The following is a 56,211-nucleotide window of genomic DNA, read 5'->3' as shown; positions in this document are numbered from 1 at the left end:
GCGAGGATCCCCGCCGGGTACTGCACCGGCATATCCCACCCGCCGAAATCCACCATCTTGGCGTTCAGGGCACGGTGGGCCGCATTCAGCGGCGTCTTCATCAGCTCGGTGGCGGAAGTGGACATGGGAATCTCCAGTGCGAAGCCCCAGTCTATCGCCGGGGAACCCAAGGCAGAAGGCCCGGCAATTCCCAGCCCAAGCTCCACAGACCACCTGGTTCCGTCCTTGTGACAAGACGCACAGCCAGCGGCAGGACAGTGACTCCGGTCTCCGCCGCGCGCTCCAGTTCCGCCGCATAGGCCGGATCGATCTCGCGGGCCGCGTCGAACCGGTCCACGTCCGTACGATGGACGAACAGGGCGATGGCGGCCCGGTGCCCCTCGCGCACCATGGCCTGAAGCTCCCGAAGATGCTTGGTGCCACGCTCGGTCACCGCGTCCGGAAACAGGGCCCAGGCGCCATCCTTCAAGGTGGTGTTCTTCACCTCGATGAAGACCTGGCGGCCCTCCCCATCCAGGGCCAGCACGTCGATGCGGCTGTTTTCGGAGCCATATTTCACCTCCGTGCGCACCCCGTGCAGGCCTGGCAGGCCCGGCAGCGCATCGCGGCGGGCGGCCTCGGCCACCACCCGGTTCGGCATGCCGGTTTCGACCCCCACCCAGCCTCCGGGCCGCTCCACGACCAGCCAGGTGAACTTCAGCTTGCGGTCCGGATTGGCGGCGGGTTCCAGCAGCACCCGGTCGCCGGGCTCCCAGCAGGTCTTCATCGAGCCGGTATTGGTGGTGTGGGCGGTGATGACGGTGCCATCCTCCAACCGGACATCCGCCAGGAACCGCTTGTAGCGCTGGATCAGCGTGCCCTGCACCAGGCCGGTCTTCTCGACCAGGATCATGGCCACTGGGCCAGGATGCGGTCCACGGCCTCCGGCAGGTCCGCGGCCACCAGGTCGGCCGAGGCTTCCTCCACCTCGGCCCCGTAGCCCGTGCGGACCAAGGCCACTCGGCACCCCGCCCGACGGCCCGCCTCCAGATCGATGGCCTTGTCCCCCACCATCCAGGATCCGTCGAGGTCGAGATCATGCTCCGCGGCCGCCCTCAGCAGCATGCCCGGGTTGGGCTTCCGATCGGGATGGTCCGCCACGGCATAGTCCCCCTGCCCTTGTTCGTGGTGCGGCGAGGCGTAGACGGCGTCGATATGGGCGTTCTCCAGGGCCAACAGCGTTCCCATGCGGCTCATGACGGCGGAGAAATCCCGCCAATCGTACTTGCCGCGGCCGATGCCGCTCTGGTTGGTCACCACCACCACCGGGATGCCCCGGGCATTGAGGCGGGCCACGGCCGCGGCGGCCCCGGGAATCATCACCAGCCGATCCGGATCGCTGAGGTAGTCCACCTCTTCGTTGAGGGTCCCGTCCCGATCGAGGAACACAGCCGGCTTCATGGAGATCTCCTTCCGGTTCAAACAGGGATTCGAGCAGAATGCCAGAGATGGCACACTGTTGGGCCGTTCCGAGGTTCCCTCCATGATCGACAAGCGCATCAGCACTGCCCTGGAAGCCGTGAAGGACATCCCGGACGGCGCCCACCTGGCCGTGGGCGGCTTCGGCCTCTGCGGCATCCCCGAGCATCTCATCGCGGCGCTGGCCCAGACCGGGGCGAAGGGCCTGACCTGCTACTCCAACAATGCCGGCGTCGACGATTTCGGCCTGGGCATCCTGCTCAAGAACCACCAGATCCACAAGATGGTCAGCAGCTACGTGGGCGAGAACGCCGAGTTCGCCCGGCAGTTCCTCAGCGGCGAGCTGGAGGTCGAGCTGGTGCCGCAGGGCACTCTGGCCGAGCGGATGCGCGCCGGCGGCGCGGGCATCCCGGCCTTCTTCACGCCCACGGGGGCCGGCACCAAGGTCGCCGAGGGAAAGGAGACCCGGCAGTTCCGCGGCCGGGAATGCGTGCTGGAGCAAGGCATCTTCGCGGACTTCGCCCTGGTGAAGGCCTGGAAGGCGGACCGCCTGGGCAACCTGGTGTTCCGCAAGACCGCCCGCAACTTCAATCCCCTGGCAGCCACCTGCGGGAAGGTCTGCATCGCGGAGGTGGAGGAGATCGTCGAGGTGGGTGAATTAGCCCCCGATGCCATCCACACGCCGGGCATCTTCGTCCATCGGCTGGTCCTGGGAACGGCCTATGAGAAGCGCATCGAGAAAGTGGTGACGCGGATCAACCCATCGGAAGGCTGAGCCGGACGATGGTCCCCTGCGGGGTCCCCAGGAGCTCCACGGCACCGCCATAGGCGGTCATGAGCTGGGCGCAGGAAGGCAGTCCACTCCCCGGCCGGCGGCCGGAATCCAGGACGGGATCCTCCGGCCGCAAACCCGAGAAGGGCTCAAAGGCGCGCTCGATGAGCCCGGGGGGTATGGCTCCCCCGTCATCCTCCAGCTCCAGCCGGAAGTGCCGCTTCCCTCCCCAGGTGCGCAGCCGGAGGCACCCGGGACTGCCGCCCAGGGCGTGGGCGACCAGGTGCCCGAGCAGCTCCGAGAAATCCGTGGAGACACCGAAGATCAGGTCCCGGGGGGCATGGAGGTTCAGTTCCACCGCCAGTTCCGCGGCCAGGGTCCCGTCCGCCTGGAAGATCTCGAGTTCCTGCCGCAACAGGTCGTGCAGGTGGATCCACTCCGGGGCGCTGGCCTCGACCTGGCCTGCGCGGCGGAGCAGGGCGCGGACCAGATCATCCACCTGGGCGATGGCATTCCGGATCGATTCCATGGACCGGTGGCAGATCTCCCGCTCTTCGGGAAGTGGGACCTCGGTCCGCTCCATGTGGACGGACAGCGTGTGGCTTTCCTCCTTCAGGGTGAGGACTGGCTTCTGGAGGCGCTGGGCCATCTGCATGAACAGGCCGCCCAAGGCGGTCTTGCGGTCCTGGGCCCCCAGGGCCCTCTGGGCATCCTTGAGGGCCACATAGGTGGATTCGAGCCCCTCGTAGCTGGTGCCCAGGGCCCGGCTGGTTTCATCCAGGTGCGCGATGAGCTCCGCATTCTCCAGGCTCACCTGCAGCGTCCCGGCATACAGGGCCGCCAGTTCCATCTCGAACGGCTGGAAGGCCTGCCCGGGGCGATCCGCCGCCAGGAAACCCCAGAGCCCCTCTTCCCCCGAGCGGCTGCGCAGCGGCAGCAGCAGGGCCTGGGCCCTCGGATCCCACAGTCCGAGGTCGATGCCCTGCTCCCAGACCGCTGTCTGGCGAAGGTCGGCGTTCCCGAGGACTTCGCCTGGTGGAAGGGCCTCCGCGCCGGCGGCCAGGGCCTGCTCCCTGGGCAGTACCGGGGTCTCCCCGAATCCACCGTCACTCCAGGCCCGCCCCTGGAAATAGGCCCCGCTTGAATGCAGGCGGTAGGCACTGAGGTGGTCGAGGGCGAGTTCTTCCCTCAGCTGCCCGAGAATCCTCGCCATGATCTCGTCCGCATCCCGGACCGGGATGGTGTCCTTGCCCAGGGCCAGCAGTCTGGAGAGGTGGTGGCTGCGCTGCTCCAGCGCCCCCTGGGCTTCCAGGAGCTTCCGGTTGCCCTCCTGGGCCTCCCGCAGCTGCGCCTCGAGGTGCTCGACCACCTGGTGGGTGAACTGCCGCAGAGCCGCCCCTTCCCGCCCCTGCTCTAGCCGGTCCCGGTGGCCCCCCAGGTAGGATTCCACCTGCCCGACGAACAGGAACGGGTCGATGGGCTTGGAGATGAAGCCATCGCAGCCGGTCACCAGGGCGGTCTCCCGATCGCTGCGCATCGTCTTGGCGGTGAGGGCCACGATCAGGGCGCCGTCCATGGCCGGGTTCTGGCGAAGCTTGGTGGCCACCTCGAACCCGGAGAGACCGGGCAGGTTGATGTCCAGGAGGATCAGGGCGGGCTTCAGCTGCACGGCCAGTTCGTACCCCTTGAGGCCATCCTCGGCCCAGTGGGGCTCGAAGCCGGCCTGCGAGAGAAGCCGCTGGACCAGGCGCCAGTTCATGGCGTTGTCCTCGATGCAGAGGATCTTCTGAGTCGCCCCGCTCATACCTTTCCCCCGGACGCCAACGGCATTTCCACTACGAACACACTGCCCTCGCCTTTGCGGCTGGTGGCCCGGATGTGGCCCTTCATGAGCCCCATGAACCGCTGGCTGATGGCCAACCCCAGACCCGTCCCGCCGAACCGCCGGGAAATGCTGCCATCCACCTGCTGGAAGGGCTTGAAGAGGCGGCCCAGGTCCTCCTCGGTCATGCCGATGCCGGTGTCCGCGATGCGGACCAGGAAGCGTTCTCCGACCGTCTCGGCGGAGATGGCCACGGAGCCGCTTTCCGTGAACTTGATGGCGTTGCCCACGAGGTTGGTGAAGACCTGCCGGAGCCGATCCGGGTCGCCCAGGACCCGCACCGGATCATCGGGCCGCCGGTACTCGAGGGTGATGGGGCGATTCTGCACCAGGCCGGCCGCCATGGCCCTCACTTCGTCCAGCAGCGCCACGGGATCCACCTCTTCCAGTTCCAGCTCCATCTTGCCCGCCTCGATCTTGGAGAGGTCCAGGATCGAGTCGATCAGCCCCAGGAGGGCACGGCCGTTCTGGTAGATGATCTGGAGATCCTCCCTGGCCTCCTCGCCCAGCCGCCCATCCGGATCCTGCATGAGCATGCCCGAGAAACCGATGATGGAGTTCAGCGGGGTGCGGAGCTCGTGGCTGACGTTGGCCAGGAACTCATCCTTCAGGCGGTCCACTTCCTTCAGCTTCTGGTAGCTGGTCACCAGGCTGTCATTCAGTTCCCGCAGCTCCTGGGTCTTCTCCTGGACCTTCTCTTCGAGGGTGCTGGCCCAGGCCCTGAGTTCCACACGGCTCTGCTCGAGCCCGCGGGTCCGCTCCTGGACGAGCTGCTCGAGGTTGGCCCGGATCTCCTCCAGCTCCCAGATGGTCTCCATGAGCTGGCGGGTGCGCTCCTGGACCCGGTACTCCAGCAGGCGGTTCTGGCGCTCGATCTCGTCCCGGGAGACCCGGAGCTTGTCGGTCATGACCTCGAAGGAATGCCCCAGATCCTGGATCTCGTCGTGGGTGTAGACCTTCACGGAAACGGTCTCCAGGTGGCCCTGGGCCACCTTCTGGGCGGCCTCCGTGAGCTGGATCACCGGTCGGAGGTAGCGGTTCGACAGGAAGACCGCCACACCGATGCCCACCACCAAGGTGACCAGGCCCACGGCCAGGCTGGCGCGGATGTTCTCGCGGACGGCCCGCTGGGTTCCTTCCGTGGTGAACCCGATGACCAGCGTGCCCACCTGGTCCGCCCGGGGCTCCTCGTAGAAGACCGGAGCCACCGCCACCAGCATGTTGCTCTCCCGCCGGGCATAGGTGCGCGAGATGCCGTCCCGCAGGACCTGCCCCGTGGCCCACTCTGGGGTGGTGGGAGTGCTGTCCAGCGCCTCCCCATGGGCGCCGTAGACGGCGCTGAACCGGAAGGAGGGGATGTTCTGGACGCCCTGGAGCACCTTGGCGATGTCCCGGGTGTTCCCCGTGCTCACGGCCGGGCCCAGGGCATAGCTGGCCGTCTCGGCAACCTGGCGCGCGCTCAGTTCAGCCTGGGTCAGGATCTGCTGCTCCACCCAGCGAGGGTAGTACAGCAGGTTGAAGGCGATGAATGAGAGGACCAGGATGCTGATGACGGCGCTCAGCTTGGTCTTGATGGACAGGCGATACATGCAGGGGCCCGGGGAAGCGGCCTCCAGCCTACCAGCAGGACTACAGCTTGAAGAGGTTCACTTCCCGGTTGAGCATGTGGACCTGGACGCCCAGCTGTTCCACGGCCCCGCTGGAGGCCCCGATGGCCCGCTCGCTCTCCACGGCCTTGCCCAGCACCCGGTTCATGGTCTCCTTCAGCGACAGCACGTGGCTCTCCTGCCGGGCCAGGATCTCGTGGAGGCTGCTGGCCAGGGCCCGGACCTGCTCGGTGGCGCGGGCGATCTCGTCGCTGCCGGCGCTCTGCTCCCGGGTGGAGTCGCGGACCACACTGGTGGCCTGCTGGACATTCATGGCCAGGGACAGGATGTAGTTGCTCGTCTGCTGCTGCTCCACGATGACCGACCGGATGGTTTCCACCTGGTGGTGGATGTTGCGGTTGGCCTCGTGGATGAGGCTGGCCTGGCCACCCTGCTGGAGGGTCTCGCTGAGAATGCTCTCCACAACCCGATCCATTCCGCCCACCGACTCGAGGATCGCCTGGAGGGCCTCCTCGCTCTGCCCCATGGATTCGGCCCCGTCGCGCACCGCATCGATCCCCAGCTCCACCTGCTGGTAGGCCTTCCGGATCTCAGCTTGGAGCGTCCCGATGATCTGCTGGATCTCCTGGGTCGAACGCCCGGTCTGCTCGGCGAGCTGCTTGATCTCGTCTGCAACCACCGAGAAGCCCTTGGCCTGCCCGTCCCCGGCCGTGCCGCTCTGGGAGGCGATGATGGCCGCGTTCAAGGCCAGCAGGTTCGTCTGCTGGGCGTGATCGCCGATGTAGTCCAGGATCTTGGCGATGTCGGTGCCCAGCTGGAGCAGGGTGCGGGTGGTGCCGTGGAAGTCCTGGACGACCCGATCGATCACCTGGATCTTGTCCTTGTTCCGGGCCACCAGCTCCATGCCCCGGGCCACGGTGTGGATCACGTTCTTGGCGTGGCGCTGCGCGATCTTCACGTTGTCATCGATGGCCGAGGTGCTCTGCTCCAGGTTTTCCGCAAACTCCCGGGTGTGCTCGGCGTGATCCGCGAGGCGATCCACGTTCTTGCCCACGTTCTTGATGGATACGTCGAAGTCCCGGATCGCGGAGGTGATCCCCTCCACCACCATGAGCAGTTCATCCATGCTCTGGTTGATCTGCTGGACGCTGGCGGCCATCTGCACGATGGTGGCGTTGGTGTTCTCCGAGGCCAGGCTCAGCTCCATGGAACTCGCGCTGATGCTGATGGAGGTATCGGTCAGCTCGTTGATCTCCTCGTGGAAGGATTCGATGAGCTCGCGCTGGCCATGGCTGGATTGGCGGACGCCGTCGGCGGATTCCCGGATGGCGCTGGAGGCCTTGGACAGGTCCCGGCTGGCGGCGCGGATCTGGACCACCATGCCCCGGAGGCTTCCCACCATGCGGCCGAACCCCTGAGCCAGAGCCGCCACCTCGTCGTCGCTGTAGACCGACTCGAGGGTGTCGATGCGGCCTTCGCCCACCCGCTTGGCATTGTGGCTCAGCAGGAGCAGGGGCCGTTGCACGTCGCGGAGGATCAGCTGGATGAAATAGACCAGGAAGACCACGGCCAGGAGGAGGATGGCGAGACTGGGCCGCAGGGCCTTCCAGATGGCATCGGCGTACTCCGCTTCGGGGATCACCGCCCGGAGTTCGGATCCGTCCGGAAGCATCTGCCCCACGACGATGTCCCCGGCCCCCGAAACCTGGAGCCGGGAGCCGAGGAGCGCCCCGCCCTTGCTCGCCGGCAGCCGGAGGGAAAGCCCTCCCCCCGCGCCCAGTTTCAGGGTTCCGATGAACGCGTCGAGGTCGTCCTGGGTGCTGTTCATCTCCTGCACGAAGGCCACGGAATCGGCAAGATTGGCGAGTTCGTTGTTGGCATAACTCGTGACTTTGGTGCGGATCGATGACTGGAGAGTAAGCCCGGACACCAGGATGGAGAGCACGAGCACACCGCCGGTCATGGCCAGGATGCCGAAGCCGAACTTGGCCCGCAGGCTGGTGGAGAACCGGGCTTCGGATTCGGTGAATCCGGGCTGGCCCGCCAGGCATTTGTAGATCTTCATCAGGTTCTGTTTGCTCAGGAAATACTGGCTGATGGACGCCAGGGACCCAAGCACCAGGAACACCGCGGCGGTGACGGAACTCACCAGGGTGCTCTGGCCGAGATGGAGCTTGATCCAGAGGTAGGTCCCCACGCTCAGGCAGGTTCCCTGATAGAAGAACAGCAGGGATGAGGTCTGTGGAAAGCGGGTCAGGGAGCGGTAGAGGTCCGGCCCGAGCGTTCCGCCGGCCAGGGTCCGCCCCAGGGCATTGATCTGAAGCACGGAGATCCCCGCCGCCAGAAGCAGCAGGCCCAGCGCGGCCGCCACCCCCCCCATGGAGAGGTGGAATCCCGGCGGGGCCACGAACAGAAACAGTCCGAAACCCACCAGGAAGGCCGCAAGCCAGACGAAGCCCGTCCCCGTGCGGAGACGGTTGACCACCAGGTTGAGGACGGCTGGGTCCACCTGGGCGGGCCCTTCGACCCTGAGTTCAGGCCGGGGCCCAGAAATGGAATCGGGCTGCACCATATTCGCGCCTTTCGGCCAAAATCCAGCCGCTCTGTAATTCCAGCTCGGTCTGGCGGTCCGTCTCGAAGACCAGGATCCCTCCTGGGGCCATCCAGGCCCTCAGGCGGGTGGCCAGGCGAGCCCAGAGGTCCGCAGCCTGGTCGTAGGGGGGATCCAGGAACACCACGGCCTGGCCGGCGAAGGCATCCTCCGGAAGACGGCGCAGGTCCGTGTGCAGCGCCTGGATCCCCGTGCCTTTGGCATTCCGGACCAGACAGGACCAGCCGGGCTCGGAGGCCTCGACGCAGGCGACGGGCCCGTACCCACGGGAATGGGCCTCGAGTCCCACGGCACCGGTCCCGGCGCACAGGTCGAGGAACGGCCCGGAGGGCCACCGCTGGAGGATCGAGAACAGGGCCTCGCGGGCCCGGTCAGAGGTCGGCCGCACCCGCTGGTCCCCCGGGGGCGGCGCCGCGAGCCGTCTTCCCTTCAGGGTCCCGGCGATGATCCTCATGCTGCCGGGGTTCAGTACGCCCAGCGCAGGAGCGTGGAACCCCAGGTGAAGCCTGCACCGAAGGCCGACAGCACCACGAGGTCGCCCTTCTCCACCCGCTTGGCCTCCACGGCCTGATGCAGCGCTGTGGGGATGGTGGCGGTGGTGGTGTTGGCGTAGCGGTCGATGTTCACCATCATGCGGGAGGGATCCAGTTCCAGCCGCTTGGCGGCGGCATCCATGATGCGGATGTTGGCCTGGTGGGGCACGAACAGCTTGAGCTCGTCGCCCCGGAAGCCGTTGCGGTCCATGAGCAGCTTGCTGTTGTCGGCCATCTCGCGCACGGCGTTCTTGAAGACTTCGCTGCCGGCCTGGTGGATGTAGTGCTCCTTGGCGGCCACGGTCTCCGCGGTGGCGGGCTTCAGGGAGCCGCCGGCCGGCATGTAGAGGAAGCAGCCTCCAGCGCCGTCCACCTTGTGCTCGAAGTCGAGGATGCCGAGGCCCTCCTCCACCCGCTCCACGATCACGGCGCCGGCGCCATCGCCGAACAGCACGGAGGTGGCCCGATCCTCCAGGTTGATGATGGTGGACATGATGTCCACGCCCACCACGGCGACCCGGCGGACGCCCCCGGCGGCCACCAGGCTGGCGGCGGTCGTCAGGGCGTAGAGGAAGCCGGAGCAGGCGGCGTTCAGGTCAAAGCCGAAGGCGTTGCTGGCGCCCACCATGTGCTGGATGCGGCAGGCCGTGGCGGGGAACAGCGTATCGGGGGTCACGGTGGTGACCAGGATCAGGTCGAGTTCCGAGGCCTTGATGCCGCGGTTGTCCAGGGCCATCTGAAGGGCCGGCGCCCCCAGCTGGGAGGCCCCGGTGCCGGGTTCGACCCACCGGCGCTCTCGGATGCCCGTGCGGGTCCGGATCCACTCGTCGTTGGTGTCCATGATCTTGGACAGATCGTCGTTGGTGACCACTTTTGGAGGAAAACATTGCCCAGTGGCAGTGATTCCAACGGGGGCGGCAAGGCGACGATTCAAGGGAGCCTCCGGGCACGAAACAGTCATCATCGCATGGACGCCCGGGTCCGTCAGCGGTCCTTGCGAAGACGGTGCAGCAGCGCCAGGAGATGATCCGGATCCAGCAGGGCCAGTTCCTCGCCACCGACCCGGCACACCTTCGCCAGGATCGGAGCCCAGGGGTCGCCTTCCGCCGGGTCGGACCACCCTTCCTCCGGAGCTTCCAGGGTGCCGGTCAACCCCTCCAGGGGAAGGCCCAGGCGAGGCATGAGGACCGCCATCGCCACCGCAGATTCCAGGCGGGCCGGGCAACCTTGGAGCGCGGTCCAGTCGAGCACGGGGAGGAATTCCCCCTGGTAGAGCACCACACCCTGGATGCCGGGGGGGCCGCCGGGAAGGGGCGTGATCGGTGCGAGCGCCACCACCTCGCGAAGGCCGGACATGGGCAGCAGGATGTCCCGACCGGCCGCCTTGGCCCGAAGCAGAAGCGAGGTTTCAGACACCGGCCACCCGCCGCATGAGGGAATCCATGGCCAGGCCCATCAGGTCTTCGGGATCGAGCACCCAGAGGATGCCCTCCTCCTGGAGGCTGCCACCCATGATCCCCGGGGCGTGGGCCAATTCCGGCAGGCTCCGCAGGAGGAGTTCGGCCCGGCCCGAGACTTCATCGACGCCCAGGGCAAGGTCCAGGCTCGCATCGGCGGAGGCGCCCTGCTGGCGGAGCACCACGAGGAGGCGCTGCCCCTGGGCCGGTTCGGGCAGTCCGAGACAGGCCTGGAGGGATTCCATGGGAAGGTTCTCCCCCAGCACCTCGGCACGGCTGCCGCCCCGCAGGGCCTCAGGGCTCGCCTGGACCCGCAGCACGTGACTCAGGGGGATCCCGAAGATCTGCTTGCCACAGCGGACTTTCAGGCAGCCGACCACGGCCCGGGACAGCGGCAGGCTGAGGCGGACGAGGCTGCCCCGGCGCGGCTCGCTGGAGATCTGGATTTCGCCGCCCATGCCCACCACCTCCGCCCGGACGACATCCATGCCCACCCCCCGGCCCGAGATCTGGGAGGCCCGCTCTCGTGTGGAGAAACCCGGTTCCAGGGTCAGCCGATGGAGATCCTCAGCCGTGTGGACCTGCCCTTCCCGGAGCAGCCCCATGGCGAGGCCGCGTGCCTCGATCCGGGCCAGGTCGAACCCTCGTCCATCATCCCGGATGTCGAACCGGAGGTTCCGGCCCCGCTGCGAGGCCGAAATCTTCAACGAACCGATTTCAGCCTTGCCCTGGGCCACCCGCTCCGCCGCCCCTTCGAGGCCATGGTCGAGGGCATTCCGGACCAGGTGGAGGAAGGGCTCGGTGAGCCGCCCGAGCAGGCTGCGCTCCAACTCCAGTTCACCGCCCTGGAAGGAGACCCGCACCGGCTTCCCCATGTCGCGGCTGAGCGCCTTCACCATGGGTTCGATCCGCTGGAACAGGCTCTCCACTTTCACCATGCGCATCTGGAGGAGGGATTTCTGAACCTCCAGCAGACCCGTTTCGATCTCGCCCATCATCGCCCGGGGCCGGTCCAGGTCCGGATCCTCCAACTGGCGCAGCACCTGGCTGGCGGTGTCCCGCACCTGCGCCACGGCCATGAGGCGGGCTTCCAGCGCTTCCACCCGCTGGGCCGGCAGCCGGAGCACTTCGGCGTCCTGGGCCGCCGGGGGTGGGGAGGCCTGCAGCGGTTCGGCGGCCTGGGACGAGGCCTCGGGCGATTCGGGGGCGGCCCTCAGGCTGGCGGGGATCCGCTCGGGGTCGGCGAGCCTGAGGATCTCCAGGGCCTCGTCCGGACCTGCCCCCAGGCCCTGGAACTCCAAGATGGGCGCTGCCACCAGCAGGAGGAAGCTCAGTCCGTCCTGGCCCTCGGCCGCCTCCAGAGGCAGGGCGGAGATGAGTTCCCCCTGGGCCCCGGCGGCCTCGCTGAGGGCCCGGAGGCGCTCGTCGAAGGTGGCGAGTTCCAGGCTGACGCGGATCCCGTGAATGGGGATGCCGGCCAGGAGCACCGCCGTCACCCGGGTCCGCTCGTACTCGGACAGCGCCTTCAGGACATCCGGGGGGAGATCCAGCAGTGAGGTGAGATCCAGGACCGCGCCATCGGGCGGTCGGGCCAGCGCCTCCAGCTCCCCGAGCTGGCGCCGGATGGCATGCAGGTAGTCGTCCGGTTCCGGCTGCCCCCGCTGGAGGCCCGCCAGGCCGGATTCCAGGGCCTGGATGCCGGATTCGAGCGTCTCGATCAGCGAGTCGGTGGACCGCAGGCGGCCCTGGCGCATCAGGTCGAAGATGTCCTCCATGCGGTGGGCGGCCTGGCTGAACCGGGGGAAGCCGAGCATCCCGGCCATGCCCTTGAGGGTGTGGGTCGAGCGGAAGAGCGCGTTCACCGAGGCCTGCACCACGTGCGCAGGCTGGGGCGTCTTCAGCGTCGCCAGCCGCTCCCGGGCCTGGGCGAACAGGTCCTCGCATTCAGCCCAGACATCGTCGAAGGATGGATCCAAGAGCACTCCCGATGCCGTGCCATCGGCAGGACAGTCCGGGGACTGGAATCTGGATCGGTGGTCGGATCGCCGGAGCCACCAGATCCGCCGCCCAGAGGGCCCGTCAGCTCCATGACCTCCGGCCATCGGATGATCCGATCATCAGCGACAGCCTCCAAGGCGCTTAAACTGTCGTGATGCGTACCCTTGCCGTCCTCCCCTCCCGTTTCCAGGCCTCCCGCTTCCCCGGCAAGCCCTTGGCCCTCATCGCCGGGAAACCCATGATCCAGTGGGTCTTCGAGGCGGCCCGCCGCGCCGAGGGAGTGGACCGGGTGGTGGTGGCCACCGATGACGACCGCATCGCCCAGGTGGTGCGTGGATTCGGCGGCGAGGCCGTACTGACGGATCCCGCCCTGCCCTCCGGCACGGATCGCACGGCGGCGGCCCTGGAGGCCGTGGGTGAACCTTTCGACTGTGTGCTGAACATCCAGGGCGACGAACCCGCCATGCACCCCGAGACCGTCGCCGCCGTGGTGGCGCTCATGCGCGACCAGCCGGACCTGCCCATGGGCACGGCCGCCTGCCCCTTCGCCCACGCGGACGAGCTGTTCAATCCCAATGCCGTGAAGGTGGTGGTGGATGACCACCGTCGGGCCCTCTATTTCAGCCGCAGCCCCATCCCCTATCTGCGCAGCAGCACCATCTTCGAGCCGGATTTCCGGCCCTGGATGAAGCCGGAGCAGCTGGCCCACTTCAAGCGCCACCTGGGGCTTTACGCCTACCGGCCGGAGACGCTCAAGGCTTTCACCCGACTGGCACCCCATCCCCTCGAGCAGTTCGAAATGCTGGAGCAGCTGCGGGCCCTGGCCGCGGGCATCCCCATCGGCGTGGCGGATACCCCCTTCCTGAGCCTGGGTGTGGATGTGCCGTCGGATGTCCCCGCGGCCGAAGCCCTGCTGCGGGAGCGGGGACTGGCGCGGTAGACTCTGCTCGAGGCCAACGCCCGTTCCTTGCCAGGAGAATCCCGTGAGCCACCATAAAGTCGTCGTGATCGGAACCGGCCCCGCAGGCTACACAGCGGCGCTATACGCCTCTCGCGCGAACCTGGCTCCCCTGGTCTTCGAAGGCGTCCAGCCCGGCGGCCAGCTCACCATCACCACCGAGGTGGAGAACTTCCCGGGCTTCCGCCAGGGCATCGCCGGGCCGGCCCTGATGGATGAGATGCGCGAGCAGGTGCTCCGCTTCGGCACCATCATCAAGTCCGAGACCGTCCTCAAGGCTGATCTTCAGGACCGCCCCTTCAAGCTGACCACGGACAAGGGCGAGTACACGGCGGATGCCGTCATCATCGCCACCGGCGCCTCGGCCAAGTGGCTGGGCATCAGCAAGGACGAGCAGCTCTCCCGGTCCGGCGGCGGCGTCAGCGCCTGCGCCACCTGCGATGGCTTCTTCTTCCGCGGCAAGGAGATTGCCGTGGTGGGCGGCGGCGACACGGCCATCGAGGAGGCCACCTTCCTCACCAAGTTCGCCACGAAAGTCCATCTCATCCATCGCCGCGACAAGCTCCGCGCCTCGAAGGCCATGCAGGACCGCGCGCTCAAGAACGAGAAGATCCATCCGGTCTGGAACAAGACCGTGCTGGATGTGCTCACGGCCACCCACGAGACCCCCATGGGCGAGAAAGTCGAGAAGATCCGCGCCCTGAAGCTGAAGGACACCGTGGATGGCAGCGAGTCCGAGCTGCCGGTGGAGGGGCTGTTCGTGGCCATCGGCCACCAGCCCAACACCGGCCTCTTCAAGGGCCAACTGGCCATGGACGAGACCGGCTACCTCCAGGTGGAGAAGGGCTCTACCCGCACGGCCCTTGCCGGGGTCTTCGCCTGCGGCGATGTGCAGGACCACGTCTACCGGCAGGCCATCACGGCCGCGGGTAGCGGATGCATGGCCGCCATCGACGCCGAGCGCTGGCTGGTCGAGCAGGGCCTCGCGGAGTGAATGAGCAGAATCTCGAACCCCTGAAGCGGCACCCGGAGGGTCGTGCCCTGCGGGCGGAGGTGGACCTGGGCCGCATCGCGCGCAACCTGGATCGCATCCGGGCGGCGGCGGGGGGCCGGGGCATCTGGGGCGTGGTGAAGGCCAATGCCTACGGGCATGGCGCCGTGCCGGTGGGGCGGGCCCTGGAGGAAGCGGGCGTCCACGGCCTGGCTGTGTCCAACCTCGAGGAGGGCCTGGAACTCCGTCGGGGTGGCATCGAGTGCCCGATCCTCGTGCTGGGCGGCCTGCGGCCCGAGGCCCTCCCCGCCGCCAGCGCCGAGAACCTCACCATCGCCCTGGTCGGGCCGGAACACCTCGACGACTACGCCCGCCTCCTGCCTCAGCACCCCGTCCGGCTCCACTTGAAGCTGGACACGGGCATGGGCCGCTTCGGTCTGCTCCCATCGGAGCTCGGGGAGCACCTTCCCCAGCTCCAGCGCCTGTCGCCCTGGCTCGAGGGGGCCATGGCCCACTTCGCCACGGCGGACGACCCGGATCCGGGCTTCGCCCAGCGCCAGCGCCGCGTCTTCGATGCCTGCCTCGCGCAGCTGGCGGACGCGGGCATCCATCCGACCCAGCGCCACCACGGGAACAGCGACGCCTGCCTGCGCGGCCTGCTGGACCAGGACACCCACGCACGGCCGGGTCTGGCCCTGTACGGGCTCACCCTGCTGGCCGAAGGCCATGTCCTCGGCCTGGAGCCCGCGCTGGAGCTGGTGGCCGAGGTGGCCCGGGTGAAGGCCATGCCGGCGGGCACTACCGTGGGCTACGGCCGCACCTTCGTGGCGCCCCACCCCCTCCAGATCGCCACCCTGACCTGCGGCTACGCCGACGGCTATCGCCGCGATCTTGGCAACCGCGGGGTGGTGGGCTTCCGGGGGCGGACCTTCCCCGTGGTGGGCCGCATCTCCATGGACTACCTCACGGTGGCCCTGCCCCTGGACGTGCCCGTGGTGCCGGGAGAGCCCATGACCCTCTACAGTTCGGACCCGGCCGCGCCGCACAGCCTGGAGCGCCTGGCCCAGGTGCTCGGCACCATCCCCTACGAGCTGACCTGCGCCCTCCACCGCCGGATCACCCGCCGGTTTTCGCCGTGACCACCGCCTTCAGCGCCGGAAGCTGAAGAGATCCCCCAGTCCGCGCAGGGTCAGGGTCAGGTCGACTCGATCCTCCCGCCCCCCCGAGACGAGGTTCGTGTTCAGGGCCACATGGGTGTATTTCAGCACGTAGGCCACGCAGGGCTCGACATAGGCCAGGGCCACCTGGCTGGAGGCGAAGCCGCTCATGTGGAAATCGTAGTTGGCGCTGAACTCCAGGCGCAGGCGGTCGTCCCAGATGCGCTGGACCCCGCCCACCTGCAGGCCCTTCTGGCGCACCAGGAACCGGTTGATGCCGGTGGAGAAGTAGGCCAGGTTGAAGTGGCTGCCGTTCTTGGCCTTCACGTCCATGCTCAGGGCGTTGTCCGAGCCGCCGGCCCCCAGGTCCGAGGAGCGGCGGAGGCTGATCCGCAGCCGCTCGTCGGGCTCCACGTCCAGGTCGGTATCCACGCTGGACCAGCCCTTCTTGTAGCGGCCGTCGCTGAGGATGATGGGGGACGAGTGGTAGCGGGTGGCGATGCGCAGGCGGGCCATGTCCGCGAACCCGGAACCGGCGCCGGGCCGTCCGAGGAGGTGCTGCTTGAGGCCCAGTTCGAAACTCCGCTCGCCGGAGGCGCTCTCGTTCACGCCGGGAAAGGAGTCCACGGTATCGAAGCGCGGCAGCCTGCCGGCCTCGCCGTACAGGCTGGTCTGGGTCCAGCCGAAATAGGGTTCGGCCACATGCTTGAGCTCGCCCTGGTAGCCGAGGATCGAGACCTCCTTGAAGGTCCGGCCCACCTGGGGACCGGACAGCCGCAGGTGCTCAGAGGCGAGAAAGCGCGTGGCCGCGGCGCCATCCACCTGGAAGGGGCTGGTCGCGGGATTCACCGCCGTGTCCGTTTCCCCGCCCATCGGATCGAACACCGCGGACCCCAGGCTCGCGCTGTAGTGGGTGGCCCGTCCCATGGCCTCGAAGTCCGCCCGGAAGGGGCCCCACTGCCCAAGGCGTCCGTGGATGCGGGTGTTCGCGTCCTGCCGATCCCAGGCATAGGTCTGGCTCGAGGTCGTGGCGCTGCCCTCGACCCGGTAGGCGAAGCGGCCCAGGCGGATGCCGCCATCGAGATACAGCGGGCCCAGCAGCGGGACGGGGAAGAAGCGGAACTCGGCCTGGGGCAGAGTCTGCCGCCGGAGCGAAGCCGGGAAGTCCGGGCTGTAGAAGGGGTCGCCCTGGTCCTTGGTGTAGAAGAAGCTGCGCTGCTCGGCCGCCGAGAGGTTGAGGCTCCCGAAGGTGTAGGTGCGGCCCAGGTAGAGGGCGGAATCGAAGCTGGTGGAGCCCAGGTACCCGATGCCCTTGCCGAAATCAGCGTCCACCAGGTTGTCCGACGCCTGGTTCACGTCCGCCGTGAGCTGCCAGCCGTCTTCGCGCTGCCACACCTCCTTGAGGGAATAGCGGTAGCGACGGGTGTCGAGGCTCTGCTGGTGGATGGTCTGGCCCGAGAAACTGCCCTCGTGGGTCAGATCCGGGTGCCACCGCGCCTCCCCGCCCCAGAGGACTCCTTCCTTGGTGTAGTACTCGGGCGCCAAGGTGGCGTCAGCCGAGTCGCCCAGGACCTGGTAGTAGGAAAGTCCCAGGTTGGTGCCGAAGGAGCTGGACATCCCTATCTTGGGAGGCAGCAGGCCGGAAGTCCGCTCCGCCTGGGCCGGATACAAGGCGTACGGCACGTAGTAGATCGGGACCGCCCCCAGCAGCACCCGCGCATTCCACATGCTGGCGAAGCCGTCGAGGTCCACCTTCAGGGAGGAGAGCCGCGCCTTCCAGCCCGGCCGCTCTTCCGGGCAGGGGCTGAGCTCCACGGCGTCGAAGACCCAGGTGCGCAGCGTAGTAAAAGCGACATGGCTGGAGCGCAAGGTCCAACTCGGCGGCAGGTCCATCTGGAGCGCCCAGGCCTCGCCTGACCGCCGCTCCCAATCCATCTGCAGGCGTTCACCGCGGAGGCGGAGCGCCGGCCCCTCCAGTCGGATGTGCCCCTCTGCCACCAGGCGGCCATCGGTGATGTGGTACTCGATGCGGTCCGCCAGGAGCAGCAGACCCTCGGACTGGATGGCGCCCTGCTCCAGGATCCAGACATCCCCCTTTTCGAAGACGCCCTCACCCCGGTAATCGAAGGGCACCCGGGACAGCCCGGGCCCCCGCTCCACCTGGAAGGGGCGGAGGGGCAGCAGCTCGGCAGGCGTGGGCGCCTCGAGCGGAGCCGGATGGGGAATGTCGGGCAGGCCCTGGGCCGCCAGCAGGGCCGACAGGGCGCCCAGCAGCAGGCCTCGGGACCTCCCGGGGATGGCCATCGGGGGTCAGTGCTGGTGCGGCAGCAGCCGCGCGCTGACGAGGAAGATCCCGACCCCGCCCAGGAGCGCCACCGTGCTGCGCAGTCCGGAGACCTTCTGCACTTCCGGCAGCAGGTCCGAACTGGCCACGTAGAGCGCCAGGCCCGCGGTGAGGCCCAGGACGGGGCCCGTGGGAAGGCCCAGCATGGACTGTCCGGCCGCGCCCACCAGGGCCGCCAGAGCCAGGGTTCCGGCAGCCAGGAGTGCGCCCCGGTTCCCGAAGCCCCGCACCAGGAAGATCGAGGCGATGGTGCCGCCTTCCGGGATGCGGTGGAACAGGATGCCCAGCACCACCAGGGGTCCCAGGTTGCTGTGGGTGGCCAGGGCCGCGGCGATGGCCACGCCATCCATGAGGCTGTGCAGGGAAAGGCCCACCAGCGCGAGCACCCCGCTGAGCGGGGAACCGTCCTTGTGGGTCTCTTCGCCGTAGTGGAAATGAAGCGTGATGCCGTGCTCCATGACGTGGACCAGGAGGTAGCCCGCGAGGACCCAGAGGGCATTGCCCTCGCCACCCCTGGCCTCCATGCATTCCGGGATGATGCGGACCAGGGTGACCGAGAGCAGGTAGCCTGCGGCCACACCCGAAAGCAGGCGCATGAACTGGGCCCGGCCCTGGAGGAACCGCACCACGCCCCAGCCGCCCAGGAGGGTGGCCAGAGACGCGAGAGGGGCCAGCCAGTAGATGGACATGATCGGCTACTCGGCCTTGGGCTTCTTGGCGCGGGTGGCCTTGGGCTTGGGCGCGGTTTCAGGAGCGTCTTCCGCCTTGGCGGCGCTCTTGGCCTTGGCCTTGGGCGCGGCCTTCTTCTTGGCCGGGGCTTCGGCCGCTGGTTCGGGGACCACCGGGGCCACTGGTGCCACGGACTCTGGTGTGGCGGGCACCTTCGCGCGGGGCGTGCGCTTGGGCTTGGCCGGAGCCGCCGGTTCGGGAGCCGCCGTCGGCGCAGCGCCAATCTTCGGCCGCGGGCTGGGCGTCAGGAGGCTGGCGACCAGATCCGGCGTGGCCTTGGGAGGCTCGGGCTGAGCCTCGTACTGGGGCGTCGGCCGGGGAGCGGGCTCGGAGGTGGAATCTTCAGAGGTCGTGACCGCAGCCTCGCCATTCCGCTCGGCGCCGCCCTTGCGACGACGGCGGCGGCGCTTGCGCTTGGCGCCGTCACCCTTGCCTTCTTCGCCGCCGGCCTCGGCACCCTCTTCCTCGTCCTCGTCTTCGGGCTTGGCGCTCTCGAACAGGGCACGCAGGCGCTCCCGCTCATCCAGGGCCGCCCGCTGGAGGTCCCGGCGGTCGTATTTGAAGGCTTCCTTCTTGGTTTCCTTGGGTCCTTCGCCATGGACACCCAGCGCCTTGTCGAAGGAGATGGGGCTGTCGCCACCCAGGACCACCGTCTCGTCCTCGGGAGTGCCCTTCTCGCGGTGAGGCTTGGGCGTGGGCTTCTCCACCGGAGCCTCCTCGGCCCGCTCGATCTCGGCCGACATCTCGCCGTAGGACATGGACCAATCGGCCTGGATGATGACCTTCGCGTCGCTCTGCTCTTCCATCAGGGAGAGATCGCGGCGCTTCTGGTTCAGGAGGGCGGTGGCAATGGCCGGGGCCAGTTTCACGCGGATCTCTCCGATGCCGCCCTTGGCCAGGATGCCCTGGAGGCGACGCACCACGGACAGCACCAGGGCCTCCATGGTCTTCACCTTGCCGGTGCCCGCGCAGGTGGGGCAGGCCTCATGGTTCACGTGCTGCAGGCTGGGGCGGATGCGCTGGCGGGTCATGACGAGCACGCCGAAGCGGTTGATCTTCCCGACCTCCATGCGGGCCTTGTCGGCCTTGAGGCAGTCCACCAGGCGGTCCTGGACGGAGCGGATGTGGGACTCGCGCTTCATGTCGATGAAGTCGATGGCGATGAGGCCGGCCAGATCGCGCAGGCGCAGCTGGCGGGCCACTTCCTCGGCCGCCTCCATGTTCGTCTTGAAGGCCATGTCCTCCACGCCGTCGCCGGAGGTCTTGCCGCTGTTCACGTCAATGGCCACCAGGGCCTCGGTCTGATCCAGCGCCAGGGCGCCGCCGCTGGGCAGCGGCACCTTGCGGCCGTAGATGCGGTCGATCTGCTCCTCCAGCTGGAAGCGGGAGAAAAGGGGCTTCTTGCCGGTGTAGTGCTTCAGCACGTCCAGGTGCTGGGGCATGGTGCGCTTGAAGAAGGACTGGGCGGCGTGGAAGGTGTCCAGGTCGTCGATCTGCACTTCCTCCACATCGGCGCTGAACGTGTCGCGCAGGGTGCGGGTGACGACGTCATCCTCTTGCCAGACGAGGCCCGGGCCCTGCCGGTGCTTGTAGCGGTTCAACACTTCCTTGTAGGTATCCAGCAGGTACTCCAGGTCGCGCTGGAAGTCCTCCTTGGTGACGCCGAGGCTGGCGGTGCGGACGATCACGCCAATGTCCTCGGGGATCTCAAGGGTGTCGACGAGCTGCTTGAAGTGGCGGCGCTCATCCGTGCCCTCGATCTTGCGGCTGATGCCGTTCACGGGGTTGCCGGGAGTGATCACCAGGTAGCGGCCCGCCAGACTGATCTGGCCGGTCATCATGGCGCCCTTGGAGCCCAGTTCCTCGCGCACGGCCTGGACGAGGATCTCCTGGTCCCGCTGGAGGATCTCCTGGATGCGGCCCCGGCGGCCTTCGCTCATGTCCCGGGGCAGCTCACCGAGCGGCAGGAAGCCGTTCTTCTGGCCGCCGAAATGCACGAAGGCGGCCTGCAGGCTGGTGTCCACCCGCATGACCTTGGCCTTGTAGAGGTTGCCCTTGATCTTCTCGTTGTGGAGGAATTCCACGTCGTAATCGAACAGCACACCGTCGATCAGGGTGGCCACGCGGATCTCTTCCGGGTCCGTGGCATTGATCATCATGATTTTCTTGGGGTTCAAGGATTCTCCTGTGGGTTCCCAGGCTGCGGCTGGCGCAGGGCGTGCGCGGCGGCCTTGCATGGGGATGGATATCGGGATGGGAGGTCGGGAAACCGAAGGGGGCCCTGCCCTGGCTTCGGCCACCCGGGATGGAAAAAAGGGATGGTCGCGATCCCTGGGGGGCAAAGGGCGATGCCTCGATCTGCCCACAGGATCTTCAATCATTAAACCCACTTATTTCCGGAGGGGCAAGCAAAGAGCGCCCTGGGGCCCTGGGCGTCAGGGTTGGCCGAAGTTACACCGATGTCACAACCAGTCGCCGAGGCGTTCACCCCCGGTCACCAGGATGGGAAGCATCTGAGGGAGATACCCATGAAGATCCGATTCCTGGCCCAGACCATCCTGGCGGGCTTGCTCGTGACCGGGGCAGCCCAGGCCCAGACCGTCACCGTCATGGGTTCCACCGCCCTGGGGCCCATCGTCAAGAAGGCGGCCGATGACTACATGAAGGCCCACCCCGGCGTCCAGATCGCGGTGAGCGGTGGCGGGTCGATGACCGGCCTGAACCAGGTGACCAGCGGCGGCTGCCACATCGGCATCTCCGATGTCTATGCCACCCCCGATCAGGACAAGGCCGGCGTGAAGAACTACAACATCGTGGTCCAGCCCTTCACCCTCATCGCCCACCCGGGCGTCGGCGTGGGCAACCTCACCGCCCAGCAGGCCGAGCAGGTCTTCACGGGCAAGATCAACAACTGGAAGGAAGTCGGCGGCAAGGATCAGAAGATCGTCCGCGTGATCCGCCCCGAGTCGTCGGGCACCCGCGCTGTCCAGAAGAAGGTGATCCTGCACGACCAGGACTTCAGCAAGAACGTCCTGATCCAGGATTCCACGGGGGCCGTGGTCACCGCGGTCGCCACCACCCCTGGCGCCATCTCCTTCGTGGAGCTGGAGCACCTCGAGAAGAACAAGGCCCGCGTCGCCGGCATCGCCTACAACGGCGTCGCCTGTTCCAACGAGGCCGTGAAGTCCGGCAAGTACCCGGTCTTCTCCTTCGGCCACGCCTACACCAACCCGGCCAAGCTCAGCGATCCCAAGGTGAAGCAGACCGTGGACGGCTTCCTGGCCTTCATCCTCAGCCATGAGTTCCAGCAGAACGTCCTCAAGGCCGGCTACCTGCCTGTGGACTACGTCAAGTCCCTCAAGACCAAGCTTTAATGCCTATCGGATCCACCCTTCCCCACCCAGCGGGCCTACCGCTGGGTGGTTTGCGGAAAGCCGGACCCATGCCCGATGCGCCAGAAGCCGCCCTCACCGCCGCCCCCACCGGAGGCGGCGTTCCCATGGAAGCCGGGCAGGAGCCCCCTTTCGCCGCGACGGGAGCGCCCGTTCTCCAGCACAGCCGGTTCCACCGGCTCTCCGACCGATGGGCGCATCTGGCCTTCCTGGCCTGCAGCCTGCTCGTGGTCGGCCTCATCGGCGGCATCCTCTTCTTCCTGGCCTCCCGGGGCCTGGCGGCCTTCTGGCCCGTGGCGGGCAACACTGGAAGGACCCTCAGCCTCTCCGAAGTCTTTCTGTCGACGGACTGGGCGCCCTCCTCGGACCACTTCGGCATCGTGCCCTTCATCGCCGGCTCCCTGGGTGTCACGGGCCTGGCCCTGCTCATCGCCGCCCCGGCCGGCATCCTCACCGGTGTGTTCATCGCCAAGCTGGCCCCGACCTGGATGCGGAACCTGATGCGCCAGGTGATGGACCTGCTGGTGGGCATCCCTTCCGTGGTCTACGGGATCTTCGGGCTCACGGTGGTGCTTCCCTTCGTCAGCGGCACCTGGCTCGCGGAGGCCCCGGCCTCCGGCTTCGCCGTGGCCGCCCTGATCCTGGCCGTCATGATCGTGCCCACCATCGTGAGCCTGTCGACCGACGCCTTCGAATCCCTGCCGACCAGCCTGGATGAGGGCGCCCAGGCCCTGGGTTCCAGCCGCTGGCAGGCCATCTGGCATGTGCTCATCCCCGCCGCCCGGCCCCGCCTGCTGACCGCCGCGGTGCTGGGCCTGGGGCGCGCCATCGGCGAGGCCATGGCCGTGCAGATGGTCATCGGGAACAACCCCCAGTGGATGGCCCTCATGCGGGAGTCCACCGACCGGGCTCCCTTCCTCCGGGCCCTGTTCACGCCGGCGGCGACCCTCACCACGGAACTGGTGCAGGAGCTGCCCAACACCCCGGCGGGCAGTCCCTGGAACAACGTCCTCTTCGCCATGGGTCTCCTGCTCTACCTGCTGACCATGGTCCTGATCCTGGCCACCCGGCGGCTGGGCCGCGGCAAGGAGGCGTGATGACCCCGGTGCTGACCTTCCGCCGATCGCGAACCTCGAAGTTCGTCGACCGCCTGATGCGCGGTGTCCTCTGGGGCCTCGCGATCCTGTTCGTCCTCGTGCTGGTCGTCTTCGTGGGCGCCATCCTCAAGCAGGGGTGGCCGGTCCTGAATCTGGGCTTCCTCACGAAAATGCCGGAGACCCTGGATGCCGGCGGCGGCATCAAGCCCCAGATCTTCAACTCGCTCTACCTGGTGGTCCTCTCCCTAGGGCTTTCGCTGCCGGTGGGGCTGGGGGCGGGCGTCTACATGGCCGAATATGCGGGCAAGGGCCGGATGCTGAACTTCCTGCGGCTCTGCATCGAAACCCTCGCGGCCACCCCCTCCATCGTGCTGGCCCTCTTCGGCATGATCGTCTTCGTGCAGGCCATGGGCTGGAGCTTCTCCATCCGCTCCGGTGCCCTCACCCTGGCCCTGCTGAACATCCCCGTCATCACCCGCGTCACCGAGGTCAGCCTGCTGGCCGTCCCCCGGGAGCTGAAGGAGGCCAGCTACGGCCTGGGCGCCACCAAGCTCCAGACCATCCTGAAGGTGACCCTGCCCTACGCGGCCACGGGCATCCTGACGGGCCTGGTGCTCACCGCGGGCCGGGCCTTCGGCGAAAGCGCCATCCTGGTCTTCACCGCCGGCACCAATGCCAGCGCCCATTTCCCGGACTTCCGCCTGACCGTGCCTGGTGAGACGCTGTCCGTGCACCTCTGGTATGTCACCTCGGACGGCACCCTGCCCGATGCGCGGGAGATCGCCGCGGGCACCGCCGCAGTGGTGATCCTGGTACTGCTCACTTTGAATCTGCTGGTCCGCCTCGTGGACCGCGCCATCCGACGACGGACCCGTTCGGGCCTTTTTTCAACATGAGACGGAGCCGCGCGTGGGGCGCCGCCCAAGCGAGACAAGGAAAGCGACGATGACAATAGCGGTACTATTGACGAGGAGCTCGACGCAGTATCGCGCCGGGCGCCGCCCCTCGCCCTCCGGGACGGGCCCAGCCACGCGCCCAGGTGCGTTGGTGGCCTTGAACGATGTCCCGCATCGCCCGGCGGCCACCGCCTTCCTGGATCACGTGGCTGGACCCGTCGCGGCCGCGTCCCATGTTGAAAACAGGCCCTAAATGCTCACCCCGACCCTCCCCGAAACCAAGCCCATCAAGCTGTCCGTCCGCAACATGGCCTTCAGCTATGGCACCAAGAAGGTCCTTGACGGGCTCTCCATGGACATCCATGCCGAGCGCGTCACGGCCATCATCGGCCCCAGCGGCTGTGGCAAGAGCACCTTCCTCAAGTGCTTCAACCGCATCCACGAGGTCTCCAGCACCGTGAACGTCAGCGGCGACATGCTGATCGACGGTGTGGACATCTACCGTGGCGGCATCGACGAAGTCGACCTCCGCCGGCGCGTGGGCATGGTATTCCAGAAACCGAACCCCTTTCCCAAGTCCATCTACGAGAACGTGGCCTTCGGGCCCCGCCTGTTCGGCGTCACCGACCGGTCGAGTCTGGATGGCATCGTGGAGGACGCCCTGCGCAAGGCGGCCCTCTGGGATGAAGTGAAGGATCGCCTCAAGGAAAGCGCCACCGGAATGAGCGGCGGCCAGCAGCAGCGGCTCTGCATCGCCCGCGCCCTGGCGGTGAACCCCGAGGTGCTGCTGATGGACGAGCCCTGCTCGGCTCTGGATCCCATCGCCACCGCCAAGATCGAGGATCTCATCACCGACCTGAAGGAGAACCTCACCATCGTGATCGTCACCCACAACATGCAGCAGGCGGCCCGCGTGAGCGACTACACGGCCTTCTTCTGGCTGGGCAGACTGGTGGAGATGGACCTGACGGAACGCATCTTCACGACACCAAGGGTGCAGATGACGGAAGACTACATCACGGGGAGGTTCGGCTGATGCGGCTGTTCGACACGGAACTCAAGGCCCTCCGGGAAGGCATCATGGCCATGGCCGGGGTGGCCGAGGAGATGATCGAACTGACCATCCAGGCGCTGGCGGAGCCCTCGCCGGCCAAGGCCGAGCAGGTGAACCTGCTCGACCGCCGCATGGACGAGTGGGAGCTGAGACTCGACCAGCAGTGCATCGACCTCCTGGCCCTCCACGCCCCGGCGGCCTCCGACCTGCGCCGCATCGCCTCCAGCCTCAAGATCATCCCCGAACTCGAGCGCATCGGCGACCACTGCTGCAACATCGCCCGCCGAGTGGCCATGGTCCATCCGCCCATCCTGGCCGGGAATGACCTCGAGCAGTTGGGCACGGAGACCCGGGGCATGGTCCGACGTGCGGTGGATGCCTTCGTGGGCAATGACGCGGCCCTGGCCCACGCCGTCATCCTGAGCGATGACAGCGTGGACGCCCTCTACGGGAAGATCTACCGGGACCTGCTGCGCATCATGCTGGCGGATCCCCTGTGCATCGAGCGGGCCAGCCACCTGATCCTCGTCATCAAGAACTGGGAACGCATCGCGGACGAAGCCACCAACATCGCCGAGGAAGTCCTCTTCATCCTCGAAGGCCACAGCGCCAAGCACACCTACCTGCACGGCGATTCCGTAGAATAAGGGCGAAGACACCCATGCCCCACATCCTCCTCCTGGAAGACGACACCGAGATCCGCCTGGGTCTCGAACAGCATCTGCGCCGGGAGGGCTTCAGCCTGACCAGCGTGGGCACCGGCCGCGACGCGCTCCAGGCCCTCGGGACGTCCGGGCTCCGGCTCGACGCCGCCCTGCTCGACCTGAGCCTCCCCGACATGGACGGCCTGGACGTGCTCAGGGCCATCCGGGCCCATCCCACGCACCGCGGTCTCCCCGTGCTCCTCGTGACGGCCCGGAGCGAGGAGATCGACCGGGTGCTGGGACTCGAGCTCGGCGCCGACGACTACATCTCGAAGCCCTTCTCCACCCGGGAGCTGGCGGCCCGCCTGCGTGCCATCCTGCGCCGCTCCACGCCCGCGGAGGCCGTGGAGCGCGCCCCCCAGCTGACCTTCGGTCCCATCAGCGTCGACCTCGACATGCACACGGCCCGGGTCGATGGGCAAGTCGTGGACCTCACCCGCCGCGAGTTCGAATTGCTGGCCTACTTCCTGGCCAATCCCCGCCGGGTGCTGACGCGGGAGAAAATCCTCCAGCAGGTCTGGGGCCTTGAGTACCTGGGCGAGAGCCGCACCATTGATGCCCACGTGCGGAGGGTCCGCGCCAAGATCGGACCCGTGGCCGCGGAACAGATCGAGACGGTGGTGGGCGTCGGCTACCGCCTGGGCGGGCCGAGCGAGGCCTAGTGGACGCCTCGCGCCATCCAGGTCTTCAGATACTGGAAGAGCGTGGGGTGGGACCATAGCCCGGACGGCAGGACCCCCGTCCGCGTCTGGATCCGATGGTGCTTCACATCGTCCAGGGCCGCTCTCATGAGTGGAATCGCCGCCGAGAGCTGCCGCACGGGGAGGGTGTTGAAGTTGTCCCGGCGGTCCGGATGGATGGTGGCCTGGTAGAGGACGCCTCCGGTGTCGATGCCCGGGTCAACCAGATGGACGGTCACTCCGCAGTGGTCGGGATCGCCATTGGCCAGCGCCCAGTAGCCACCATGCACGCCACGGTACCTGGGCGTCATGCCCACGTGTGTGTTGATGAATGGAACCGGGACCGCGGCGAGGACCTCCCGGGAGAGGATCCGGGTCCCGTTGACGACCACGGATTCGGGGCTCAGCTGCTTCAGCCGCTCCACGACCTCCTGGCCGTTGATGGTCGGCACGTGCATGACCAGGGTCTCCGGGAAATCCCCGTCCTCCATGCCCGATTCCCGGATGATCTGCCGGATGCGCGCCTTGGAACAATAGGCCATCGCCTTGTTGCAGGCGATGAAGAGCAGCTGTCCAGCGACTCTCCGGTACCCGAGTTTCTTCACCCTCCGCCGGGCCAAGGCCAAGTTGGACACTCTGCTTTCGACGATGATGCACTGGATCGATACATGAGCTTTCAAGCCATGGAACATGAGCCGGGAAGATCGGTCATTCCCGCAAAGCATGACGACCCGGAGTGGTTCATCCGACATGGCCGGCCTCAAGCAAGTCACACAACTCACCCATGTTGAAGGACCGCATGCGATGTGATGTTTTCAATACCTCAAAGTGCTTCAAGATTTCATGCAGGAACGCGAGGTTGGCCTCGGGATCGGCACCAAAATTGTGCGGGTGCCACCACAAGTGATAAATCTGATTGTTTTTGGCTGCAGAGGTCATGGCCCTCTTGATCCGCCGCAGGCGGAGGGCTTCCAGCCACGGCCATCGCCTGGAACTCGGCCTGAGAAAGCGGCTGGCCGGAAAATCATATGGCCGGTGAGCCCCGCACACCTCGAAGCCATAGGCGCTCGGACCTGACACATCCAGGTAGGCGTCGGCGAGGCGCAGGACCCTCTGCCATGTTTTTTTCAGGATCCCATCGGTGGGTTGGTACATCCAATGGCTCGGGTTCCCCCGATAGCATCGGATGCCCAGTTCCGCCAGCAGGGGGAGATAGTCTGGATTCTCCATGTTCCGGGGAAACACAAGACTCCTCAGCTCGAACCCCCGCCGCTTCGCCACCAGGATGGCGGCCCTGATATCTGCTTCGAACTGGTCCTGCGTCTGCCCCTTTTCAAGGCAGTAGTAGTGGGAGTGCGTGTGGCTGCCGATCTCCTGTCCATGGACGCCTGCAATGCTGGCGATGAGGTCCGGACCAAAATGGAACGCCGTTTCGACCAGGTCATGGTCCCGAATGTACGGATAGGGAGAGAGGTGCTCGTGGGCGTAGGTCGGCTCAGAGTCTGGCAAGTTGGCGACCAGGTCGGCCTTGTCGTTGAAGAAAAGAAACCCGACGGTCGCCCAGGTGACATGGACGCCGTGGTCCCGGAACAGGTCGAGCATCCCTTGGACTGCACCGGGGACACCCTCAAGGTTTTTCCGGTACTGCTCGATCGTCACAAGGTCGCGGATGCCCCAGTACAATTCAAAATCCAGCGAGATCGTGAATACGCCACTGGTTAATTCCATGCGATGTCCCTTGGTTCAGTCTGATAAATACGGTACCGCCCCTCTGGGCCTTGCGCCAATGTTTGAAATGGGACGGCATGCTCCCGACGGCTTAGAGGGCCGGTTCCGCCCCAAGGTTGAGCCGCCTTGTCGGCGACGGCACCTAAAGTCGGTCGGCCGGCTGGGGCGGCAGCATCACCTTGAACGTGGCCCCCTCCCCGGGACGGCTTTCCACCGTGACTTCACCGCCCATCAAGCGGCAGAGGTGCTTCACGATGGCCAACCCCAGGCCCGTTCCCGGCTTGGCCTTGGCGATCTGGGAGCGGTAGAAGCGCTCGAAGATGCGCCCTTGCTCCGCCTCCGGAACGCCCGGGCCCTGGTCGGCCACCTCCCACAGCTGGCCCTGGGCCGAGATGTGGACACCCAGCCGCACACGACCCCCCGTCGGGCTGAACTTGATGGCATTGGTCAGAAGGTTGTCCAGCACCTGGCTCAGCCGCAGAGGATCGGCCAGCAGCGTCGTCCCCTCCGGCGCATCCAGGTCCACATCGAGCTGGACCCCTGCGTCTGCCAGCCGGTCCTGTTGATCCTCCACCACGGAAGCGAGAAAGGCGGTGAGATCCAGCCGGACCGGATCGAGGTGCAGCGCGCCGCTCTCGATGCGGCTCAGCTCGGAGAGGTCCCCCAGCAGCATCGCCAGCCGGTCCACGGACCGGAGGATGGATTGGGCACCGGCCTGCGCCGGCTCCGGCAGCGCCTCCTCCTTGAGGTTCTCCGCAGCGATGCGGATGGCCGTCACCGGAGTCTTCAGCTCATGGCTGACGTTGGAAATGAACTTCTGGCGGGTGGTCTCCAGCGCCTCCTGGCTGGTGACGTCGTCGACGGTCAACAGCACGCCGGAGACGCTGCCCAGCGGCGCAAAGGGGATGGCGCGGACCCGGAGCGTGCGCCCCGCCCGGACAAGCCGCCACTCCGAGGGCACGCCGCGATAGGCCTTCTGCACGGCCGAAGGGCTGTCGGGATCACGGAACACCTCCTCCACCGCCATCCCTTTGCCCAGCGGTGCTCCCAGGCCCAGGTGCCGCTGGGCGGCCGGGTTGAACTGTTCCAGCCCTCCCCCGGGACCGAAGAGCAGGACGCCCTCCTCCAGGCGGGCCATGATGCCGGGAAGCAGCCGGTCTTCCCGGGCCGCGCGTTCCCGCAGGTCCAGGTTCTCCTGCTCCATGGCCGACCAGGCGCGGGGGAGATCCTCGATGGCGCTGGGCCGGGATCCACCCAGGAGGCGCCCCAGGGGCTCCGCCACCAGCCGCACCTGCCACCGGGCCATGAGGACGACCACGAGGACCACCGTGGCGATGAGCCCCAGGATCCAAGGCAGGGACACCCCCTTCTGCACGGTCATGCCCAGCCCCAGGCCGAGGAAGAGCACCGCCCCCAGGCAGACCAGGGCGCGCTCCAGGAACGCCCTGACGCCGGGCCCCGCCTCGCGATGTGACCTGCTTCCAGCCATGCCTTCAGACCATACACCGACTACGACGTCACAACGCACCGGCCCATCGCCAATTTACGCTCTGTTTACCCTCGGGGAGCCGGTACAGTGGAGAACGGATCCATGGGAGTGATCATGTCCTTGAATGCCGTGATGCGCTGGCTCAAACCGAGAGAGATGGTCTTCTTCGATCTCCTGGAGTCGGCCTCGGGAAATGTCTACCAGGCCGCCCAGCTCTTCGATCGGGAGATCCGCAGCGGCGACCCGGCCCGGTTCGCCGAGCTGCGCCGGCAGATGAAGGATCTGGAGCACGCCGGTGACGACATCACCCACGAGATCATCGACCGCCTGAACCACACCTTCGTCACCCCCATCGACCGGGAGGACATCCTGGCCCTCGCCCACTCCATCGACGATGTGATCGACCGCATCCACTCGGTGTGCGAGCGCCTGATCCTCTACCGGATCAGCCATGTGATGCCGGCCGTCACGGAGATCAGCTCCATCATCGTCGAGGGCGCCGGCGAGATCCTCCACCTCACCCGGTCCCTGCGCAACATGTCCAACCAGAAGGAGATCGGGGACCGCATCCGGCGGGTCCACGCCCTGGAGAACAAGGCGGATTCCATCTACCACGCAGGCCTGGCTCAGATCTTCGAGAACCCCAAGGATCCCATCGAGCTGGTGAAGTGGAAGGAAATGCTCGAGAAGATCGAGGACGCCACCGACAAGATCGAGCTGGTGGCCAAGGTCATCGGGTCCACCGTCATGAAGAACGCGTAGGCCGGAGCCACCCATGCTCGAAGGCATCGTCCCGGCCCTGGTGCTGATTGTCGCCCTTGCGCTTGTATTCGATTACATCAACGGCTTCCATGACACCGCCAACGCCATCGCCACGGTCGTGTCCACCGGCGTGCTCAGCGCCCGGAACGCCATTCTCATGGCCGGCATCCTGAATTTCGGCGGCGCCCTGCTGGGCACCCAGGTCGCCACGACCATTGCCAAGGGCATCGCCGACAGCCAGTACGTGGTTCCCGCGGTCATCGTCGCGGCCCTGTTGTCCGCCATCGTCTGGAACCTCATCACCTGGTACTTCGGCATCCCATCGAGTTCCAGCCATGCGCTCGTCGGTGGCCTGGCCGGAGCCGTGGTCGCCCAGGCGGGCCGAGGCGCCCTCCATACCTCGAAGCTCGAAGAGGTCGGAACCTTCCTCATCGTGAGCCCCGTGGTCGGGTTTCTCATCGCGATGGTGCTGATCATCATCATCCTGTGGATCGTGCGCCACACGGCCGGACCGCGTGTCAACCTGGCCTTCCGGAAACTCCAGCTAGTCTCCGCCGGCGCCATGGCCTTCACCCACGGCACCAATGACGCCCAGAAGGCCATGGGCATCATCGCCCTGGCCCTCATCACCTACGGAAAGCTCCATACCCACGGCGCGAGGGTGGATGTTCCTGTCTGGGTCAAGCTCGCCTGTGCGACAGCCATGGGCCTCGGCACCATGTCCGGAGGATGGAAGATCATCCGCACCATGGGCGCGAAAATCGTCAAGCTGCGGCCCATCCACGGGTTCGCCGCGGAGACGGCCTCCGCCATCGTCCTCTTCGCCACAGCCCACATGGGGATCCCCGTCAGCACCACTCACGTGATCAGCGGCGCCATCATGGGCGTGGGAGCCAGCATGAACGTCTCCGCCGTCCGCTGGGGCGTGGCCGGGAACATCGTGGTGGCCTGGGTGCTCACGATCCCCATCAGTGCCCTGCTCGCAGCGGGCTTCCTCAAACTGGTGACCCCCTTCTTCTGACGCCCTGCGAAGGTCGCGGGAATGTGACCGCGAACGAGCAGCCTCGTCACAGCCTCCGGCCAGTCTGGAGGGCCCGGTTCGCAAGAATCGCGTAACCGATTGGTACTAGTCTATTTTCATGGATTTACCAATGGCGCCATAGGCCTGTCATGGCCGCCTCCGATCCTGGTTCCGACACCAGGGAGGCTTGCCATGACCATCGAGACCCTCACGCCGCATCCCGAAGGCGCCCGCTACGCCGTCCGGCCGCTCGGCAGTGCCGACTTCCCCCGCCTCCAGCGCCTCGAGTCCGAGATCTGGTCCGGCGACGGGGCCGGCGAGCTGTGCCCCCACTACCTGCGCCTCTGCACCGAGCTCTACGGCGACTGGTGCTTCCTGGCCATGGACGGCGACCGGCCCGTAGGCTACGTCCTCAACTTCGTGAAAGGCTCGACGGTCTATTGCGCCACGCTGGCCGTGCACCCGGAGTACCAGAAGGGCCGGGTGAACTACCTGCTCATCCGCGCCATGGTGGCCAAGCTGCTCCAGGAGAACGTGGAGGAGTGCCGCTTCCTGGTGGAGCCTGGCAACAACGATGCCCGCAGCGTCCACAACGCCCTGGGCGCCCGGGTGGTGGCCGAGGTGCAGGACTACTACGCCCCCGGCGATACCCGGCTCTGGTCCGCGATCACGCGCGACGACCTCGAGCGCGTCCGGGCCCGTTACACCCGCCTGAAGCTGGTGAGCTAGTGTCCTGGGCCGGCGTCCTCTGGCCCACCTTCGCCCTGCTGCCCCGTCTGGCGGCCGGAGCGGCGCCGCAGCCCGGCATGAACCGCTGGGCCCGGCGGCTGCTGCCGGCCCTGGGCGTGGACCTCGGCGTCGCCGGGCACCCCCGGAACGACATCCCCCTCTGGGTGGCCAACCACCTCAGCTGGGTGGATCCCGTGGCGCTCATGAGCCTCCGCCCCATGGGCACCATCGCCAAGGGTGAGGTCACGGGCTACCCCATCCTCGGCCGCTGGGCGCGGAAGTCCGGCATCCACTTCGTGGAACGGGAGGATGCCGCCAGCCGCGCCGCGGCGCTGGCCAGCTTCGTCCACTCGCTCCGGGAAGGCCGGGACATGCTGCTGTTCCCCGAGGGCACCACCACCCGGGGTGAGCGCCTGGCGCCCTTCTATGAAGGCGGGCTGCGGGCGGCCTATGAGCTGGGCCTCCCCGCCCAGCCGTTCCGCCTCAGCAGCCCGGCCCCCCACTACCCCTGGACCGGTCAAGAAACGCTGCTCCCGCACCTTCGCACCCTCCTCGCCACTCGCACGCCCCTCACCGTGGTGGCCGAACCGCCCCTGCACCCGGCCGATTTCAGCGGCCCCGACCGGTGGCTCGCCGCCTTCCGCGCCGCCCTCGAACCCCGGAGCACCGATGTCCGCTGATGTCCTCATGCAGGGTCTCCGCACCGGCCTCACGCCCTTCCTGGGCCTGCCCCTGGTCCTCGATCCCCGGCCTTCCGCCGGCGTCGTCCTCGGCGTGCCCTGCGATGCGGGCGTGATCAACCGCCCTGGTGCGCGTCTGGGCCCCTGGGCGATGCGGGCCGCTTCCATGGGCCTCGGCACGCGCCCCATGCCCGAGCGCCTGCGCGAAGGCGGCCCAGACCTGGGAGCCGCGGCCGCCGAGGGGTGGGTGGACGGCGGCAACATCCCCACCCTGCCCTTCTCCCTGGCCGAAGCCCTGGAGACCGTCCAGGCCATGGTGGGCGCCTGGGCGATGACCGGCTGCCGCACGCTCCTGCTGGGCGGCGACCATGCCCTCACCCTCGGCGCATTGCGGGCCCTGGCCCGCCAGCACGGCCCCCTGGGCCTGCTGCACCTAGATGCCCACCCGGACGCCGCCGATGGCGCTGCCTGGGGCGCGGCCATCCACCACGGCACCTGGGTCCGCCAGGCGCTCGAGGAGGGCCTGCTGGACCCGGAGCGGGTGGTGCAGGCGGGCCTCCGGGCGCCGCGCTTCGACGAAGGCGAGCTGACCTTCCTCCAGGCCGCTGGCGTGCGCCTGTGGACACCCGCGGACCTGCGCGACCCCCGCCTGGATGCCCGCCTGGCGGCGGATCTCGCCGCCGTGGGGCGGGGACCCGCCTACCTGAGCCTGGACCTGGACGCCCTCGATCCCGTGCTGGTGCCTGCGGTGGCGGAGCCGGTGCCTGGCGGCCTCAGCCTCCCCGAAACGCTGCGCCTGATCCGTGCCGCACGCGCCTGGCCGGAACCCTGGGTGGGCGCGGACCTCATGGAGCTGGCCCCCACGCTGGAAGGTGCCGAAGCCAGCGCCCGGGTCGCCGTCCACCTCGCCCTCCACCTCCTCGCATGAGGCTTCCATGAGTGCCCTCGACGCCTTCCGCCGCACCCACGGCGAGATCACCTGGGATGACATCGTCACCGGCCACGACTTCGGCTTCCTCGAGATTCCGGACATCCAGGCCTGGGTCCCGGGCGAGGGGACGGCCGCAGCCCGCCTGAAGGCCCTCCAGGGCGAGGCCCTCCGCACCTTCGAGGCCCACCTCTGGGCCGCCTGCGCGGAAGCTGTGGGCAAGACCCCTCGCCCCGGCAGCACCCGCTGGTCCCAGGCCCAGGATCGCTGGCGGGAGGCCGTGCTGCGGGAGGCCCTGGCCGTGGAAACCACCGCACCCCGATTGGCGGCCAAGGTCGAGCGCCTCTACGACCAGGTGGGCTGCCCCGAGGACATGCTGGGCATGCTGCGGCCGTCCCAGCGCTGGTCGGGTCTGCCGGCCACGGTGGATCCCCAGGCAGTGCAACAGTTCCTCGAACGGATTAGACGGACCTCGTCCGATCGATCGGGTTCCAATTCCTAGGCTTGTGCCACCCTGGGAACTCCTCCGGAGTCCCGATGCCCCTGTCCGACCCCAGGCTGGATGAACTGCTGAGTGGCGGCACCCTGAGGCTGGAACCCCTGCTGCGCTGGCTGCTGGAGGCCTCGCCGCTGGACTCTCTCGACGGGGAGCCCCGCCGCACGACCCGGCTCCGGCGCCTCCATGCCGCGCTGACCTTCCGCGGGCTCACGAGTCCCCTCGCGGAAGCGTGGAATCACGCCTCCGCCATCCGCCTGCTGGCTGAAACGGGCCTGCCGGACCGCACCACCCTGGTCGGCGAGGGCTTCCTGCGCCTCGTGGACCGGGTCATCCCCCGCCTGGATCCCGAGGGCGATCTCTACGCCCTGCTGGACCGGCTGGACCTGGGCGAGGCCGATGCGGGCTGGATCGAGAGCCTGCCGGCGGACCTGCGGATCGTGTGGGGTCTCTTGCTGGCGCCCCCTCTCGAGATCTGGGCCCACGCCGCCCGCCTGCTGGCCCACCGGGCCGCCGCCGTGGGTCTGTCCCGCGACCTGCTGGCCCTGGATCCCGAGGGCAGCGACACCGAGTCCCCCTTCTTCCACCTCACCCGTGTCGTCCATGACGCCGGGGAGCGCCCCAGGGATGCCGCGGCCCGGGCCGCCTGGGAGGCCTGCTGGTCTGCCTGCGCCGGCACCCTGGCCCGGGCCCACGCCCGCCTCGATGACCGGGGCGTATCCACGGATCTGGTCTTCCGGCTCGAGCTGCTGGAGGCGCAGCTGAACCGCATCGGCCAGATCCTGGATTTCGCCGCGGGCCAGGGCGACGGCACCGCCTTCGCCGCCGAGCTGGTGCGCGGCAGCATCGCCCAGCACGGCCTGGTCGCCCTGCTCCGTTCCACGGTCAAGCGGTTGGCCCGCAAGATGGTGGAGCACACGGGGGAGACCGGTGAGCACTACATCGCCCGGGACCGGGCCGAGTGGTGGGCCATGGGCCGGTCCGCCGCGGGCGGCGGCCTCCTCACGGCGGGCACCGCCCTGCTCAAGATCAGTCTCTCCCTCCTGCCCCTGGCGCCCCTCGTGTCGGGCCTCGCCCTGACGGCCAACTACGCGGTGAGCTTCTGCGCCATGCAGCTGCTGGGCTTCAGCCTGGCCTCCAAGCAGCCGGCCATGACCGCCGCGGCCCTGGCCCAGGCCCTGGAGGAGAACGATGGCCAGGCCCAGGAGATCGAACTGGTGGCCGCCATCACGCGCACCCAGGTCATCGCCACCTTCGGCAACGTGCTGTCCACCATGCCCGTGGCAGCCGGCCTCGTGGCAGCCTGGGTCTGGCTGACGGGCCACGCCCCCATCGACCACGAGGCGGCCCTGCACGGTCTCCAAGGCGTCCATCCCTTCCACGGCTGGACCCTGGCCTTTGCGGCCCTCACGGGCGTGCTGCTCTGGCTCTCCAGCCTGGCGGCGGGCTGGACCGCCAACTGGAGCGCGTACCGCTGTCTGCCCGAGGCCCTGGCCCAGAACCACCGCCTCCGCTCCTGGCTCGGCGTGGCGGGCGCCGAAGCCCTGGGCCGCTTCGTCCACCGCCACCTGGCGGGGTTCGCCGGGTACACGGCCCTGGCCGCCCTGCTGGTCTTCGTGCCCATGGGCTTCGCCTTCGCGGGCATCCATGCGGAGGTGCGCCACGTCACCCTCCAGGCGGCCTCGCTGGCCCTGGGCTCCGCCACCCTCTGGTTCGAGGGGACTCTGGCCTGGCGGGAGGTTCTCTGGGGCCTGTTCGGCATCGGCCTCATCGGCGTGCTGAACTTCACCGTGTCCTTCGCCCTGGCCCTCTGGACCGCCCTGCGCGCGCGGGACCTCAGCGGCCGGGCCAGCCGCCATCTCTGGCTGGAGATCCTCAAGGCCTTCAACCGGAATCCACGCCGTTTCCTCCTTCCACCCCGCCGGGGTGCTACCCTCGACAGCCATGTCCCAGGAGATTCCCATGCGTAGCCTGCTTCTCCCCGCCCTGCTGGCCGGATCCGCCATCCTTCCCCTCGTGGCCCAGGACAAGCCCGCCCCCGTGCGCCTGACGCCCCTGCGCCTGAGCCCGACCTGCACCGTGTCCCAGGAGATCGGCATCAGCAAGATCGACCTCGCGTTCGCCCGGCCCGCCGTGAGGGGACGCAAGATCTGGGGCGGCCTCGTGCCCTTCGGCCAGGTGTGGCGGGCCGGCGCCAACAACGCCACCACCCTCACCTTCAGCCACGCCGCCAAGGTGGCGGGCAAGGAGGTGCCGGCAGGCAGCTATGGCTTCTTCGTCATCCCCGGCGAGAAGACCTGGACGCTCATCCTCAACAAGAAGGCCAAGCAGTGGGGAGCGTACGAATACAAGGCCCAGGAGGACCAGATGCGGTGGGAGGCCACGCCCCAGGCCGGCCCCTTCCTGGAGTACCTGGACTACCGCGTGATCCCGGTCGACGCCGGGCACGCCACCGTGGAGCTCGGCTGGGAGAACCTGCGGATCGGTTTCCCGGTGGAGTTCGACACCAAGGGCATCTACTGGGCCCACCTGGAGGACACCCTCAAGAAGGCGCCGGAGACCGACTGGGTGCCCTGGTACCAGGCCGCCCGCTACTGCCAGGAGCAGGGCCTCGAACCCCAGAAGGCCCAGGCCTGGATCCAGAAGAGCCTGAAGATCAGCGAGACCTACTCGAACCACGAAGTGGCCGCCCGCATCGACAAGGACGCCAAGCGCCTGCCGGCAGCCATCGCCCATCTCCAGAAGGCCATCGACCTCTCCAAGGGCAAGACGCCGAAGGAATACACGGAGAACCTGGAGAAGGAGATGGTGGCCTGGAAGGCCGGGAAGTAGGGCTCAGACCCCCTTCTTCTCCGCTCCCCAGATCACCTTGTGCAGCTGCACCTGGACCCGCACGGGCAGGCCGTCAGCGACGACCTGCCCGGCGAGCCAGGCGGGGTCGAGGCTGCCCCACACGGGGCTGAAGAGCACCTCCAGCCGGTTCCAGATGTCGCGTTCGGCGCACCAGGCCTTGGCCCAGGCGTAGTCGGCCTGGTCGCACAGCACGAACTTCAGCTCGTCCTGGCCGGAGACCATGTGGTCGAGGTTGGCCTCCAGCCAGCGGTGGACCTCGCCGCTCCCGGGGGTCTTGCGGTCCACGATCTTGATGACCTCCGAGGGCACGAGGGCCAGATCGTGGGCCCCTGCGGTCTCCAGGGCCACCTCGTAGCCCAGGTCCAGCAGGGAACGCAGCAGCTCCGGGGCCTGGGGATGGGCCAGAGGCTCGCCGCCCGTGAGCTCCACGAAGGGGGCGCTGGGGCCCTTCACCGGTGGCCCGAGGCGCCGCTTCACCTCATCCAGCAGGTCGTCCAGTTCCCGCATCGTGCCATCGTAGAAGGCATATTCGGTATCGCAGTAGGTGCAGCGCAGCGGGCAGCCCGTCAGGCGGATGAACAGGCAGGGCCGGCCGATCCGGGCGCCCTCACCCTGGATGCTGTGGAAGACTTCGTTGACCTTGAACTTCACCGGTCCACCCAGCGCCGCCCACCATCCAGGGTGAGGATGTCTCCGGTGAGGAAGGGGCTGTCCGCGGCGTAGCGCACCGCGCGGGCCAGGTCCGCAGGGTCGCCCAGGCGCTTCAGCAAGGTCCGGTCCGCCAGGAACGCTTCATCGCTGCCCTCGGCGGGCAGGATCGCGCCCAGGGCGTGGCCCACCACGCGCACCTTGGGCGCCAGAAGGTGGGCGAGCCCGGGCACCAGGGCCGCCAGTCCGGCCTTGGCCGCGCTGTAGGGCAGGCGCTTCAGCCAGGGGCGGTGGATGGAGGTGTCCAGGAGGATCTGGAGGCAGGCGCTCTCCGCGAGGTGTGGCGCCAGGGCCTGGGCGCAGAGGAAGGGGAAGCTGAGGTTCATGCGCCAGGTGGCCTCGAGCGAGGCCGGCGTCCAGGTGCCGAGGGACTCTTCGGGGAATGTCCCGGCCAGCAGCACCGCGCCGGAAATCGCCCAGCCATCCGCCTTCAAACCCTCCAGATCTGCCATCATTCTGGAACTCAGTTCCGGACTCTCTGCATTCCAGACACAGGTCCGGATCACCGCCGTCTTCGACAAGCCGTCCAACCAGGTTTCGCCGTCCCAGGAGCTTGAACTGGTCAGCACCAGATCGTGATCCCGGGCCAGATCCTCCGCCAAGGCGCGACCCAGGCGCCGGCGGCCACCCACCAGCACCCAGCAGGGCCTGCCTTTCCGCGAGATCTGCTCCATCGGGGCATTCTTTCACAAAGGTCCCATGAACCCCTATCTCAAACGCATCCGCTGGCGCCTGTTCTGGATCAGCCTGGCCTGCCTGGTGCTGGCCCTCGGGTCCTTCGGACTCAATCAGTGGGTGTACGCTCCTTCGGACGACCAGTGCTCCTGGATCGTGGAGAACGGGAAGATCGTCATCCGCGAAATCCTGCCGGATGGCGAGGCGGAAGTGGCCGGCCTGCTCGAGGGCGACGAGCTGGTGAAGATCCAGGGCCGGGCCTTCGAGCCCACCGAGGAAGGCACCCTCAAGGCCCAGCGGTTCATCAACGCCAAGTCCCAGGGCACCATCCTGATCTACACCGTGAAGCGCCAGGGCCGCCAGATCCTGCTGCCCCTGCGGCTGGTGAAGCCCCTGGACCTGGAGCAGGTGGCCCTCCTGCTGAACGGCATCCTCGCCTGGGCCCTCGGCCTGCTGGTGGTCCTGTCGGCACCCGAACGCAAGACCTCCCGCCATTTCTTCTATCTGGCAGCCACCGCGCTGCTGATGTCCGGCGCCACGGTGGGGCTGAACGCCCCGGCGGCCCTGCGGATCGTCGTGGGGTTCATGGCCTCCCTCACGGCCGCCCTCCTGCCCCCGCTCTGGATCCACTTCTTCCTGCGCTTCCCCTACCCCTTCCGGCTGCGGAAGAACCGGCGCTTCCTCCAGGCCGTCTACGGGGTCTTCGCGCTGATGGCGCTGGTGCAGTTCCTCGTCCGGCTCTGGTTCACCCTCAGCGACGGCGCGCTCCGCACCCCCGCCGGCCTGCCCCCGGAAGGGTTCCTCAAGACGGCGCTGAACCTCTTCGGGTTCCTGCCCATCCCGCTCTACGCCGGAGCGGCCCTGGCCGGGCTGGGGTTCTTCCTGGTCGGCACCTTCCGGACCCACGAGCGGCTCCGCCGAGCCCTCCTGCCCTCCCTCGTCGTGGCGGCGGTGCTCTGCCTGGACCTGCTGGCCTGGACCGTGCTCCGGGCCCGGTACGGCGGCAGCCTCCTCTTCCGCCGGCAGATCTTCATCTTCATGCTGCCCGCGCCGCTGCTGCCGCTGAGCTTCGCCTTCGCCATCTTCCGCCACGGGCTCTTCGATGTGCGGAAGGTGCTGCTGAGGTGGGTGAGCTACATGGCCATCCTGGTGCTGACGGTGGCGGCCTACCTGGGCGGCCTGGCCTGGGGCTTCTCCCATCTGGCGTCCATCCCCTCCGGTTGGGCCGGAGCCCTCATCGGCCTGCTGGCCCTGCCCCTGGGCTGGACCCTGCGGCGGCTGCTGAAGGGCATCCGCCGCCGCTTCCGGCGGGACTTCTCCAGCACCCGGGAGATCGCCCTCAGTGCCGTGCGGGAACCCCGGAAGCGCTTCAGCGAGGAGGCCCTGCTGAAGTCCCTGCGCCACGCCCTTGACGAGGCCTTCCAGCCCCAGTTCCTGGAGGTGGTGCCCATCGAGTCGCGCCAGATCCTGCTGCCCCCCGTCGAGACCATGGATCGCGACGACCGGCGGGTGCATTTCCCGCCCCAGCCCCTGCGCCTTCCCCCCGGACTGCTCCGCCTGGCCCGGGAGAACCGGGAGCTGGTGCTCGGCCTGGGCAGCGAGGAGGCCGATTGGATCCGGGAGCAGGGAGAGGGCCTCCGGGCCCATGTGGATGCCCTGGAGGCCCAGCTGCTCCTGCTGATCCTGGCGGGGGACCATCCCCACAGCGCGGTGCTCCTGGGCGGCAAGTACGCCGAGTTGAACTATGGCCGGGAGGACCGCGAGCTGCTGCGCGAGGTGGCCCTGGCTGCGGGACAGGTGCTGGAAACGGCCGTGATGCACCAGCGCCTCCTCGCCCAGGAACGCCTGAGCCAGGAACTGGAAACCGCCCGGCGGATCCAGGAGGGTCTCGTCACCTCGCACCTGCCGCCCATCCCGGGGTTCCAGGTGGCCCTGCGCCTGGAGCCGGCCCAGGAGACCGGGGGTGACCTGCTCTTCGTCAAGCGGCGCCCCAGCGGCAACTGGCTCGCGGCCGTGGGCGATGTCTGCGGCAAGGGCCTCGCCGCCGCCCTCTACATGGCCCAGGCCACGGCCCTGCTGGAACAGGCCGTCCAGCGGGAGGACCAGAGCCTGGAGGAGATGCTCGGCTCTCTGGATCACACCCTCCGCCAACTGCTGGGGCAGCGGGGGTTCCTCACCCTCGTCCTGCTGGAATGGGACGAGCGGGGCCACTACAAGCTGGCCCGGGCCGGCCATCCCGGCGCCCTGATGCTGCAGGGGCTGGCGGAGGACTGCTCCACCGAGATGGCGCCCCATGGCCGCGGCCTGGGCCTGCGCCCGGCGGGCCCCGGTGACTGGGAGGTGGTCGAAGGGGAGCTTCCCCCCAAGGGCTGGATGGTGCTCTACAGCGACGGTCTGTCCGAGGCCATGAACCACGAAGGCGAGCTTTACGGGGTGGCCCGTCTGTGCAGCCAGCTCCGCCGCCTCTGGGGCACGGGCAGCCCCCGGGCGGCCTGCGAAGCGGTCTTCCGGGATGTAGCGGCTTTTGATACACAGAACCGGGATGACCGGACTCTGTTTATCCTGGGAAGGGAGCACCCATGACCCGCCCCGCCCTCCGATGGACCATCCCCGCCTTCCTGGTTCTCCAGCTGCTGATGCTCTGGCTGCAGGGCGCCCAGCTCCACCGCCAGAATCAGGTGCTGCAGGGCCTGCGCGAGGACATCCAGGCCCTCGCGGAATCGCTGGACAACAGCCAGGGCCCGGTCTCCGGCGGCGATGATGCCGACGCGGTGCCCGCCAGCCTGCCCCCCAAGGCCCAGCCCCAGGCCCATACGCACGTCGCGGTCCTCGGCATCCAGGAAGAGCAGGAGGCCGCCACCAAGGACCTGCAGGCCTCGCGCGAATCGGCCCAGAAGGCCGTCAAGGACGCGCGGGAAGCCCAGTCCAAGATCTCGATCGAGGAGAACGCCCGGAAGGCGGAGGAGACCCGGAAGGTCCAGGCCGCCACCAGTTCCTGGATGAACTGGGCCTGGGGCGCCACGGCACTGGTGGCAGTGGCCCTGGTGGCCCGCTCGGTGATCCGCCGGCGGGGTTGATGTCCCTGCTCGAATACCTCCGCCTGGATCCGCAGTGCCGGAACCTGGCCGAAGGCGCCATCCATGCCGTGGCGCCGGCCCTGGAAGACCCCGACCCCGCCCCCGTGGTCATGCAGCTGAACGAGTGGGCCTTCACCCTGGCGGGGCGCATGCCCCTGCCCTGGGACACGCGCAAGGCCCTGGAGGCCCTGAACGACCTGCTCTTCGTCGAACTCGGCTTCGAAGGCGACCGGGAGACCTACGACGATCCGCTGAATGCCCTGCTTCCGGCGGTGGTGGCCCGGCGCAAGGGCCTTCCCATCGCCCTCTCCATCCTCTGGATCGACCTCGCGCGGCGGTTGGGCTTCGACGCCGTGGGTGTGGGCCTGCCGGGGCACTTCATCAGCGCCTTGCGCACCGGCCCCACCCTGACCTGCTTCGATCCGTTCAACCGCGGCCGGGCGGTGGGCGAGGAAGGCGGAGCCGCCCTGGTGAAGGCCGCCAGCGCCGGCCGGATCGTCTTCCACCCGGACATGCTGCGCCCCGTCTCGGACCGCCAGATCCTCGTCCGCCTGGTGCGCAACCTGCATCTGCGCTTCATGCACGCCGAGGACTGGGAGGAAGCCCTGTGGACGGCCACCCACCTGATCCTGCTGAACCCCTTGGATGCCCGGGCCCACAAGGAGCGCGCCTTCGTCCACCTCCAGCGCGACGAACCTGCGCCCGCGCTCCGGGACCTTCGTGAGGCCCTGCGGCTCAGCCCCGACTACGACCCGGAGATCCAGGCCTGGCTGCAGCAGCTGGAGTCACCCAGCTAGGCGAAGCCGGCCGGCCTCCCGGGGTTTCGCATTGGGCCCACCCCCATGGCAACGGGGGCCCGAAGGCCCCCGTCACTGACAGCTGACAGCCGATGGCTGACGGCTATTTCTGCTGCGCCTCCACGACGGTGAGCGCCGTGAGGTGGATGATGTCGTTCATGTCGCTGTGCCGCTGGAGCACATGGACCGGAGCCGCCATGCCGCAGGTGATGGGGCCGATGACCTCGGCGCCCGCCAACCGCTGCACCAGCTTGTAGCCGATGTTGCCGCTGGTGAGGTCGGGGAAGATCAGCACGTTCGGCCCGCCCGGGAGGTCCACCCAAGGGTAGTTCTCGGACAGGATGCCGTCGCCCAGGGCGGTGTCGGCCTGCATCTCGCCGTCGCACTTGAGACCGGGGCGGGTGGTCTTCACGATTTCCACGGCCTTCTGGACCTTGCGGACCAGGGGGTGTTCCACACTGCCGAAGTCGGAGAAGGAGAGCATGGCGACTTGGGGCTCCATGCCAAAGGTGTCCTTCGCCAGGTCCGCAGTGAGCAGGGCGATCTCGGCCAGCTGCTCGCTGTTGGGCTCGATGTTCATGGTGGTGTCGGAGAAGAACAGCACGCGGTTCTTCAGCACCATGGTGTAGACGCCGCAGACGCGCTTGACGCCCTTGCGGGTGCCGATGACTTCCAGGCAGGGGCGGATGGTGTCGGGGTAGTACATCGTGAGGCCCGCGATCAGGCCATCGGCCTTGCCCATGCGGCACATCAGGGCGCCGAAGTAGATGCGCTCCCGGACCTTGCGCCGAGCCTCGTCACGCGTGACGCCCCGGCGCTTCCGAAGCTCCAGGAAGGTGTCCTCGGCCTCCTTGCGCCAGGTGACCGTGCTGGGATCCAGGATCTCGATACCGCTCAGCGAAAGGCCACGGTCAGCCGCCACAGCCTTCACCTTGGCGGGGTCGCCCAGGAGGATGGGGGTGCAGATACCCTCTTCCACCATCTGGGACACGGCCTGGAGGATCAGCGGATGGTCGCCCTCGGGGAAGACCACGCGCTTGGGGTTGGTCTTCGCCCGGTGGATGACGCTGCGGATGACATCCTTGCTGCGCCCCTGGAGCCCCTCCAGGCGTTCGACGTAGGCCTTCATGTCGGCGATGGGCTTCTTGGCCACGCCGGTGTCCATGGCGGCCTTGGCGACGGCAGGGGCGACCCACAGCAGCACGCGGGGGTCGAAGGGCTTGGGAATGATGTATTCGGGGCCGAAGGTGAACTTCTGGCCCGCGTAGGCCTTCACGACGGAATCCGGCACTTCTTCCTTGGCCAGGGCGGCCAGGGCCTTGGCGGCGGCCAGCTTCATGGGCTCGTTGATCTCGGAGGCGCGCACGTCAAGGGCGCCACGGAAGATGAAGGGGAAGCCGAGGACGTTGTTCACCTGGTTCGGGTAGTCGCTGCGACCCGTCGCCATGATGATGTCGTCACGGGTGGCCTTCGCCGTGGGGTAGTCGATCTCCGGGTCGGGGTTGGCCATGGCAAAGACGATGGGATTCTTCGCCATCGACAGGATCATCTCAGGCGTCAGCACGCCCTTGCTGGAGCACCCGACGAACACATCGGCCCCGGCGATGATGTCGCCCAGGGTGCGATGGTCCGTCTTCTTGAGGAATTTCTCCTTGTAGATGTTCATGCCTTCCGTGCGGCCTTCGTACACCAGGCCCTTGGTGTCGCAAAGCCACATGTTCTCCAGCTTCACGCCCGCCGCGATCATCATGTTCGCGCAGGCGATGGCCGCGGCGCCTGCGCCGCTGAACACCACTTTCATGCCATCCAGCGGCTTTCCGATCAACTCGGCGGCATTCATCAGGGCCGCGGTGCTGATGATGGCCGTGCCGTGCTGGTCATCATGGAAGACGGGGATGTTCATCTCCTTCTTCAGGCGGGTCTCGATCTCGAAGCACTCGGGGGCCTTGATGTCTTCGAGGTTGATGCCACCGAAGGTGGGTTCCAGCGCCTTGACGACCTGGCAGAACTTGTCGATGTTCAACTCGTTCACTTCGATGTCGAACACGTCGATGTCGGCGAAGCGCTTGAAGAGCACGCCCTTGCCTTCCATGACCGGCTTGCCGGCCAGGGCGCCGATGTTGCCGAGCCCCAGCACGGCCGTGCCGTTGGAGATCACGGCCACCAGGTTGCCCTTGGCGGTGTACTCATAGGCCAGTTCAGGATTTTTTTCGATTTCCAGGCAGGGCTCCGCCACTCCAGGCGTGTAGGCATTGGACAGATCCCGCGCCGTGGAACAGGGCTTTGAGGCAACGACCTCGATCTTGCCCTTTCGTCCCTGCGAATGGTAGTCGAGGGCTTCCTGCTTGCGTTTCATGGCCACACTCCTTGAATTGAGTGCCCTGTCTATGGGCTGAATGCCACCAAGCTTACACCTCGTCATACGCGATCATGCCTGTAAGGTCATCAATCCCCCCCGTTGTTGCACGGGTCACAAGAGATGCTTTCCCGGTGGACCGGGCTGGATTAGGATCCAACCACCCCCATCACGGAGCCTCCATGCGCCTGCTGCCCTTCCTGCTGCCCTGCCTGCTGGCCCTTCCCGTCCTGGCCCAGAAGGCCAAGACGCCTGGCAAGGCACCAGCCAAGGCCGCCGAGCCAGCCAAGGAGGCCAAGGTGGACTGGGATGGTGAATGGACGCTTGCGGCTTCACAAAGTGACAAGGTCGGCGAGCAGATCGAAGCCCACATCAAGGACCTCAACTTCGCCTTCAAGCTCTACTGGAAGAAGAAGCTCCAGTCGGCCTGCCAGGAGTTCAACAAGCTCGACATCCTGGCGGGGGAGAGCTTCTCGGTGACCATGGGCCGTGAGCGGCCCATCGACACCCCTGCGGATGGCACCGAGAACGACTGGAAGCGCAGCGACGATACGGTGTTCAAGGCCACCCTCACCAAGGACGGCCCCACCATGATCCAGACCCTCACCGGCGACGGCTACACGCTCAAATACGTCTATTCCATGCGCAAGGATGGGAACTCCCTGGCCCTACAGGTGACCTACACCCATCCCAAGCTGGACAACCCATTCACCTACAAGCTGGTGTTCAGACGGAACGACTGAGCCGCAGCCGGGCAAACTGGGATCATGCGCCCGCTGGCTCCTCCGCCCCTTCCCTGCCGCGCCCCCTGGTGGGCCGCTTCCGGCCATCTCCAGACCATCCTGGGCAACTATCTGCCCGGGGCGTTGCCGGACCACCCCTCCACCCCCTTCCGCATCCCCCTGCCCGATGGGGACCAGCTCACCGGGCGACACTACCCCGGTGAGAGCGACGTCCTGGTGCTGGTCTTCCACGGCCTCGGCGGAGACGACCAGGCCCACTACGTGCGGCGCACCATCTCCCTGGCGCGGAAGCTGGGCCACCATGTCTGGACTGTGAACCACCGGGGCTGCGGCGAGGGACGCGGCCTGGCGAGGAAACCCTACCACAGCGGTTCCGGCGACGACCTCGGTGCAGCATTCGGCGCCGCGCGGGAGCGGCATCCCACCCTTCGCCAGCTGGCCATCGGCTACTCCCTCTCCGCCAACGCCCTGCTGCTGAACCTGGGGGGTGGCCTCCCGGAACCCGCGGCCCAGCCCGATGGCGCCATCGCCGTGAACCCGCCCGTAGACCTGGGCGCCTGCTCGAACGCCATCCACGCCGGCCTCAGCCGCCTCTACGAGCTGCGCTTCATCAAGCGCTGCCGCAAGGCCATCCGCCAGCGCGTGGAGGACGGGCTCATCCAGGATATCTACCGGACAGGCCCCCTCATGAGCCTGCGGGAGTTCGACGACGCCTACACCACGAAGGCCGGGGGCTTCCGGGATGCCGACGACTACTACGCCCGGTGCTCGGCCCGCCCCCATCTGGCGAAGATCGCGATACCGACCGTCATCCTCATGGCCAAGGACGATCCCTTCATCCCCTGGCGACACGCCGCCGAGGCGGAGACCTCCCCCGCCGTACACCTCCACATCGAGCCCCGCGGCGGCCACATGGGCTACCTCAGCCGGGACCTGCCGGGGCACCGCTGGCTGCCGTATGCGGTCGATCATTACATCCGCGAGCTGCTCCGCGGGTGAGCCTCAAGGCTCGGAGCCCTGGGAGTTCACCAGGATCAAGGTCTTCTCGGCTCCGGTTCCCTGAGTCCAGAGGAGGGAGGTCCCTCGGGGACAGAGGGCGATCCTGGGGGAATCGCAGGTAGAACCCGGAGCAGAGCCCATCACCCTGGGCGCCGACCAGGCGCCTTGACGGATCCGCAGCGAGACCTGGTCCCCGGCTGCGCCGCGCTGCACCACCAGGAGGCCGGCGCGCCCGTCGGCACTCAGGTCGATGGCGTAGTCGTGGTACCGCCCGGGATCGTGGCCGAGGCACTCCGCATCGGCTTCCCAGGCCCGTTCCCGGAAGGCCTTCGAGAACAGGCAGGAGACCCCCCCGCTCTCGCGCTGGCTCCAGGTGGCCAGGGCTTCGCCGGCCCCGTTCATGAGCAGGCGCGGGAAAGAGATCTCCTGAGCCCTGGCCAGCGTGGCGGGCTCGCTCCAGTCGCCGGCCTGGACATCGTAGAAACTCGCCTCCAGGGCCCCCCGCTGGCCGTAGGGTGCGTGGATCCACAGGGCGAGGGCATTCCCGTGGTCATCCATGGCCACTTGATGGTGGTGGGCCAGATGGGTGACCACGGGAACCGGGCGGTCCGACCAGATCCGCTCCGAAGGCCAGTAGTGGCTGGCCATCAGCCCTTCGAAGAGGCTGTCCTGGGCCTCCCAGAGCACCATGGCGTGCTCCCGGTGGTTCGATGCGAGCCGCGGCGAGGCCTCGGGGTCCGAGGGGCGGCCGAGGACGATGGGCCCCGTATCCCAGGCCCCGCCCCGCGTGTCGAAGGACTGGGCCATGACCTCGATCCGCCCCACCCTCTCGTGGAGCCACACCACGAGCGCGTTCCCCCGGCGGTCCACCGTGACCTGGAGCCGGCGGACGGAGCCGTGCGTCCGGAACACCACATTCTCCGGGCCTCCCCTGGCCCCCAGGACCTTGCCGAGAATCTGTCGCTCCGCACCCCGCTCGGCCAACCAGACCGCCAGACCCCGCCCCTCCGGGCTCAAAGCAAGTCTGGGGTTCGCCCCCTCGCCGAAGGGGAGGCGCAGGAGGGCCGGCGAAGCAGCGGGACCCATGGGCATGGTCCACAGGTTTCCGCCGTTCTCCCACAAGGCCATCCCTCGCCCTCGGTGATCCAGGGCCAGTCGGGCTTCCCCGAGATGGCCCCGATCGAGGTAGGCCGCCGCCCGCCACCGCGGGCCGCCAGCCTCACCCGGGACAGGCCGGAGGGCCTGGGCGAGGCGTTTGAGGAATTCCAGGGTCATGCGGCGCTCTCATCCGGAGGCAAGGACCCGCCGCCTCCGGTTCCGACCATCATGCCACTGGGCATCACGCCAAAGAATTATGAAAAACATGCATCATTCATGTAATTTACCGGCCAGATATCGCGACTCCACGGCCCTACCTGAGGGTCGCCACCACCCCGGGAAGCAGATCGGCCACCTCCTGGAGCTGGAGGCTGGTGGTGCCCCGGCCGAGGCTGAAGCGCACGGTGCCCCGCGCGTAAGCATCGGGCACGCGCATGGCGCGCAGCACATGGCTGGGCTCCCGCATGCCCGTGCTGCAGGCGCTGCCGGTCGACACACAGATGCCCTGCTCGGCCAGCCTCAGTTGCAGAGCCTCGCCTTCGAGGCCCGCGAAACCCAGGAGGCTCGTGTTCGGCAGGCGGTCGGCGGAGGCGCCATGGATGAGGACTTCGGGGATCTCCCGGAGCAGGCGCGCCTCGAAGGCATCCCGCAGGCCGCGCACACGCTCCATCTCCGGCAGCCGGGCCTGCGCCAGCTCCGCGGCCTTGCCCAGCCCCACGATCCCCGGCACGTTCTCGGTGCCGCCCCGCCGACCGCGCTCCTGGGAGCCGCCCAGCATCAGCGGCTTCAGGCGCACCCCCCGGCGGATCATGAGCAGGCCGGTGCCTTTGGGACCGTGGAACTTGTGGCCGCTGAGGCAGAGCAGGTCCGCACCCCAGGCCGCGGCATCCACGGGGATCTTCCCCATGGCCTGGGTGGCATCCACCAGGAAGAGCGCGCCCTTGGCCTTCGCGATGCGGGCGGCCTCGGCCACGGGGAAGAGCACGCCGGACTCGTTGTTGGCGGCCATGACCGCCACCAGGGCCGTGTCCGACCGCACAGCGGCCTCCAGGGCCCCCAGATCCAGCTGGCCCGACTCATCCACCCCCACATCGGTGGCCTCGCCGCCCTGCCCCTTCCACCACTGCACCAGCGCCCGCACCGCAGGGTGCTCCACCGCGGTCGTCACCAGATGGCGCTTGGCCGGGAAGCCTTCCCACACCCCGCGGAAGGCATGGTTGAGGCTCTCGGTGCCGCCCGAGGTGAAGACGACCTCCGCCGGGGTGCAGCCCACCAGGGCCGCCACCTGCTCCCGGGCCGCGACCACCGCGCCATCCGACAAGTGGCCCAGGGCATAGGCCGCGCTGGCATTGCCGAAGCGCTCCGTGAACCAGGGACGCATGGCTTCGAAGACCTCGGGATCGAGGGCGGTGGTGGCGTTGTGGTCGAGGTAGATCAGGTCCATGGGCTCATTGTCCCATCGCCATGCGGTTCCGCAGAAACCTCAGGGCCTCGGGCCAGGGGGGGCGGCCGGGGACCATGGGCAGGCTGTTGTGGGCGGCCCCGGAGACTTCCCAGACCTGGGCCGGACCCGTGGCCTCCCGGGCCAGCTTCCGCCCCTGCTCGGCCCCCACGACCTCGTCCCGACCCGCGATCAGGACCGCCACCGGGCCTGGATAGCCGCGAAGCGCCGCCAGGCTGTCCCAGCGGTCCCTCATGATCAGGCCCATCGGGAGGTACGGGTAGTGGTGCGCGGCCACCTCGGTCATCCGCGCGAAGGGCACGGCCAGGAGCAGCCCGGCCACCTGGCCCGGTTCGGCGGCGGCCACCTGCACCGCCACGCCGGACCCGAGGCTCTCCCCCAGCAGGAGCACCGGCGCGGCGGATTCCGCTTTCAGCTGGCGCAGGGCCGCCCGCGCATCGGCCACCAGGGCCGCCTCCGCAGGATCACCTTCCCGGGGACCATAGCCCGGGTAATCGAGCAGCACGCCCTCGAAACCCGCGGCCTCCAGCACCGGAAGATAGTCCACCCGGCCCAGGGCATCGCCGGCGTTCCCGTGCAGCACCAGGACCCGGGGAGCCGCCGATCTCGCCGCCCGCCGCCAGCCCAGCACGCTCCCCTTCGCATCCCGCCAGGGCACCAGCCGGGCGCCCACGGCCCGCTGGACGGCCTCCGGCTCGATTTCGCGATCGGGGAAATACATCATCCGCCGCTGGACCAGGAAGGCCAGGAAGCAGAACCCCGCATAGAGGCCGAGACCCCAGACCAGCAGCTTCAGGAGGCGCGGCGGCCAGGAGCCCATCGGATCAGACCTCCTGGTCCCGCAGGCAGGCTAGCGCCTCGGCCCGCGCAGACAAGCCTGGGGCCTTGCCCTGGAAGGTCTTCCCGGAACCGCCCCCCTTGGCGCCCAGGAGGGCCGCCACGGCCTTGCCGGCCACCGGCACCTCCAGCCGGGAATCCTCGCCCGCACTCAGCAGGAACAGGCCCTGCCCACCCTGATCCGAGGTCAGGAACACGGCCTTGGCGGGATCCGCCGCCAGGATGCCCCGGGCCAGCTTCTGGAGGAAGGCCATGTCCTTCCCTTCCAGATGGGCTTCCACCAGAGGCCCGGGCCGCGCGGCCAGGGCCGCGGCCTGGTATTCCGCCAGTTCCTCCTCGAGCTTGCGGTGACGCCGTTCCAGAGCCAGCAGCTGGTCCAGCCGGATCTGGAGGGCGGGCACCAGGTCCTCATCCGGTGCGCCCAGCAGGGTGCGCAGCGCGGCATTGCGGGCTTCGTGGCTGCCGAGCCGGTGCCGCATCCGGCCGCCGGCGGCGTAGAAGAGCCGGGTGCCGCCCCGGATGCTTTCGGTCCCGAGCAGCTTCAGGGCCTCGATCTCGCCGGTATGACGCAGGTGCGTGCCGCCGCAGGTGTTCAGATCCACCCCGGCGATCTCGACGAGACGGATGTCGCCGGTGTGGCCCTCGGGCAGCCCCCGCGAGCGGACCGCCTCCTGGCCATAGGCCTCGGGGCTCACCCAGCGGGCGGAGATCTCCCGCCGGGCGCGGATCTCCGCGGCGACGGCCTCTTCGAGCCGCTCCAGATCCCCCGGGGAGATGGCGGGCGCGTCCAGCTCGATGTCGCAAACCCGGGGCCCCAGGTGGAAGGCGGTGGTCCCCCACCGGAATCGGTCCTGGGCCACCGCCGTGAGCAGGTGCTGGCCCGTGTGCTGCTGCATGTGGTCGAACCGGCGGGCCCAGTCCAGGGCCAGCGAGGCTGGCCCTTCGGCCAGCGGTGAAGCCAGCTCGTGCCAGATTCCGTCGGCCTGTTTCTGGACATCCAGCACGGCCACACCGTTCACCGTGCCCAGGTCGCAGGGCTGCCCTCCGCCCTCAGGGTAGAAGACAGTGTCCTCCAGGATCACGAAAGGACGGCCCTTCCCCTCTCCACTGCGCAGGATGCGGGTCTCGAGGTGGTCCAGATAGGGGTCGCGCTCGTAGGCCGGAAGCTGGGTCATGCGGGGAGCCTAGCACAGCGGCTAGTCTGGAGGTCCGGCCGACCATGTCCCACATTCCCCTTCCCGAGCGCCTCCGCCCCGCCACCCTTGATGAGGTGGTGGGCCAGGCCCACCTGCTGGGCCCCAAGGGTGCCCTGACCCGGCTGACCGCCGGGGGTCGCCTGCCCTCCATGGTCATGTGGGGGCCGCCGGGTACGGGCAAGACCACTCTGGCCCGCATCCTGGCGGAGGCCACGGGGCACGGCTTCATGGAGTTCTCGGGTGTCAGCGGCAGCGCGGCGGAGCTGAAGAAGTTCCTGGCGGACAGCCGCGAGATGCCCCTGTTCCGCACGGTGCCGCCCGTGGTGTTCCTCGACGAGATCCACCGCTTCAACCGGGCCCAGCAGGACATCCTGCTGCCCTTCCTGGAGCGCGGCGAGGCCATCCTCATCGGCGCCACCACTGAAAACCCGGCCTTCTACCTGAATCCCGCGCTCCGCAGTCGCTGCCAGCTCATCGCCCTCAAGGCCCTGGAGCCCACCCACATCCAGCAGGTGCTCAAGCGGGCCTGGGCCAGGGAGCGGCCAGGGCAGCCGGAGCCTGCCGAAGTCTTCGAATGGCTCTCCCACTGGGCCGGCGGCGACCTGCGCTCGGCGCTCTCGGGCCTGGAGACCTGGATGGAGATGCCGGATCCGGACCTGGAATCCCTCCAGGGCGCCCTGGGCGGGCGCATGATGTTCGACCGTGCCGACGGCCACTACGACCTGGCCAGCGCCTTCCAGAAGAGCCTGCGGGGCTCGGATGCGGACGCAGCCCTCTACTACCTCAGCCGCATGATCCGCGGCGGCGAGGATCCGCGCTTCATCGCCCGGCGCCTGATGGTCTGCGCCGCCGAGGATGTGGGCAACGCCGATCCCCAGGCCTTCATCCTCTGCGAGGCCGCCAGCCGCGCCGTAGAGCAGATCGGCTGGCCCGAGGCTCGCATCCCCTTGGCCCAGGCCATCATCTACACCGCCAACGCCCCCAAGAGCAACGCCACCGTGCTGGCCGTGGACGCGGCCCTGGCGGCCGACGACGCGCCCATCCCCGAGGCCATCCGCGACGCCCACACCAGCACCGCCCGCAAGGCGGGCCGCGGCGCAGGCTACCACTACTCCCATGACGACTACGACCGGGAGCAGACTTTCCTGCCCGATAAGCTGCGTGGCCAATCGTTTTACGAACCGAAGCGCCCCCAGGAGCGCAGCTGGCGGGACCGCCAGGAGCCGGATGCGGCGGCCCTCGCAGACCTGTGGCAGGCCTGGATCGAGGATCACCCCGAGGGCGGCGAAGTGCCCCTGGAGGCCTGGAGCACCGAGCTGGCCTGCAGCCGCGAAGGCCTGGCCCGAGCCATCCAGAAACTGGCCCAGGGGAGGTTCACCCTGGGCCGGAAGCTGGAAGCGAAGCCGATCTGATCAGTCGAGGTACCCCATGCGGCCTTCCTGGTAGTCCCGGATGGCCTGCTCGATTTCCTCGCGGGTGTTCATCACGAAGGGACCGTAGTGGGCGATGGGTTCGCGGATCGGTTCCCCCGCGAGCAGCATGAGGCTCGCGGGTGTCACCGTTTCCAGCGCCAGGGTGTCTCCTTCGCCCAGCAGGGCCACGGTATCCGCGGGAACCTCAGTGCCCTCCACCCGGACGGTGCCGTGCAAAGGCACCACGGCGGCGATCCAGCCCTCCGGAATCGCCTGCTGGAAGCGGGCTCCAGCCTCCAGCTCCAGGTGGGCGTAGGCGATCCGCGCCGGGGTCTGGGCGGGGCCCGTCACACCGGCCCAGGTGCCCGCCAGCACGCGGATGCGGCCGCCGGGGAGCGCCTGCCAGGGCATGGCTTCCGGTTGGAGATCCGTGTAGCCGGGGGCGGAACCCTTGTCCGCCTTGGGCAGGTTGATCCAGAGCTGCACGCCCTCGATGGGGCCGCCGGTCTCCAGGTGTTCCGGCACCGGCATCTCCTCGTGGACGATGCCCGCGCCCGCGTTCATCAGCTGGGCGCCGCCGGGCTGGAGCAGGCCGGAGCCGCCCGTGCTGTCGCGATGCCGGAAGGCGCCCTGGATGAGGTAGGTGAGGGTCTGGAAGCCGCGGTGGGGGTGGGGCGGGAAGCCCGCATCCGTGCCCGGCGGCAGCACCATCGGACCGAAGTGGTCCATGAGCAGGAAGGGGTCCATGGCGCGGAAGGCATCCGCGCCCCGGTGCCCCTGTCCGGGTACCAGGCGGGTGAGGGGCACGCGGTTGCCGTCCTCGGTGGGGAGGCCTGGAACGATGATGGAAACGGGTTTGAAGGACATGGGACCTCCTCAGGCCAAGTCGAAGAACAGGATTTCGGAAGGCATGCCGGCCACCACCGTGAGCGACGGCTCTCCTTCGATGCGGGCGGCATCCCCGGCGTTCATGGCGGTGCCGTTCAGCGTCACGGAGCCCTGGGCCACCTGGAGGAAGCCGGAGCGCCCCACGGGCAGCGCGGCCTGGACCTCGCGGCCGGTGCCCAGGCGGGCCGCGTAGACCTTCACATCCTGGAAGAGCTTCACCGAGCCCTCGGAACCATCCGGGCTGGCGATCAAGCGCAGGCGGTCCTCCAGATCCTCGGCGCCGAAGGCCACCTGGTCATAGCGGGGAGCCAGGCCCTGCCGTTCCGGCAGGATCCAGATCTGGAGGAAATGCACCGGGTCCGTGCCCGAGGCATTGAACTCGCTGTGCCGGATGCCCGTGCCGGCGCTCATGACCTGGGCCTCGCCGGGCCGTATGACCCCGTGGGTGCCCAGGCTGTCGCGGTGTTCCAGGGCGCCCGAGAGAACCCAGGTGAGGATCTCCATGTCCCGGTGGCCGTGGGTGCCGAAGCCCTTGCCGGGCTGGACCCGGTCCTCATTCAGCACGCGCAGGGCACGGAACTGGGTGTGTTCAGGATCGAAATACTCTCCGAAGGAGAAGGTGTGGTGGGTGTCCAGCCATCCGAAATCGAAGTGGCCCCGGGCCCCGGCAGATCGCAGCGTGATCATGGCGCCTCCTGAACCCATTATATGTGTTGCAACTTCTATTTCAAGCCCCCCCTGAAAAAAACCGGCACCGATCGATGACCTGGACGTATCTTGGGGGCATCCAAGCGGAGGACGCCGTGATCACACGGGTGTTGGTGGGTGTGGACTTCTCCGAAGCCTCGAAGCAGGCTCTGGAACGGGCTGGGACCTGGGCGGCCCGCATGGGCGTGCCCCTGGTCGCCATGCATGTCCTACAGCCCCCCGCGCCCATGCTGCCCGAGGCGCAGATCGCCCTGCCCGACCCCGCCTGGCTCAAGAGCATGGAGGACCACGCGCGGGAGCAGCTGGAGTCCTGGGTGAAGCCGTACGGGGATTCCCAGGTCGTCGTGAAGTGGGGTGGCCCCGCCGAGGAGCTGGTCTCCGAGGCGGACACGAAGACGCTGCTGGTGGTGGCCCAGGTCGGCCACTCCACGCTGGAGCGGCTCCTCTTCGGCAGCACCGCCGCCCGCGTGGTGCGGCTGGCGCCCTGCGACGTCCTCGTGGTGCGGACCGAGAAGACGCACTAGGGTCTGCCTAGCCTGCGAGTTGCCTCACCAGGGCTGCCATGTCGGCGGACTGGCGCTGGAGGATGGCCTCGGCGGCGCGATGGAGCCCCTCCAGGTGTTCAGGGCTGGTGTCGTCCATCTCGCTGAGGCCCGCATCGAGGTCGGTCTGGAAGCGCCGGTAGCGCGGGATGCCGTCCATGCCGGCAGGCAGGAGCTGACGCAGCTGGTAGTCCACAGTGTCGGCCACGCCATCAAAGATGACATCCAAGATGGGACGGGCCCAGCCGGCCACCCCCCAGCCCTTGGCATCTTCGTAGCGGTAGGGCCGCGTGTAGAGGCCCGTGCCGAGGGAGACCAGGAGGATGTCCGCTCCTCCTGACGGGGCCTGCCGGGCCTCTGCATAGGCGCACATGGCGGGATTGTTGGCAAAGACGCCGCCGTCCACGAGCACATCGCGCTCGCCGGGCCAGGTCACCAGGGTCGGTTCGAAGTAGGTGGGCGCCGCGCTGGTGGCGCGGGCGGCCACCCGCATGGGCACATCGTAGCGGGCGTCCGCCCGGGCCCTGCGGCGGCGGTAGAAGAAGGCGTCCCGCTTCTCCAGGTCATAGGCCGTCACCAGGACTTCCACGAGGGCCTCTTTGAGGCGGGCCTCTCCGAAATACTGCGCCAGCACCCCCTCGACGCCGTCGCTCGGGTACTTGGCCGCCCGCAGCCCCATGGGATTCGTGAGCCGCCGCCATGGGCTTTCATCGAAGATCCGCGCGCCCTCCCGCACGTAGAGTCCAGCCAGATCCTGGGCCGAGTAGCGGGGCCGCCCACCCTCCCCCGGCATGGCGAGCCCCAGGGCCAGGATGCCTCCCGTGCTGGTGCCCGCGATCAAGTCGAAGCAGTCGGAGATGGCGCGGCCTGTCTGCCGTTCCAGCTCCGCCAGCACCAGGGCCGGGATCAGGCCGCGGATGCCGCCGCCGTCGATGGACAGGACCCGGAAGAGTTGGGGCATCCGGCATTCTATACGCAGAAAACGGACCCTGCGGCCCGTTTTCTGCGGCGGGAACGGCGCTCAGCGGTACGCGGGGATCCCCGTCACTTCCTGGCCGATGACGAGGGTGTGCATGTCGTGCGTGCCCTCGTAGGTGTAGACACTTTCGAGGTTGGCCATGTGGCGCATGACCGGGTACTCGTCGAGGATGCCGTTGGCGCCCAGGATGGTGCGGGCCTTGCGGCAGATCTCGAGGGAGACGTTCACGTTGTTCATCTTGGCCATGGAGACCTGGGCGGGCGTGTAGGTCTTGGCGTCCTTGAGGCGGCCCAGCTGGTGCACCAGCAGCTGACCCTTGGTGAGCTCGGTGACCATCCAGGCCAGCTTCTCCTGCTGGAGCTGGAAGCTGGCGATGGGCTTGTCGAACTGGATGCGGCTCTTCGCGTAGTCGAGCGCGCACTGGTAGCAGGCGTCGGCGGCGCCGAGGGCACCCCAGGCGATGCCGTAGCGGGCCTGGGTGAGGCAGCCGAGGGGGCCTTTCAGGCCCTTCACGTTGGGCAGCAGGCTGGCCTTCTCGTCCACAATCACGTCTTCGAGCACCAGCTCGGAGGTGGTGGAGGCGCGCAGGCTCCACTTGCCCTTCATCTCCGGGGCGCTGAAGCCGGGGGTGCCCTTCTCCACCAGGAAGCCGCGGATGCCGTCTTCGGTCTGGGCCCACACCACGGCCACGTCGGCCACGGTGCCGTTGGTGATCCACATCTTGGTGC

The 56,211-nt window shown here is 68.1% G+C and carries 52 protein-coding genes (2 of these 52 running past the window's edge); 25 read left to right on the top strand and 27 right to left on the bottom strand.

The features are described from left to right. The 3 genes in view from gcvT to MLE43_RS01745 are tightly spaced (at most 26 nt apart) and all read right to left on the bottom strand, a layout consistent with a single transcriptional unit that may run on beyond the window. Positions 1–125 carry the beginning of a glycine cleavage system aminomethyltransferase GcvT gene (gene gcvT, locus MLE43_RS01755; protein WP_243301104.1) on the bottom strand. 991 nt of this gene lie to the left of the window's left edge, so only the first 125 of its 1,116 coding nucleotides appear in the window; its start codon is at positions 123–125; its stop codon lies off the left edge, out of view. Between the two features lie 26 nt (positions 126–151). After that, on the bottom strand, positions 152–892 hold the full coding sequence (gene sfsA / locus MLE43_RS01750) for a DNA/RNA nuclease SfsA (protein WP_243301101.1): 741 nt from the start codon (positions 890–892) through the stop codon (positions 152–154). Next, complete coding sequence (locus MLE43_RS01745) at positions 889–1,440, bottom strand: D-glycero-alpha-D-manno-heptose-1,7-bisphosphate 7-phosphatase (protein WP_243301099.1); 552 nt, start codon at positions 1,438–1,440, stop codon at positions 889–891. Before MLE43_RS01745 ends, sfsA begins: the two co-directional genes overlap by 4 nt. Before the next feature lie 82 nt (positions 1,441–1,522). Here MLE43_RS01745 and MLE43_RS01740 point away from each other — a divergent pair, with 82 nt between their 5' ends. Next, a complete protein-coding gene (locus MLE43_RS01740) occupies positions 1,523–2,233 on the top strand; it encodes a CoA transferase subunit A (protein ID WP_243301098.1) in 711 nt (236 codons plus the stop codon). Here MLE43_RS01740 and MLE43_RS01735 read toward each other — a convergent pair. From MLE43_RS01735 to MLE43_RS01705, 7 genes are read right to left on the bottom strand one after another with little or no spacing between them, the layout of a single operon-like run. Further along, positions 2,214–4,034 (bottom strand): response regulator, encoded by a 1,821-nt coding sequence (locus MLE43_RS01735; protein WP_243301096.1) that lies wholly within the window; start codon positions 4,032–4,034, stop codon positions 2,214–2,216. The two genes, MLE43_RS01740 and MLE43_RS01735, sit on opposite strands and share 20 nt — an antisense overlap. Beyond that, positions 4,031–5,701: a sensor histidine kinase gene (locus tag MLE43_RS01730; protein ID WP_243301095.1), complete on the bottom strand. Its 1,671-nt coding sequence runs from the start codon at positions 5,699–5,701 to the stop codon at positions 4,031–4,033. Before MLE43_RS01730 ends, MLE43_RS01735 begins: the two co-directional genes overlap by 4 nt. Positions 5,702–5,741: 40 nt before the next feature. After that, the gene (locus tag MLE43_RS01725) at positions 5,742–8,228 is read right to left on the bottom strand and encodes a methyl-accepting chemotaxis protein (protein WP_243301094.1); all 2,487 of its coding nucleotides are present in this window, start codon (positions 8,226–8,228) and stop codon (positions 5,742–5,744) included. Positions 8,229–8,253: 25 nt separating this feature from the next. Further along, entirely contained in the window at positions 8,254–8,784 is a 531-nt protein-coding gene (locus tag MLE43_RS01720; protein WP_243301093.1) for an RsmD family RNA methyltransferase, read from the bottom strand. 11 nt (positions 8,785–8,795) lie between these two features. Then, the gene (locus MLE43_RS01715) at positions 8,796–9,824 is read right to left on the bottom strand and encodes a beta-ketoacyl-ACP synthase III (RefSeq protein ID WP_243302323.1); all 1,029 of its coding nucleotides are present in this window, start codon (positions 9,822–9,824) and stop codon (positions 8,796–8,798) included. Positions 9,825–9,847: 23 nt separating this feature from the next. Next, positions 9,848–10,279, bottom strand: a complete 432-nt coding sequence (locus MLE43_RS01710) for a chemotaxis protein CheW (RefSeq protein WP_243301092.1) — start codon at positions 10,277–10,279, stop codon at positions 9,848–9,850. Next, on the bottom strand, positions 10,272–12,296 hold the full coding sequence (locus MLE43_RS01705) for a chemotaxis protein CheA (RefSeq protein WP_243301091.1): 2,025 nt from the start codon (positions 12,294–12,296) through the stop codon (positions 10,272–10,274). The genes MLE43_RS01710 and MLE43_RS01705 overlap by 8 nt, the downstream gene beginning before the upstream one ends. Positions 12,297–12,472: 176 nt before the next feature. On the opposite strand from MLE43_RS01705, the gene kdsB reads away from it, so the two are divergent. From kdsB to alr, 3 genes are read left to right on the top strand one after another with little or no spacing between them, the layout of a single operon-like run. Continuing rightward, positions 12,473–13,258: a 3-deoxy-manno-octulosonate cytidylyltransferase gene (gene kdsB / locus MLE43_RS01700; protein ID WP_243301085.1), complete on the top strand. Its 786-nt coding sequence runs from the start codon at positions 12,473–12,475 to the stop codon at positions 13,256–13,258. Between the two features lie 43 nt (positions 13,259–13,301). After that, positions 13,302–14,270, top strand: a complete 969-nt coding sequence (gene trxB / locus MLE43_RS01695) for a thioredoxin-disulfide reductase (RefSeq protein ID WP_243301084.1) — start codon at positions 13,302–13,304, stop codon at positions 14,268–14,270. Further along, positions 14,267–15,406 (top strand): alanine racemase, encoded by a 1,140-nt coding sequence (gene alr, locus MLE43_RS01690; protein WP_243301083.1) that lies wholly within the window; start codon positions 14,267–14,269, stop codon positions 15,404–15,406. The genes trxB and alr overlap by 4 nt, the downstream gene beginning before the upstream one ends. A gap of 9 nt (positions 15,407–15,415) precedes the next feature. On the opposite strand, the gene MLE43_RS01685 is transcribed toward alr, so the two are convergent. The 3 genes from MLE43_RS01685 to MLE43_RS01675 are packed head-to-tail and all read right to left on the bottom strand — an operon-like array spanning position 15,416 to position 20,674. Continuing rightward, on the bottom strand, positions 15,416–17,728 hold the full coding sequence (locus MLE43_RS01685; protein WP_243301081.1) for an LPS-assembly protein LptD: 2,313 nt from the start codon (positions 17,726–17,728) through the stop codon (positions 15,416–15,418). Positions 17,729–17,734: 6 nt separating this feature from the next. Continuing rightward, positions 17,735–18,457: a ZIP family metal transporter gene (locus tag MLE43_RS01680; protein ID WP_243301080.1), complete on the bottom strand. Its 723-nt coding sequence runs from the start codon at positions 18,455–18,457 to the stop codon at positions 17,735–17,737. Positions 18,458–18,463: 6 nt separating this feature from the next. Next, positions 18,464–20,674: an Rne/Rng family ribonuclease gene (locus MLE43_RS01675; protein ID WP_243301078.1), complete on the bottom strand. Its 2,211-nt coding sequence runs from the start codon at positions 20,672–20,674 to the stop codon at positions 18,464–18,466. A 351-nt stretch (positions 20,675–21,025) separates the two neighbouring features. Here MLE43_RS01675 and MLE43_RS01670 point away from each other — a divergent pair, with 351 nt between their 5' ends. From MLE43_RS01670 to MLE43_RS01645, 6 genes are all read left to right on the top strand, one after another. Continuing rightward, positions 21,026–21,871: a phosphate ABC transporter substrate-binding protein gene (locus MLE43_RS01670; RefSeq protein WP_243301077.1), complete on the top strand. Its 846-nt coding sequence runs from the start codon at positions 21,026–21,028 to the stop codon at positions 21,869–21,871. A 68-nt stretch (positions 21,872–21,939) separates the two neighbouring features. Continuing rightward, the gene (gene pstC, locus MLE43_RS01665) at positions 21,940–22,986 is read left to right on the top strand and encodes a phosphate ABC transporter permease subunit PstC (RefSeq protein ID WP_243301073.1); all 1,047 of its coding nucleotides are present in this window, start codon (positions 21,940–21,942) and stop codon (positions 22,984–22,986) included. Then, positions 22,986–23,882, top strand: coding sequence for a phosphate ABC transporter permease PstA (gene pstA, locus MLE43_RS01660; RefSeq protein ID WP_243301071.1), 897 nt, complete (start codon positions 22,986–22,988; stop codon positions 23,880–23,882). The genes pstC and pstA overlap by 1 nt, the downstream gene beginning before the upstream one ends. A gap of 253 nt (positions 23,883–24,135) precedes the next feature. Next, positions 24,136–24,918: a phosphate ABC transporter ATP-binding protein PstB gene (gene pstB / locus MLE43_RS01655; protein WP_275975986.1), complete on the top strand. Its 783-nt coding sequence runs from the start codon at positions 24,136–24,138 to the stop codon at positions 24,916–24,918. Next, a complete protein-coding gene (gene phoU, locus MLE43_RS01650) occupies positions 24,918–25,583 on the top strand; it encodes a phosphate signaling complex protein PhoU (RefSeq protein ID WP_243301069.1) in 666 nt (221 codons plus the stop codon). The genes pstB and phoU overlap by 1 nt, the downstream gene beginning before the upstream one ends. 14 nt (positions 25,584–25,597) lie before the next feature. Next, positions 25,598–26,302: a response regulator transcription factor gene (locus MLE43_RS01645; RefSeq protein ID WP_243301068.1), complete on the top strand. Its 705-nt coding sequence runs from the start codon at positions 25,598–25,600 to the stop codon at positions 26,300–26,302. Here the strand turns inward: MLE43_RS01645 and MLE43_RS01640 are convergent. The 3 genes from MLE43_RS01640 to MLE43_RS01630 form a co-directional block, all read right to left on the bottom strand. Beyond that, complete coding sequence (locus MLE43_RS01640) at positions 26,299–26,925, bottom strand: formyl transferase (protein ID WP_243301066.1); 627 nt, start codon at positions 26,923–26,925, stop codon at positions 26,299–26,301. The two genes, MLE43_RS01645 and MLE43_RS01640, sit on opposite strands and share 4 nt — an antisense overlap. 136 nt (positions 26,926–27,061) lie before the next feature. After that, a complete protein-coding gene (locus MLE43_RS01635) occupies positions 27,062–28,048 on the bottom strand; it encodes a polysaccharide deacetylase family protein (RefSeq protein ID WP_243301064.1) in 987 nt (328 codons plus the stop codon). 142 nt (positions 28,049–28,190) lie between these two features. After that, positions 28,191–29,537 carry a sensor histidine kinase gene (locus MLE43_RS01630; protein WP_243301056.1) on the bottom strand — a complete coding sequence of 449 codons (1,347 nt, stop codon included), beginning with the start codon at positions 29,535–29,537 and terminating at the stop codon, positions 28,191–28,193. A 114-nt stretch (positions 29,538–29,651) separates the two neighbouring features. Here MLE43_RS01630 and MLE43_RS01625 point away from each other — a divergent pair, with 114 nt between their 5' ends. From MLE43_RS01625 to MLE43_RS01590, 8 genes are all read left to right on the top strand, one after another. Continuing rightward, a complete protein-coding gene (locus MLE43_RS01625; RefSeq protein WP_243301054.1) occupies positions 29,652–30,299 on the top strand; it encodes a DUF47 domain-containing protein in 648 nt (215 codons plus the stop codon). Positions 30,300–30,312: 13 nt separating this feature from the next. Beyond that, entirely contained in the window at positions 30,313–31,320 is a 1,008-nt protein-coding gene (locus MLE43_RS01620) for an inorganic phosphate transporter (RefSeq protein ID WP_243301051.1), read from the top strand. 192 nt (positions 31,321–31,512) lie between these two features. Beyond that, a complete protein-coding gene (locus tag MLE43_RS01615) occupies positions 31,513–32,049 on the top strand; it encodes a GNAT family N-acetyltransferase (RefSeq protein ID WP_243301049.1) in 537 nt (178 codons plus the stop codon). Continuing rightward, a complete protein-coding gene (locus MLE43_RS01610) occupies positions 32,049–32,729 on the top strand; it encodes a lysophospholipid acyltransferase family protein (protein WP_243301048.1) in 681 nt (226 codons plus the stop codon). Before MLE43_RS01615 ends, MLE43_RS01610 begins: the two co-directional genes overlap by 1 nt. After that, entirely contained in the window at positions 32,719–33,657 is a 939-nt protein-coding gene (locus MLE43_RS01605) for an arginase family protein (RefSeq protein ID WP_243301046.1), read from the top strand. Before MLE43_RS01610 ends, MLE43_RS01605 begins: the two co-directional genes overlap by 11 nt. 7 nt (positions 33,658–33,664) lie before the next feature. Next, entirely contained in the window at positions 33,665–34,159 is a 495-nt protein-coding gene (locus tag MLE43_RS01600) for a hypothetical protein (protein WP_243301043.1), read from the top strand. Between the two features lie 35 nt (positions 34,160–34,194). Beyond that, positions 34,195–36,123 (top strand): site-specific recombinase, encoded by a 1,929-nt coding sequence (locus MLE43_RS01595; RefSeq protein WP_243301042.1) that lies wholly within the window; start codon positions 34,195–34,197, stop codon positions 36,121–36,123. Further along, positions 36,116–36,985, top strand: coding sequence for a DUF2911 domain-containing protein (locus MLE43_RS01590; RefSeq protein WP_243301040.1), 870 nt, complete (start codon positions 36,116–36,118; stop codon positions 36,983–36,985). Before MLE43_RS01595 ends, MLE43_RS01590 begins: the two co-directional genes overlap by 8 nt. 3 nt (positions 36,986–36,988) lie before the next feature. Here the strand turns inward: MLE43_RS01590 and MLE43_RS01585 are convergent, their stop codons facing one another. Together MLE43_RS01585 and MLE43_RS01580 are read right to left on the bottom strand one after the other, a co-directional pair. Further along, positions 36,989–37,657: a radical SAM protein gene (locus MLE43_RS01585; protein WP_243301039.1), complete on the bottom strand. Its 669-nt coding sequence runs from the start codon at positions 37,655–37,657 to the stop codon at positions 36,989–36,991. Next, on the bottom strand, positions 37,654–38,388 hold the full coding sequence (locus MLE43_RS01580; protein ID WP_243301038.1) for an SDR family oxidoreductase: 735 nt from the start codon (positions 38,386–38,388) through the stop codon (positions 37,654–37,656). Before MLE43_RS01580 ends, MLE43_RS01585 begins: the two co-directional genes overlap by 4 nt. A gap of 25 nt (positions 38,389–38,413) precedes the next feature. On the opposite strand from MLE43_RS01580, the gene MLE43_RS01575 reads away from it, so the two are divergent. From MLE43_RS01575 to MLE43_RS01565, 3 genes are read left to right on the top strand one after another with little or no spacing between them, the layout of a single operon-like run. Beyond that, a complete protein-coding gene (locus MLE43_RS01575; RefSeq protein WP_243301037.1) occupies positions 38,414–40,972 on the top strand; it encodes a SpoIIE family protein phosphatase in 2,559 nt (852 codons plus the stop codon). Further along, positions 40,969–41,466 carry a hypothetical protein gene (locus MLE43_RS01570; RefSeq protein ID WP_243301036.1) on the top strand — a complete coding sequence of 166 codons (498 nt, stop codon included), beginning with the start codon at positions 40,969–40,971 and terminating at the stop codon, positions 41,464–41,466. The genes MLE43_RS01575 and MLE43_RS01570 overlap by 4 nt, the downstream gene beginning before the upstream one ends. Beyond that, positions 41,466–42,263 carry a SirB1 family protein gene (locus MLE43_RS01565; RefSeq protein WP_243301035.1) on the top strand — a complete coding sequence of 266 codons (798 nt, stop codon included), beginning with the start codon at positions 41,466–41,468 and terminating at the stop codon, positions 42,261–42,263. Before MLE43_RS01570 ends, MLE43_RS01565 begins: the two co-directional genes overlap by 1 nt. A gap of 103 nt (positions 42,264–42,366) precedes the next feature. On the opposite strand, the gene MLE43_RS01560 is transcribed toward MLE43_RS01565, so the two are convergent. Further along, positions 42,367–44,619: an NADP-dependent malic enzyme gene (locus MLE43_RS01560; protein ID WP_243301034.1), complete on the bottom strand. Its 2,253-nt coding sequence runs from the start codon at positions 44,617–44,619 to the stop codon at positions 42,367–42,369. A 182-nt stretch (positions 44,620–44,801) separates the two neighbouring features. On the opposite strand from MLE43_RS01560, the gene MLE43_RS01555 reads away from it, so the two are divergent. Beyond that, on the top strand, positions 44,802–45,362 hold the full coding sequence (locus MLE43_RS01555; RefSeq protein WP_243301032.1) for a hypothetical protein: 561 nt from the start codon (positions 44,802–44,804) through the stop codon (positions 45,360–45,362). Positions 45,363–45,386: 24 nt separating this feature from the next. Then, positions 45,387–46,361: a YheT family hydrolase gene (locus MLE43_RS01550; protein ID WP_243301031.1), complete on the top strand. Its 975-nt coding sequence runs from the start codon at positions 45,387–45,389 to the stop codon at positions 46,359–46,361. 3 nt (positions 46,362–46,364) lie between these two features. On the opposite strand, the gene MLE43_RS01545 is transcribed toward MLE43_RS01550, so the two are convergent. The 4 genes from MLE43_RS01545 to MLE43_RS01530 form a co-directional block, all read right to left on the bottom strand. Continuing rightward, positions 46,365–47,636: a hypothetical protein gene (locus tag MLE43_RS01545; RefSeq protein WP_243301030.1), complete on the bottom strand. Its 1,272-nt coding sequence runs from the start codon at positions 47,634–47,636 to the stop codon at positions 46,365–46,367. A gap of 136 nt (positions 47,637–47,772) precedes the next feature. Then, positions 47,773–48,903 carry a cysteine desulfurase family protein gene (locus tag MLE43_RS01540; RefSeq protein WP_243301029.1) on the bottom strand — a complete coding sequence of 377 codons (1,131 nt, stop codon included), beginning with the start codon at positions 48,901–48,903 and terminating at the stop codon, positions 47,773–47,775. A 4-nt stretch (positions 48,904–48,907) separates the two neighbouring features. Next, on the bottom strand, positions 48,908–49,741 hold the full coding sequence (locus tag MLE43_RS01535; RefSeq protein ID WP_243301027.1) for an alpha/beta hydrolase: 834 nt from the start codon (positions 49,739–49,741) through the stop codon (positions 48,908–48,910). 4 nt (positions 49,742–49,745) lie between these two features. Continuing rightward, a complete protein-coding gene (locus MLE43_RS01530; RefSeq protein WP_243301025.1) occupies positions 49,746–50,933 on the bottom strand; it encodes an alanyl-tRNA editing protein in 1,188 nt (395 codons plus the stop codon). A 44-nt stretch (positions 50,934–50,977) separates the two neighbouring features. On the opposite strand from MLE43_RS01530, the gene MLE43_RS01525 reads away from it, so the two are divergent. Further along, entirely contained in the window at positions 50,978–52,366 is a 1,389-nt protein-coding gene (locus MLE43_RS01525; RefSeq protein WP_243301024.1) for a replication-associated recombination protein A, read from the top strand. Here MLE43_RS01525 and MLE43_RS01520 read toward each other — a convergent pair whose 3' ends face one another. Both MLE43_RS01520 and MLE43_RS01515 read right to left on the bottom strand, forming a co-directional pair. Beyond that, a complete protein-coding gene (locus MLE43_RS01520; RefSeq protein WP_243301023.1) occupies positions 52,367–53,233 on the bottom strand; it encodes a pirin family protein in 867 nt (288 codons plus the stop codon). Between the two features lie 9 nt (positions 53,234–53,242). Further along, the gene (locus MLE43_RS01515; RefSeq protein WP_243301022.1) at positions 53,243–53,941 is read right to left on the bottom strand and encodes a pirin family protein; all 699 of its coding nucleotides are present in this window, start codon (positions 53,939–53,941) and stop codon (positions 53,243–53,245) included. Positions 53,942–54,057: 116 nt separating this feature from the next. On the opposite strand from MLE43_RS01515, the gene MLE43_RS01510 reads away from it, so the two are divergent. After that, on the top strand, positions 54,058–54,486 hold the full coding sequence (locus MLE43_RS01510; protein WP_243301021.1) for a universal stress protein: 429 nt from the start codon (positions 54,058–54,060) through the stop codon (positions 54,484–54,486). Positions 54,487–54,493: 7 nt separating this feature from the next. Here MLE43_RS01510 and MLE43_RS01505 read toward each other — a convergent pair whose 3' ends face one another. Further along, a complete protein-coding gene (locus MLE43_RS01505; protein WP_243301020.1) occupies positions 54,494–55,465 on the bottom strand; it encodes a patatin-like phospholipase family protein in 972 nt (323 codons plus the stop codon). A 60-nt stretch (positions 55,466–55,525) separates the two neighbouring features. Beyond that, positions 55,526–56,211 carry the 3' portion of an acyl-CoA dehydrogenase family protein gene (locus tag MLE43_RS01500; RefSeq protein ID WP_243301017.1) on the bottom strand. It continues 505 nt past the right edge of the window, so only the last 686 of its 1,191 coding nucleotides appear in the window; its start codon lies beyond the right edge, outside the window — the gene reads right to left on this strand; the stop codon is at positions 55,526–55,528.

It is taken from the genome of Geothrix oryzisoli, assembly GCF_022808865.1.
In the GTDB taxonomy this organism is placed as follows: Bacteria; Acidobacteriota; Holophagae; order Holophagales; family Holophagaceae; genus Geothrix; species Geothrix oryzisoli.
Note: the sequence above shows the minus strand (reverse complement) of the source record. Positions and strands in the feature narration are given on the sequence as shown.

Excerpts from the sequence above, each read along its gene's own strand:
- sfsA (WP_243301101.1), bottom strand. The coding sequence starts at position 892 with ATGATCCTGGTCGAGAAGACCGGCCTGGTGCAGGGCACGCTGATCCAG.
- MLE43_RS01745 (WP_243301099.1), bottom strand. The coding sequence starts at position 1,440 with ATGAAGCCGGCTGTGTTCCTCGATCGGGACGGGACCCTCAACGAAGAG.
- MLE43_RS01740 (WP_243301098.1), top strand. The coding sequence starts at position 1,523 with ATGATCGACAAGCGCATCAGCACTGCCCTGGAAGCCGTGAAGGACATC.
- MLE43_RS01735 (WP_243301096.1), bottom strand. The coding sequence starts at position 4,034 with ATGAGCGGGGCGACTCAGAAGATCCTCTGCATCGAGGACAACGCCATG.
- MLE43_RS01730 (WP_243301095.1), bottom strand. The coding sequence starts at position 5,701 with ATGTATCGCCTGTCCATCAAGACCAAGCTGAGCGCCGTCATCAGCATC.
- MLE43_RS01720 (WP_243301093.1), bottom strand. The coding sequence starts at position 8,784 with ATGAGGATCATCGCCGGGACCCTGAAGGGAAGACGGCTCGCGGCGCCG.
- MLE43_RS01715 (WP_243302323.1), bottom strand. The coding sequence starts at position 9,824 with ATGACTGTTTCGTGCCCGGAGGCTCCCTTGAATCGTCGCCTTGCCGCC.
- kdsB (WP_243301085.1), top strand. The coding sequence starts at position 12,473 with ATGCGTACCCTTGCCGTCCTCCCCTCCCGTTTCCAGGCCTCCCGCTTC.
- MLE43_RS01685 (WP_243301081.1), bottom strand. The coding sequence starts at position 17,728 with ATGGCCATCCCCGGGAGGTCCCGAGGCCTGCTGCTGGGCGCCCTGTCG.
- MLE43_RS01680 (WP_243301080.1), bottom strand. The coding sequence starts at position 18,457 with ATGTCCATCTACTGGCTGGCCCCTCTCGCGTCTCTGGCCACCCTCCTG.
- MLE43_RS01670 (WP_243301077.1), top strand. The coding sequence starts at position 21,026 with ATGAAGATCCGATTCCTGGCCCAGACCATCCTGGCGGGCTTGCTCGTG.
- pstC (WP_243301073.1), top strand. The coding sequence starts at position 21,940 with ATGCCCGATGCGCCAGAAGCCGCCCTCACCGCCGCCCCCACCGGAGGC.
- pstA (WP_243301071.1), top strand. The coding sequence starts at position 22,986 with ATGACCCCGGTGCTGACCTTCCGCCGATCGCGAACCTCGAAGTTCGTC.
- pstB (WP_275975986.1), top strand. The coding sequence starts at position 24,136 with ATGCTCACCCCGACCCTCCCCGAAACCAAGCCCATCAAGCTGTCCGTC.
- phoU (WP_243301069.1), top strand. The coding sequence starts at position 24,918 with ATGCGGCTGTTCGACACGGAACTCAAGGCCCTCCGGGAAGGCATCATG.
- MLE43_RS01645 (WP_243301068.1), top strand. The coding sequence starts at position 25,598 with ATGCCCCACATCCTCCTCCTGGAAGACGACACCGAGATCCGCCTGGGT.
- MLE43_RS01635 (WP_243301064.1), bottom strand. The coding sequence starts at position 28,048 with ATGGAATTAACCAGTGGCGTATTCACGATCTCGCTGGATTTTGAATTG.
- MLE43_RS01630 (WP_243301056.1), bottom strand. The coding sequence starts at position 29,537 with ATGGCTGGAAGCAGGTCACATCGCGAGGCGGGGCCCGGCGTCAGGGCG.
- MLE43_RS01625 (WP_243301054.1), top strand. The coding sequence starts at position 29,652 with ATGTCCTTGAATGCCGTGATGCGCTGGCTCAAACCGAGAGAGATGGTC.
- MLE43_RS01620 (WP_243301051.1), top strand. The coding sequence starts at position 30,313 with ATGCTCGAAGGCATCGTCCCGGCCCTGGTGCTGATTGTCGCCCTTGCG.
- MLE43_RS01615 (WP_243301049.1), top strand. The coding sequence starts at position 31,513 with ATGACCATCGAGACCCTCACGCCGCATCCCGAAGGCGCCCGCTACGCC.
- MLE43_RS01605 (WP_243301046.1), top strand. The coding sequence starts at position 32,719 with ATGTCCGCTGATGTCCTCATGCAGGGTCTCCGCACCGGCCTCACGCCC.
- MLE43_RS01600 (WP_243301043.1), top strand. The coding sequence starts at position 33,665 with ATGAGTGCCCTCGACGCCTTCCGCCGCACCCACGGCGAGATCACCTGG.
- MLE43_RS01595 (WP_243301042.1), top strand. The coding sequence starts at position 34,195 with ATGCCCCTGTCCGACCCCAGGCTGGATGAACTGCTGAGTGGCGGCACC.
- MLE43_RS01590 (WP_243301040.1), top strand. The coding sequence starts at position 36,116 with ATGCGTAGCCTGCTTCTCCCCGCCCTGCTGGCCGGATCCGCCATCCTT.
- MLE43_RS01580 (WP_243301038.1), bottom strand. The coding sequence starts at position 38,388 with ATGGAGCAGATCTCGCGGAAAGGCAGGCCCTGCTGGGTGCTGGTGGGT.
- MLE43_RS01575 (WP_243301037.1), top strand. The coding sequence starts at position 38,414 with ATGAACCCCTATCTCAAACGCATCCGCTGGCGCCTGTTCTGGATCAGC.
- MLE43_RS01570 (WP_243301036.1), top strand. The coding sequence starts at position 40,969 with ATGACCCGCCCCGCCCTCCGATGGACCATCCCCGCCTTCCTGGTTCTC.
- MLE43_RS01565 (WP_243301035.1), top strand. The coding sequence starts at position 41,466 with ATGTCCCTGCTCGAATACCTCCGCCTGGATCCGCAGTGCCGGAACCTG.
- MLE43_RS01560 (WP_243301034.1), bottom strand. The coding sequence starts at position 44,619 with ATGAAACGCAAGCAGGAAGCCCTCGACTACCATTCGCAGGGACGAAAG.
- MLE43_RS01555 (WP_243301032.1), top strand. The coding sequence starts at position 44,802 with ATGCGCCTGCTGCCCTTCCTGCTGCCCTGCCTGCTGGCCCTTCCCGTC.
- MLE43_RS01550 (WP_243301031.1), top strand. The coding sequence starts at position 45,387 with ATGCGCCCGCTGGCTCCTCCGCCCCTTCCCTGCCGCGCCCCCTGGTGG.
- MLE43_RS01545 (WP_243301030.1), bottom strand. The coding sequence starts at position 47,636 with ATGACCCTGGAATTCCTCAAACGCCTCGCCCAGGCCCTCCGGCCTGTC.
- MLE43_RS01540 (WP_243301029.1), bottom strand. The coding sequence starts at position 48,903 with ATGGACCTGATCTACCTCGACCACAACGCCACCACCGCCCTCGATCCC.
- MLE43_RS01535 (WP_243301027.1), bottom strand. The coding sequence starts at position 49,741 with ATGGGCTCCTGGCCGCCGCGCCTCCTGAAGCTGCTGGTCTGGGGTCTC.
- MLE43_RS01530 (WP_243301025.1), bottom strand. The coding sequence starts at position 50,933 with ATGACCCAGCTTCCGGCCTACGAGCGCGACCCCTATCTGGACCACCTC.
- MLE43_RS01525 (WP_243301024.1), top strand. The coding sequence starts at position 50,978 with ATGTCCCACATTCCCCTTCCCGAGCGCCTCCGCCCCGCCACCCTTGAT.
- MLE43_RS01520 (WP_243301023.1), bottom strand. The coding sequence starts at position 53,233 with ATGTCCTTCAAACCCGTTTCCATCATCGTTCCAGGCCTCCCCACCGAG.
- MLE43_RS01515 (WP_243301022.1), bottom strand. The coding sequence starts at position 53,941 with ATGATCACGCTGCGATCTGCCGGGGCCCGGGGCCACTTCGATTTCGGA.
- MLE43_RS01505 (WP_243301020.1), bottom strand. The coding sequence starts at position 55,465 with ATGCCCCAACTCTTCCGGGTCCTGTCCATCGACGGCGGCGGCATCCGC.